Annotated in this window: 51 protein-coding genes and 1 pseudogene; 26 read left to right on the top strand and 26 right to left on the bottom strand. The window is 61.6% G+C overall.

Translation table 11 applies throughout. The features are described 5' to 3' along the window. Positions 1-98 precede the first annotated feature (98 nt). Positions 99-1,343 (bottom strand): saccharopine dehydrogenase family protein, encoded by a 1,245-nt coding sequence (locus HX805_RS16925; RefSeq protein ID WP_003211412.1) that lies wholly within the window; start codon positions 1,341-1,343, stop codon positions 99-101. A gap of 29 nt (positions 1,344-1,372) precedes the next feature. Further along, complete coding sequence (locus HX805_RS16920; protein WP_177117113.1) at positions 1,373-2,470, bottom strand: carboxynorspermidine decarboxylase; 1,098 nt, start codon at positions 2,468-2,470, stop codon at positions 1,373-1,375. A 184-nt stretch (positions 2,471-2,654) separates the two neighbouring features. Between HX805_RS16920 and HX805_RS16915 the strand changes: the two genes are divergently transcribed. Further along, the gene (locus HX805_RS16915) at positions 2,655-3,317 is read left to right on the top strand and encodes a DUF2268 domain-containing putative Zn-dependent protease (RefSeq protein WP_177117112.1); all 663 of its coding nucleotides are present in this window, start codon (positions 2,655-2,657) and stop codon (positions 3,315-3,317) included. Between the two features lie 218 nt (positions 3,318-3,535). Here the strand turns inward: HX805_RS16915 and HX805_RS16910 are convergent, their stop codons facing one another. From HX805_RS16910 to HX805_RS16895, 4 genes are all read right to left on the bottom strand, one after another. Next, positions 3,536-4,009 (bottom strand): GNAT family N-acetyltransferase, encoded by a 474-nt coding sequence (locus tag HX805_RS16910; RefSeq protein WP_177081440.1) that lies wholly within the window; start codon positions 4,007-4,009, stop codon positions 3,536-3,538. Beyond that, positions 4,002-4,394 carry a GFA family protein gene (locus tag HX805_RS16905; RefSeq protein WP_003210231.1) on the bottom strand — a complete coding sequence of 131 codons (393 nt, stop codon included), beginning with the start codon at positions 4,392-4,394 and terminating at the stop codon, positions 4,002-4,004. Before HX805_RS16905 ends, HX805_RS16910 begins: the two co-directional genes overlap by 8 nt. 75 nt (positions 4,395-4,469) lie before the next feature. Beyond that, positions 4,470-5,558: a polyamine ABC transporter substrate-binding protein gene (locus HX805_RS16900; RefSeq protein WP_003210229.1), complete on the bottom strand. Its 1,089-nt coding sequence runs from the start codon at positions 5,556-5,558 to the stop codon at positions 4,470-4,472. Between the two features lie 29 nt (positions 5,559-5,587). Then, positions 5,588-6,889 carry an FAD-binding oxidoreductase gene (locus tag HX805_RS16895; protein WP_003210227.1) on the bottom strand — a complete coding sequence of 434 codons (1,302 nt, stop codon included), beginning with the start codon at positions 6,887-6,889 and terminating at the stop codon, positions 5,588-5,590. 117 nt (positions 6,890-7,006) lie between these two features. Between HX805_RS16895 and HX805_RS16890 the strand changes: the two genes are divergently transcribed. The 6 genes from HX805_RS16890 (at position 7,007) to HX805_RS16865 (ending at position 15,661) form a co-directional block, all read left to right on the top strand. Next, positions 7,007-7,897 carry a LysR substrate-binding domain-containing protein gene (locus HX805_RS16890; protein WP_003210225.1) on the top strand — a complete coding sequence of 297 codons (891 nt, stop codon included), beginning with the start codon at positions 7,007-7,009 and terminating at the stop codon, positions 7,895-7,897. A 21-nt stretch (positions 7,898-7,918) separates the two neighbouring features. After that, complete coding sequence (locus HX805_RS16885) at positions 7,919-8,764, top strand: LysR family transcriptional regulator (protein ID WP_256344163.1); 846 nt, start codon at positions 7,919-7,921, stop codon at positions 8,762-8,764. Positions 8,765-9,152: 388 nt separating this feature from the next. Continuing rightward, positions 9,153-11,441, top strand: coding sequence for a 5-methyltetrahydropteroyltriglutamate--homocysteine S-methyltransferase (gene metE / locus HX805_RS16880; RefSeq protein WP_177081441.1), 2,289 nt, complete (start codon positions 9,153-9,155; stop codon positions 11,439-11,441). Positions 11,442-11,689: 248 nt separating this feature from the next. After that, entirely contained in the window at positions 11,690-12,187 is a 498-nt protein-coding gene (locus HX805_RS16875; protein WP_093210076.1) for a sigma-70 family RNA polymerase sigma factor, read from the top strand. Beyond that, positions 12,184-13,131, top strand: coding sequence for a FecR domain-containing protein (locus HX805_RS16870; protein WP_177081442.1), 948 nt, complete (start codon positions 12,184-12,186; stop codon positions 13,129-13,131). Before HX805_RS16875 ends, HX805_RS16870 begins: the two co-directional genes overlap by 4 nt. Before the next feature lie 88 nt (positions 13,132-13,219). Continuing rightward, complete coding sequence (locus HX805_RS16865; RefSeq protein ID WP_177022009.1) at positions 13,220-15,661, top strand: TonB-dependent receptor; 2,442 nt, start codon at positions 13,220-13,222, stop codon at positions 15,659-15,661. Positions 15,662-15,858: 197 nt separating this feature from the next. Here HX805_RS16865 and HX805_RS16860 read toward each other — a convergent pair whose 3' ends face one another. Beyond that, positions 15,859-16,917, bottom strand: a complete 1,059-nt coding sequence (locus HX805_RS16860; RefSeq protein ID WP_177081443.1) for a HoxN/HupN/NixA family nickel/cobalt transporter — start codon at positions 16,915-16,917, stop codon at positions 15,859-15,861. A 127-nt stretch (positions 16,918-17,044) separates the two neighbouring features. On the opposite strand from HX805_RS16860, the gene HX805_RS16855 reads away from it, so the two are divergent. Continuing rightward, complete coding sequence (locus HX805_RS16855) at positions 17,045-17,569, top strand: DUF924 family protein (RefSeq protein WP_008435398.1); 525 nt, start codon at positions 17,045-17,047, stop codon at positions 17,567-17,569. Here the strand turns inward: HX805_RS16855 and HX805_RS16850 are convergent. Further along, positions 17,566-18,997 (bottom strand): annotated as a pseudogene (locus tag HX805_RS16850) (hypothetical protein). The gene HX805_RS16855 and the pseudogene HX805_RS16850 overlap by 4 nt on opposite strands. Positions 18,998-19,168: 171 nt before the next feature. On the opposite strand from HX805_RS16850, the gene yfcF reads away from it, so the two are divergent. Together yfcF and HX805_RS16840 are read left to right on the top strand one after the other, a co-directional pair. Then, positions 19,169-19,801: a glutathione transferase gene (gene yfcF / locus HX805_RS16845; RefSeq protein WP_177081444.1), complete on the top strand. Its 633-nt coding sequence runs from the start codon at positions 19,169-19,171 to the stop codon at positions 19,799-19,801. A 33-nt stretch (positions 19,802-19,834) separates the two neighbouring features. Continuing rightward, positions 19,835-20,566 (top strand): GntR family transcriptional regulator, encoded by a 732-nt coding sequence (locus tag HX805_RS16840; protein WP_003210205.1) that lies wholly within the window; start codon positions 19,835-19,837, stop codon positions 20,564-20,566. Positions 20,567-20,581: 15 nt separating this feature from the next. Here HX805_RS16840 and HX805_RS16835 read toward each other — a convergent pair whose 3' ends face one another. Further along, positions 20,582-20,845 carry a hypothetical protein gene (locus HX805_RS16835; protein WP_177049703.1) on the bottom strand — a complete coding sequence of 88 codons (264 nt, stop codon included), beginning with the start codon at positions 20,843-20,845 and terminating at the stop codon, positions 20,582-20,584. 143 nt (positions 20,846-20,988) lie between these two features. Here HX805_RS16835 and HX805_RS16830 point away from each other — a divergent pair, with 143 nt between their 5' ends. Both HX805_RS16830 and HX805_RS16825 read left to right on the top strand, forming a co-directional pair. Continuing rightward, the gene (locus HX805_RS16830; RefSeq protein ID WP_177022007.1) at positions 20,989-21,627 is read left to right on the top strand and encodes an ATPase; all 639 of its coding nucleotides are present in this window, start codon (positions 20,989-20,991) and stop codon (positions 21,625-21,627) included. A gap of 29 nt (positions 21,628-21,656) precedes the next feature. Continuing rightward, entirely contained in the window at positions 21,657-21,998 is a 342-nt protein-coding gene (locus tag HX805_RS16825) for a hypothetical protein (RefSeq protein ID WP_003210199.1), read from the top strand. Between the two features lie 152 nt (positions 21,999-22,150). On the opposite strand, the gene HX805_RS16820 is transcribed toward HX805_RS16825, so the two are convergent. Together HX805_RS16820 and HX805_RS16815 are read right to left on the bottom strand one after the other, a co-directional pair. Continuing rightward, positions 22,151-22,900 (bottom strand): creatininase family protein, encoded by a 750-nt coding sequence (locus HX805_RS16820; RefSeq protein ID WP_008435386.1) that lies wholly within the window; start codon positions 22,898-22,900, stop codon positions 22,151-22,153. Between the two features lie 86 nt (positions 22,901-22,986). After that, a complete protein-coding gene (locus HX805_RS16815) occupies positions 22,987-23,700 on the bottom strand; it encodes a murein L,D-transpeptidase catalytic domain family protein (RefSeq protein WP_023658766.1) in 714 nt (237 codons plus the stop codon). A gap of 37 nt (positions 23,701-23,737) precedes the next feature. Here HX805_RS16815 and HX805_RS16810 point away from each other — a divergent pair, with 37 nt between their 5' ends. After that, positions 23,738-25,300 carry a murein L,D-transpeptidase gene (locus HX805_RS16810; RefSeq protein WP_177081445.1) on the top strand — a complete coding sequence of 521 codons (1,563 nt, stop codon included), beginning with the start codon at positions 23,738-23,740 and terminating at the stop codon, positions 25,298-25,300. Here HX805_RS16810 and HX805_RS16805 read toward each other — a convergent pair. Together HX805_RS16805 and HX805_RS16800 are read right to left on the bottom strand one after the other, a co-directional pair. Further along, the gene (locus HX805_RS16805) at positions 25,297-25,797 is read right to left on the bottom strand and encodes an AAA family ATPase (RefSeq protein ID WP_177081446.1); all 501 of its coding nucleotides are present in this window, start codon (positions 25,795-25,797) and stop codon (positions 25,297-25,299) included. The genes HX805_RS16810 and HX805_RS16805 overlap by 4 nt on opposite strands. 45 nt (positions 25,798-25,842) lie before the next feature. Further along, on the bottom strand, positions 25,843-26,901 hold the full coding sequence (locus tag HX805_RS16800; protein WP_177019944.1) for an alginate lyase family protein: 1,059 nt from the start codon (positions 26,899-26,901) through the stop codon (positions 25,843-25,845). Positions 26,902-27,031: 130 nt separating this feature from the next. On the opposite strand from HX805_RS16800, the gene dapF reads away from it, so the two are divergent. After that, the gene (dapF, locus tag HX805_RS16795) at positions 27,032-27,865 is read left to right on the top strand and encodes a diaminopimelate epimerase (RefSeq protein ID WP_177081447.1); all 834 of its coding nucleotides are present in this window, start codon (positions 27,032-27,034) and stop codon (positions 27,863-27,865) included. Here the strand turns inward: dapF and HX805_RS16790 are convergent. Both HX805_RS16790 and HX805_RS16785 read right to left on the bottom strand, forming a co-directional pair. Then, positions 27,834-29,009, bottom strand: a complete 1,176-nt coding sequence (locus HX805_RS16790; RefSeq protein WP_177081448.1) for a PAS domain-containing sensor histidine kinase — start codon at positions 29,007-29,009, stop codon at positions 27,834-27,836. The genes dapF and HX805_RS16790 overlap by 32 nt on opposite strands. Further along, a complete protein-coding gene (locus tag HX805_RS16785; RefSeq protein WP_134326375.1) occupies positions 28,996-29,814 on the bottom strand; it encodes an alpha/beta fold hydrolase in 819 nt (272 codons plus the stop codon). Before HX805_RS16785 ends, HX805_RS16790 begins: the two co-directional genes overlap by 14 nt. A gap of 127 nt (positions 29,815-29,941) precedes the next feature. On the opposite strand from HX805_RS16785, the gene HX805_RS16780 reads away from it, so the two are divergent. Then, positions 29,942-31,147, top strand: coding sequence for a YgcG family protein (locus HX805_RS16780; RefSeq protein WP_177081449.1), 1,206 nt, complete (start codon positions 29,942-29,944; stop codon positions 31,145-31,147). Positions 31,148-31,161: 14 nt separating this feature from the next. On the opposite strand, the gene HX805_RS16775 is transcribed toward HX805_RS16780, so the two are convergent. Then, a complete protein-coding gene (locus tag HX805_RS16775) occupies positions 31,162-31,842 on the bottom strand; it encodes a class I SAM-dependent methyltransferase (RefSeq protein WP_008435364.1) in 681 nt (226 codons plus the stop codon). Between the two features lie 132 nt (positions 31,843-31,974). Here HX805_RS16775 and HX805_RS16770 point away from each other — a divergent pair, with 132 nt between their 5' ends. Beyond that, positions 31,975-32,490 (top strand): GNAT family N-acetyltransferase, encoded by a 516-nt coding sequence (locus HX805_RS16770; protein WP_256344632.1) that lies wholly within the window; start codon positions 31,975-31,977, stop codon positions 32,488-32,490. Positions 32,491-32,493: 3 nt separating this feature from the next. On the opposite strand, the gene HX805_RS16765 is transcribed toward HX805_RS16770, so the two are convergent. Together HX805_RS16765 and HX805_RS16760 are read right to left on the bottom strand one after the other, a co-directional pair. Continuing rightward, positions 32,494-32,919: an N-acetyltransferase gene (locus tag HX805_RS16765; protein WP_008435362.1), complete on the bottom strand. Its 426-nt coding sequence runs from the start codon at positions 32,917-32,919 to the stop codon at positions 32,494-32,496. Positions 32,920-32,935: 16 nt separating this feature from the next. Beyond that, entirely contained in the window at positions 32,936-33,502 is a 567-nt protein-coding gene (locus HX805_RS16760) for a TetR/AcrR family transcriptional regulator (RefSeq protein WP_177008604.1), read from the bottom strand. A gap of 101 nt (positions 33,503-33,603) precedes the next feature. Here HX805_RS16760 and HX805_RS16755 point away from each other — a divergent pair, with 101 nt between their 5' ends. Then, complete coding sequence (locus tag HX805_RS16755) at positions 33,604-35,043, top strand: amidase (protein WP_177117111.1); 1,440 nt, start codon at positions 33,604-33,606, stop codon at positions 35,041-35,043. Positions 35,044-35,208: 165 nt separating this feature from the next. On the opposite strand, the gene HX805_RS16750 is transcribed toward HX805_RS16755, so the two are convergent. Then, on the bottom strand, positions 35,209-35,700 hold the full coding sequence (locus HX805_RS16750) for a GNAT family N-acetyltransferase (protein WP_177081452.1): 492 nt from the start codon (positions 35,698-35,700) through the stop codon (positions 35,209-35,211). Positions 35,701-35,921: 221 nt separating this feature from the next. After that, entirely contained in the window at positions 35,922-37,337 is a 1,416-nt protein-coding gene (locus HX805_RS16745) for a cytosine permease (RefSeq protein WP_008435358.1), read from the bottom strand. A 251-nt stretch (positions 37,338-37,588) separates the two neighbouring features. Between HX805_RS16745 and HX805_RS16740 the strand changes: the two genes are divergently transcribed. Next, positions 37,589-38,500 carry a LysR substrate-binding domain-containing protein gene (locus tag HX805_RS16740; RefSeq protein WP_003210159.1) on the top strand — a complete coding sequence of 304 codons (912 nt, stop codon included), beginning with the start codon at positions 37,589-37,591 and terminating at the stop codon, positions 38,498-38,500. A 118-nt stretch (positions 38,501-38,618) separates the two neighbouring features. Here HX805_RS16740 and argE read toward each other — a convergent pair whose 3' ends face one another. From argE to HX805_RS16720, 4 genes are read right to left on the bottom strand one after another with little or no spacing between them, the layout of a single operon-like run. Further along, a complete protein-coding gene (gene argE, locus HX805_RS16735; RefSeq protein WP_177117110.1) occupies positions 38,619-39,764 on the bottom strand; it encodes an acetylornithine deacetylase in 1,146 nt (381 codons plus the stop codon). Further along, positions 39,761-40,438 (bottom strand): DUF1028 domain-containing protein, encoded by a 678-nt coding sequence (locus tag HX805_RS16730; RefSeq protein WP_003207324.1) that lies wholly within the window; start codon positions 40,436-40,438, stop codon positions 39,761-39,763. The genes argE and HX805_RS16730 overlap by 4 nt, the downstream gene beginning before the upstream one ends. Positions 40,439-40,454: 16 nt before the next feature. After that, the gene (locus HX805_RS16725) at positions 40,455-40,865 is read right to left on the bottom strand and encodes a RidA family protein (protein ID WP_003207327.1); all 411 of its coding nucleotides are present in this window, start codon (positions 40,863-40,865) and stop codon (positions 40,455-40,457) included. Positions 40,866-40,889: 24 nt separating this feature from the next. Further along, entirely contained in the window at positions 40,890-42,221 is a 1,332-nt protein-coding gene (locus HX805_RS16720; RefSeq protein WP_371132991.1) for a flavin-containing monooxygenase, read from the bottom strand. Positions 42,222-42,374: 153 nt separating this feature from the next. On the opposite strand from HX805_RS16720, the gene HX805_RS16715 reads away from it, so the two are divergent. From HX805_RS16715 to HX805_RS16690, 6 genes are all read left to right on the top strand, one after another. Next, positions 42,375-43,214 carry a helix-turn-helix transcriptional regulator gene (locus HX805_RS16715; protein WP_177022031.1) on the top strand — a complete coding sequence of 280 codons (840 nt, stop codon included), beginning with the start codon at positions 42,375-42,377 and terminating at the stop codon, positions 43,212-43,214. Positions 43,215-43,260: 46 nt separating this feature from the next. Beyond that, entirely contained in the window at positions 43,261-44,643 is a 1,383-nt protein-coding gene (locus HX805_RS16710) for an aspartate aminotransferase family protein (RefSeq protein WP_134326381.1), read from the top strand. A gap of 119 nt (positions 44,644-44,762) precedes the next feature. Then, the gene (locus HX805_RS16705; RefSeq protein ID WP_023658770.1) at positions 44,763-46,142 is read left to right on the top strand and encodes an APC family permease; all 1,380 of its coding nucleotides are present in this window, start codon (positions 44,763-44,765) and stop codon (positions 46,140-46,142) included. Positions 46,143-46,181: 39 nt separating this feature from the next. Next, positions 46,182-47,672 carry an aldehyde dehydrogenase gene (locus tag HX805_RS16700; protein WP_177081456.1) on the top strand — a complete coding sequence of 497 codons (1,491 nt, stop codon included), beginning with the start codon at positions 46,182-46,184 and terminating at the stop codon, positions 47,670-47,672. A 27-nt stretch (positions 47,673-47,699) separates the two neighbouring features. Further along, complete coding sequence (locus HX805_RS16695) at positions 47,700-48,197, top strand: GNAT family N-acetyltransferase (RefSeq protein ID WP_256343956.1); 498 nt, start codon at positions 47,700-47,702, stop codon at positions 48,195-48,197. 17 nt (positions 48,198-48,214) lie between these two features. Next, the gene (locus HX805_RS16690; RefSeq protein WP_177081457.1) at positions 48,215-48,691 is read left to right on the top strand and encodes a GNAT family N-acetyltransferase; all 477 of its coding nucleotides are present in this window, start codon (positions 48,215-48,217) and stop codon (positions 48,689-48,691) included. Positions 48,692-48,755: 64 nt separating this feature from the next. Here the strand turns inward: HX805_RS16690 and HX805_RS16685 are convergent, their stop codons facing one another. Then, a complete protein-coding gene (locus HX805_RS16685; protein ID WP_102368849.1) occupies positions 48,756-49,244 on the bottom strand; it encodes an HIT family protein in 489 nt (162 codons plus the stop codon). A gap of 141 nt (positions 49,245-49,385) precedes the next feature. Here HX805_RS16685 and HX805_RS16680 point away from each other — a divergent pair, with 141 nt between their 5' ends. After that, entirely contained in the window at positions 49,386-49,715 is a 330-nt protein-coding gene (locus tag HX805_RS16680) for a DHCW motif cupin fold protein (protein WP_087692424.1), read from the top strand. Positions 49,716-49,729: 14 nt separating this feature from the next. Here HX805_RS16680 and HX805_RS16675 read toward each other — a convergent pair whose 3' ends face one another. After that, complete coding sequence (locus tag HX805_RS16675) at positions 49,730-50,644, bottom strand: LysR family transcriptional regulator (RefSeq protein WP_102368851.1); 915 nt, start codon at positions 50,642-50,644, stop codon at positions 49,730-49,732. Between the two features lie 118 nt (positions 50,645-50,762). On the opposite strand from HX805_RS16675, the gene HX805_RS16670 reads away from it, so the two are divergent. Beyond that, positions 50,763-51,995: a cation:dicarboxylate symporter family transporter gene (locus tag HX805_RS16670; RefSeq protein ID WP_177081458.1), complete on the top strand. Its 1,233-nt coding sequence runs from the start codon at positions 50,763-50,765 to the stop codon at positions 51,993-51,995. The last annotated feature ends 22 nt before the right edge of the window (positions 51,996-52,017 follow it).

Here is a 52,017-nt window from a genome sequence, read left to right as displayed (position 1 = left end):
CCACATTTTGATCTTCATTGTTCTTTGATATTTATGTGAGCCCCAACAAAAAATGCGCCCCTGAGGGCGCATTTTTTTGTTCGGTCAACTATCGCCTGTCAGGCAATCGCATCCCAGGCACGGTCACCGTTCTCGTCTTTGATCCGAGTCGGCAAGCCCATCACGTCCAGCGCCTTCAGGAACGGCTCAGCCGGCAGTTCCTCGACGTTGGCCATGTGCTTCACGTCCCACTCGCCACGGGCAACCAGCAGCGCTGCGGCTACCGGCGGTACGCCGGCGGTGTAGGAAATGCCCTGGCTGTCGGTCTCGGCGAAGGCTTCTTCGTGGCAGGCCACGTTGTAGATGAACAGCTCGCGTGGCTGGCCATCCTTGGTGCCCTTGACCAGGTCGCCGATGCAGGTCTTGCCGGTGTAGCCAGGCGCCAGCGACGACGGGTCGGGCAGCACGGCCTTGACCAGTTTCAGCGGCACGACTTCCAGGCCTTCGGCGGTGGTGACCGGTTTTTCGGAGAGCAGGCCGAGGTTTTTCAGCACGGTGAACACGTTGATGTAGTGTTCGCCGAAGCTCATCCAGAAACGCACATTGGGCACGTCGAGGTTTTTCGACAGCGAGTGCACTTCATCGTGGCCGGTCAGGTACAGGTTCTGCGAACCGACCACAGGCAGGTCGTCGGTGCGTTTGACTTCGAACATGGTGTTGCTGGTCCACTGGCTGTTCTGCCAGCTCCACACCTGTCCGGTGAATTCGCGGAAGTTGATTTCCGGGTCGAAATTGGTGGCGAAATATTTGCCATGGGAGCCGGCATTGACGTCGAGAATGTCGATCGAATCAATGCGGTCGAAATGCTTTTGTTGCGCCAGCGCTGCATAAGCGTTGACCACACCCGGGTCGAAGCCCACGCCAAGGATGGCCGTGATGTTCTTCTGTTTGCACTCTTCCAGGTGGTTCCATTCGTAGTTGCCGTACCACGGCGGGGTCTCGCAGACCTTGCCCGGCTCTTCGTGGATGGCGGTGTCGAGGTACGCCACGCCGGTGTCGATGCAGGCACGCAATACCGACATGTTGAGGAACGCGGAACCGACGTTGATGACGATCTGCGATTCAGTCTCGCGGATCAGTGCCTTGGTCGCTTCCACGTCCAAAGCGTTCAGCGCGAAGGCCTGGATGTCGGCGGGTACCTTGAGGCTACCCTTGGCCTTGACGCTGTCGATGATGGCCTGGCATTTGGAGATGTTGCGCGACGCGATAGCAATACGACCGAGTTCGTCGTTGTGCTGCGCGCACTTGTGGGCCACCACCTTGGCGACACCTCCTGCACCAATGATAAGAACGTTCTTTTTCAATTGCTTTATCTCTCCTTTATCTGTCCGCTTTACGAAAGGCTGGACAGGTAGTCGTCGTAACCAAATTCACGAACCACTTCGACTGTACCGTCGAGTTGTTTCACTACGATGGACGGCATTTTCAGGCCGTTGAACCAGTTTTTCTTGACCATGGTGTAGCCTGCCGTGTCGATGAACGACAGTCGATCGCCGATGGCCAGCGGCTGATCAAATTGGTACTCACCGAAGATGTCCCCGGCCAGGCACGACTTGCCGCACACCATGTAGGTGTGTTCGCCATTGCTTGGCGCCAGCTTGGCGTTCAGGCGATAGATCAGCAGGTCCAGCAGGTGGGCTTCGGTGGAGCTGTCTACCACGGCGAGGTTCTTGCCGTTGTAGAGGGTGTCGAGCACGGTCACTTCCAGGGAGGCGCTGTTGGTGATCGCCGCTTCGCCGGGTTCCAGGTACACCTGCACGTCGTACTTCTGCGAGAACGCCTTGAGGCGCTGGCAGAAGGCGTCGATGGCATAGCCTTCACCGGTGAAGTGGATGCCGCCGCCGAGGCTGACCCAGTTGACCTTGTGCAGCAGCGCGCCGAAGCGTTCTTCGATGGTGTTGAGCATCTGGTCGAACAGGTTGAAATCACCGTTCTCGCAGTTGTTGTGGAACATGAAGCCGGAGATTTGCTCGATCACACCTTCGATCTTCACCGGGTCCCACTCGCCCAGACGGCTGAACGGGCGCGCCGGGTCGGCCAGCAGGTAGTCGGAGCTGCTCACTTGCGGGTTGACGCGCAGGCCGCGGGTCTTGCCTTCGCTGCGCTCGGCAAAGCGCTGCAGCTGGCTGATGGAGTTGAAGATGATCTTGTCGCAGTTGTCGAGCATCTCCTCGATTTCATCGTCGGCCCAGGCCACGCTGTAGGCGTGGGCTTCACCTTCGAACTTCTGGCGACCCAGCTTGAGCTCGTACAGCGACGACGAGGTGGTGCCGTCCATGTATTCCTGCATCAGGTCGAACACCGACCAGGTGGCGAAGCATTTGAGGGCCAGAAGAGCCTTGGCGCCGGACTGTTCGCGCACGTAGGCGATCTTCTGCATGTTGACCAGAAGCTTCTGTTTGTCGATGAGGTAGTACGGCGTTTTGATCATTTTCAGAGCCTGCGGCGGTGCCTGCCAAAAAAGGACACGCATTGTGCCCGCACTTGGGACAGATCGAAAGGTTAGTCAGCGGAATTTGCTGGCCCGGTTATAAGCTGGCCTGTGAATATGACAGGCCGTAGGTATGATGAGCCGCTTTGATAACGGACCACGGCTTGGGCGACGAGAGGTGAGAATGGACGCATGGACGCAGCATTGGCTGGAAGCTTCGGGGAGCCTGGCGCAGTTTCGCCCGGAGTTGATCCGAGAGTTTGAGGTTGCCTACGAGGCAATCGCGCAACTGCTGCCGCCGCCGCGGCTGGACATTCTGATCCAGCGGTTGCCGGGGGAGACCCTTCCGGAACTCGGCCTGGTGGGCCGTGCTTATCGCAGCACGATGTTCAGCATGACCCTTGATCCCGATAACCCGAATTTCCTCACCAGCCTGCGAAGCGGTGCATTGCGTCGACACGTGGTGCATGAGGTGCACCATTGCCTTCGCATGGCGGGCCCCGGTTATGGCTGGACGCTGGGGGAGGCGATGGTCAGTGAGGGCCTGGCCGGGCAGTTTGTGCGGCAGGTGCTGGGCAGTGAGCCGGAGTTGTGGGAGCGGGCGCTTGCCCCCCAGGAACTGCTGAGTGCCCCGGTAGACCGCCAGCTTCTCGAGGCCACGTATTACGACCACAGTGAATGGTTCTTTGGTACCGGCGCGCGGCCAAGATGGCTGGGATACACGCTGGGCTACCAGATGGTGGAGGCCTGGCTGGCAAAACAGGGCGAGGTGGACGCCGCCACATGGGTCAATGTACCCGCCCAAGACATACTCGCCAACGCCGCCAAAGCGGGTTTGGTGGCCTGACTTTGAAATACAAGCCCACCAAACAACCCCTATCCCCTGTGGGAGCTGTCGAGCCTCAGCGAGGCTGCGAAGGCGGCGGCACAGCCGATAAATAAGCTGCCTGACACACCGCTATCGCAGCCTCGCTAAAGCTCGACAGCTCCCACATGACAAAAACGCACCCACACTGACATTAAACCGTCATCTCCCCCGAACGTATTCAGGCCGGTTGTCGTTGATCACCTGCATGAAGCCTCCTGATCAATTAATGATTTAGCGTGGGTTGCATGTTCGTCCTGTACCGGCACAAACCCGCAGCGCAGATAAAAGCTTGCGCCCTCGTGGGTGTCGGTAGACAGGCGCACGACATGGAAGGATTGCGCCGCGCGTGCCAAAAGCTGGCCCACCAACGCTTTGCCCACCTGGCGTCCCCTTGATGCCCGTGCGACGTATACCCGGCGCAGCCTGCCAACCTCCGGACCGGCGTAAGGGTCATGGGACAAACCGCCAACGGCGATCAACTGCCCGTTGCTGAATACACCCAAAAGACATTCGCCTGGCTGGTCGAATCGGTTGGCGCCGTTGTGCCACTCTGCAACGAGTCGCGTGAGAAACCTGAACCCTTCGGCGACGGCTTCTGCTTCCAATACCAGGATCTCTTCGGGCAACGCCGAGAGGGTGCGTATCGACAAACCGTCCTCTGATTCAGCCACTGCGATTCTCCAGATCCAGCCAAGCGGCCTTGGAGTCAACGCAGGAGTGCTCCTGCTTGCCAGGCAAGAGCGGCGTATCGAGTGTAGCGATTGCTATCGAGACCCAGTCTGGGTAAACACCATTGATATCGGACCAGAACATCGACGAGCCGCAGCGTGAGCAAAACTCACGAAACACACCCTCGGAAGATTCATAAGCCTTGAGCGTTTGCAGCGAAGACTCGATGTGCACCGACGATTTCGGAGCACTCGCGTATGTCGCGAAGGCGGAGCCATGACTCTTTTGGCATTTTTTGCAGTGGCAATGCGTCACAGCTTTCAGCGGTGTCGATACTCGGTAGCTGACCGCGCCGCACAGGCAGCTACCCTGGTGAAGTCCTTCCATGTTGATTCAATCCCAAGCTCAATGGAGTGACTATACCGCTCTCCCATGAGCCTTGAGCAAGTCCGGTTTTCGGTATCACGTATTGGTCTTCAACTTGGTCCACAACCGAGTGGCCAGCCGCGCAATCGCTGGCGGCAGGTCCTCCACGATAAACAGCTTGTCCATCACGCTTTTCGGCGGGTAGATCGCCAGGTCTTGCTTCACCTCAGGGGTCACCAGCTCATCCGCCGCGCTGTTGGGGTTGGCGTAGTGGATGCTGTTGCTAATGTTGGCAATCACCTTGGGCTCCAGCAGGTAATTCATATAGGCATAGCCGTTTTTCTCGTGCGGTGCACCCTTGGGCATCACCACCATGTCCAGCCACAATGTCGAGCCTTCGTCCGGGATCGAGTAGGCGATGCTGATACCGTTTTTCGCTTCCCTGGCGCTGGCGGCAGCCTGTACCACGTCGCCGTTAAAGCCGATCACTGCGCAGATATTGCCGTTCGCCAGGTCGCTGATGTACTTGGAGGCATGGAAGTACTGGATGTAGGGGCGGATTTTCAACAGCGCCTGCTCGGCCTTTTTGTAGTCGGCCGGTTCGTGGCTGTGGTGCGGCAGGCCCAGGTAGTTGAGGGTGATCGGCAGGATCTGCGTGGGGTTGTCGATAATCGCCACGCCGCAGGCGCTGAGTTTCTTGATGTTGTTTTCATCAAAGAACAGGCTCCAGGAATGGGTGACGTCGGTGGTGCCGAAGATCGCCTTGATCTTCTCGACGTTGTAGCCAATCCCCGCCGTGCCCCACATATACGGGAAGCCGTACTGGTTGCCCGGGTCGTTGGTCTCCAGCTTTTTCATCAGCAACGGGTCGAGGTTTTTCCAGTTGGGCAGTTGGCTTCGGTCGAGCTTCTGGATCGCCCCGGCCTTGATCAGCCGCGAGAGGAAGTGGTTGGACGGGCTCACCACGTCATAACCGGTATTGCCGGTCATCAGCTTGGATTCCAGCACTTCATTGCTGTCGTGAATGTCGTAGGTCGCCTTGATCCCGGTCGCTTTGGTAAAACTGGTCAAGGTGTCATCGGCGATGTAGCCGTTCCAGTTGGAAATGTTCACTTCTTCGGCGGCGTACACAGCCGCCGGGAGCGCGCTGAGGATGACCGCCAGGGACAGACTGTTGATGTGCATGTGAATCACCTTTATCGAGGTTTCTTGTTCTAGATTTCTGTCCGTGCTCGAACCGTTTCCACGCCCATACGCAGCATGGCACCGATGTCGAACAACGGCCGGGGTGGCAGCCAGCCGGGCTGTGCCCTGTGCATCACAGAGTGCAGGAGCGAGGAAGTCTGGCCCGACGCCCACTCGGCCAGCAGTCGACCCCACAGCGTGCCGCGGGCCACGCCTGAACCGTTGCAGCCCGCGACGGCATACAGGTTGCTTTCGACCCGCGCGAAATACGGTTGACCGCTGCGGGAGGCGCTCAAGTGGCCGGTCCAGGTGTAGTGGATGTCTTGTTCGGTCAGCCACGGGAAGCGTCGCTGCATGCCCTTTACATGGTGTTGGCGCCGGTGCAACAGGTCGCCGTTGGACAAGTCCCGGGTGCGGTACTCCGCTGTGTTGCGGATCATCACCCGATGGTCCGGTGTCAGGCGCACCGTGGCACCCAGTGGCCGCGTGGACAGCACGCCCCACGGTTCCACTGCGCCGATCCGGCGGTATTCCTCATCGCTGAGAGGGCGGGTGAGGCTGGCGCTGAGTTCCATCGGGAACGTCGCACTGGCCTCAAGGCCCACCCGTGGAATAAAGGCGTTGAGGCACACCAGCACCTGGCCGGCTTCAATGCAGGCGTCCAGGCCGTTGGCGCGAATGCCGCCATTGGCCATGCGCTCAAGGCCGGTGATGTCGGTGTTCTCATAAAGCGTCACGTTGTCCGGCAGCGCTTCGAGCAAACCCTTCACATACTTCGCCGGTTGCAGCAAGGCGTTGCCGTGGCCGCACCAGATGGCGGCCTGGTAATGCTCGGTGCCGAGTGTCTGCGCGAGTGCGGCACCTTGCAGGAACTGCGCTGAAGCACCCGCGGCACGCAAGGTCGCCAACTTGGCATCCACATGCGCAAGCTTGTCGCGATCGTGCACGGCGAAGTAGTAGCCGCTGTCCCGAAAGTCGCAGTCGATGGCATGGCGGGCGATGCGCTCGCGCACTTCATCGCTGGCTGCGCGGGAGATCGCGGTGTCCACCTCAAAGTCAGCGAAGCCTGCGTTGCCCATCAGTTCACTTGCAGCGGGATGCTCATGGGCCACCACAAAACCGGAATTACGCGCTGAGGCACCTTGGGCGGCGCGCTGGCGGTCGACGATCACGATGCGCGCCTCGGGGTGCATCTCGGCCAGGTTGTGCGCCGCACACAAACCGGTGATGCCGGCGCCGATCACCAGCCAGTCGGCTTTTTGTAGGCCGGTGAGTCGGTCCCGGGCGGGGAGGCTTTCAGTCTGGGCAATCCAGCCACATGTGTTTTCCATGAAGATCCTCGGCTGTATGCGTTGCTGGCATAAATAAGTTCGGGCTGCAGCTGGAATCTATAGGGCCTGCGGTGATACAACCAACGTTATAAAATCATCCAGCCATTCGGAAAACGCATGGATAACATCCGTCACGTGCCTTCGCTGCAGGGCCTTCAGGCGTTGGTTGAAGTCAGCGACTGCGCGAGCTTCACCGTGGCTGCGCAGAAGCTGTGCCTGACCCAAAGCGCGGTGAGCCGCAAAATCCAGCAACTGGAAAGCCATTTCGGCGTGCCGATGTTCACCCGGACCAGCCGCAGCCTGCGCCTGACCTCTGAAGGTGAGCAGGTGCTGGCCAGTGCCCGGAGCATCCTGGCGCAACTGAAGGGGCTGGAGGATCGGCTCTCGCCTCGTAAACGTCCGTTTCGCATCCGCCTGCATGTGTCGCTGGCGGTGCGCTGGCTGCTGCCCAAGCTCAGCGATTTCTATCGCAACCATCCCGATATTTCCCTGGCAATCGAGACCGTCGCCACCGAGGTGGTCGAGCCGGCGAGTGACAGCGATGCCTACATCCTTTACCTGCCCAAGCCCGACAACGATCCTGCGCGGCTGACCTTGTTCCACGAATCATTGGTGCCGGTCTGCGCGCCGGGTTTGGGGCCACTGGCTTCCGTGGAACAGCTCGAACACTTTGCGCTGCTGCATCGTTCAGCCGACAAGCAGGACTGGATGACCTGGCTGGCGGCCAATGGCGCGCGGTCGCTGGACGACTACCGGCATATCCCGTTCAACCTTGACGAATTGGCGCTGGATGCCGCCGCGCGCGGGCTTGGGGTGGCGATGACGGATCTGACGCTGGCGGCCGAGTCGATCGAACGGGGTGTGTTGGTGGTGCCGTTTGGTCAGCCGCTGGTGACCGGCGGGGTGTATGCATTGTGCTTGCAGTCATCGGCGGCGTCACACCCAGGCTGCGTGCTGATCATGCAGTGGTTTGGTCAGCAGGCGCGGCATGCTAACGTCACGTCTTGACTCTCTATCGCCAGCCCATCCATGAAAATGCCCGATATCGACGCCATCCAGGCGTTCGTCCTGGTCGCCGAACTCAAGAGCTTTACCCGCGCTGCCGATGCCATCGGCGGCACCCAGGCGGCTATCAGCCTGAAGATAAAACGCCTCGAAGAAAGCCTTGGCCGCAAGCTGCTGGAGCGCACGCCGCGACGGGTCACGCTGTCGGCCCATGGCCAGATGTTTTTGGCCAGCGCCCGCCGCTTGCTGGACAACTACCAGGATGCGATGAATTGTTTTGGCCCGCAGAAACGCACCTTGCGCGTGGGCGTCAGCCACCACATTGTCGGCGCCGATCTCAGCCTGTGGCTGCGACGTTTGGCGACCACCGACCCGGACGTGATCGTGGCGTTCAGCCTCGGCACCTCGCGGGATATGTTGATGAACTACGAGCAGGGCAAGCTGGATGTGGCGATGATCCTGCGGCACGACAACCGTCGCCAGGACGGCGAAGTGGTGGGCATCGAACGCTTTGGCTGGATGGCTTCCCACGACTTCGAATTGCGCCAGGGCGGGGCGTTGCCCCTGGCGATCCAGCCGGAACCCTGCGGCATGCGCAGCATGGTGATGGCGGCGCTGGCCGAGCAGAACCGTGCCTGGGAAGAGGCGTTTGTGGGCAGCGGGATCCTGGCGATCGGCGCTGCTGTGGTGGCGGGGATTGGCATCGGTGCGATGGTGGGGCGGATGGCGCCCGGTGGCTGCGTCGACGTGGAGCAGCGTTTCGACCTGCCGCCGCTGCCCAGTCGTGAAGTGGTGCTGTATACGGCGCAGCGGGACTCTCAGGCGCAAGCGTTGATCCGCACGTTGAGCGCCGATATTCCCGCCGATTGAACTAGAAAATCAGGCGCCCGGTCCAAGCCATCAGCAGCGCCAGGCTGCCGATGCCGAGGAGTGTGAGCCCAAGGGCTACGAAGTGAACGAGGAGGGTGGTCAGTGGCGGCTGCTGTTCCATGTGGGGGCTTCCTTGGGGCTTGGGAAGCAAAAGTATGCTGAGCGGCCGAGCACCGAAACAGACGCCGCCAGATATTTCAGTGATAAGCAAAACGAAGGCCCACCCACTCCCGCGCGCGTGGAGCATGAGCGCCGCGCGATCACTCAAGCCTGGGCGGTGCATTTCATCATGAGTGGAACTTGTGATCATCTCAAATAAAATGAGTTTGTCTCACTATCACTCGATCCCGACAATGGCTCCCATACAAACACATTGGAGCTTTACGTCATGGCTGTTGCCCATTCCCTTGGATTCCCGCGCATTGGTCGCGATCGTGAACTGAAAAAAGCGCAGGAAGCGTTTTGGAAGGGCGAGCTCGACGAAGCCGGCCTGCACGCCGTAGGTCGTGAACTGCGCAAGACGCACTGGGACCTGCAAAAGAAAGCCGGCATCGAACTGTTGCCCGCCGGTGACTTCGCCTGGTACGACCAGGTACTGACTCACTCGCTGATGTTCGGTGTGATCCCCGAGCGTTTCCGCCCGGCCGACGGCAAAGCCACCCTGCACACCCTGTTCGGCATGGCCCGTGGCGTCAGTGACAACTGCTGCGGCGGTGCCCACGCCCAGGAAATGACCAAGTGGTTCGACACCAACTATCACTACCTGGTCCCTGAATTCAGCGCCGACCAGCAATTCCAGCTGGGTTGGGAGCAACTGTTCGAAGAGGTCAAGGAAGCCCGCGACCTCGGCCACACCGTCAAGCCGGTGGTCATCGGCCCGCTGACCTACCTGTGGCTGGGCAAGGCCAAGGGTGGTGATTTCGACAAACTCGACCTGCTGGACCGCCTCCTGCCGCTGTACGGCCAGATCTTCCAGCGCCTGGCGGACCTGGGCGTGGAATGGGTGCAGATCGACGAGCCGATCCTGGTGCTGGACCTGCCGCAGGATTGGAAAAACGCCTTCGAGCGTGCCTACAACCTGATCCAGCGCGACCCGCTGAAGAAGCTGGTGGCCACCTATTTTGGCGGCCTGGAAGAGAACCTCGGGCTGGCCGCCAACCTGCCGGTGGACGGCCTGCACATCGACCTGGTGCGTGCACCGGATCAGTACCCGACCATCCTCGATCGCCTCCCGGCTTATAAGGTGCTGTCCCTGGGCGTGGTCAACGGCCGTAACGTATGGCGCTGCGACCTGGAAAAAGCCCTGGCCACCTTGCAGCATGCTCATGAGCGCCTGGGGGATCGCCTGTGGGTGGCGCCATCCTGCTCGTTGCTGCACAGCCCGGTAGACCTGTGCCGTGAAGACAAGCTGGATGCCGAGCTGAAAAGCTGGCTGGCGTTTGCCGTGCAGAAGTGCGAAGAGGTGGCGGTGCTGGCCCAGGCCGTGAACCAGCCTGAAGCGTCGAACGTGATCGCCGCCCTGGCCGAAAGCCGTGCCGTGCAGGCGGCCCGTGCCGCTTCGCCGCGTATCCACAAGCCGGCGGTGCAAGCCCGTGTGGCGGCGATCACCGCCAAGGACAGCCAGCGTGACTCGCTGTTTGCCCAACGTATCGAGAAACAGCGTGCCGGCCTTAATCTGCCGCTGTTCCCGACCACCACCATCGGTTCGTTCCCGCAAACCGCTTCGATCCGCCTGGCTCGCCAGTCCTACAAGGCCGGCAAGTTGAGCGAAGCCGAATACGTCGAAGCCATGCACAGCGAGATCCGCCACGCTGTCGAAGTGCAGGAAAACCTTGGCCTGGACGTATTGGTGCACGGTGAGGCCGAACGTAACGACATGGTCGAATACTTCGCCGAACAGTTGGACGGTTATGTATTTACCCGCTTCGGCTGGGTGCAGAGCTACGGTTCCCGTTGTGTGAAACCGGCGGTGATTTTCGGTGACCTGAGTCGTCCGAAAGCCATGACCGTGGAGTGGATCCGCTACGCCCAGGGCCTTACCAACAAGGTGATGAAGGGCATGCTGACCGGCCCGGTGACCATGCTGATGTGGTCGTTCCCCCGTGAAGACGTGAGCCGCGAAGAACAGGCGCGGCAACTCGCCCTGGCGATTCGTGACGAAGTGGTGGACCTGGAAGCCGCCGGGATCAAGATCGTGCAGATCGATGAAGCCGCGTTCCGCGAAGGCTTGCCGTTGCGCCAGGCGCAGTGGAAGGAATACCTGGATTGGGCCACTGAAGTGTTCCGCCTGTGCGCCTCCGGCGTGCGTGACGAAACCCAGATCCACACCCACATGTGCTACAGCGAATTCAACGATGTGATCGAGTCTATCGCGGCGATGGATGCCGACGTGATCACCATCGAAACCTCGCGCTCGGACATGGAACTGCTGGAGGCATTCGAAGCCTTCGCTTACCCGAACGACATTGGCCCAGGTGTGTATGACATCCACTCGCCACGGGTGCCGGATGCCTCGGAAATGGCCAACCTGCTGCGCAAGGCAGCCAAACGCATCCCGGCCGAACGCCTGTGGGTCAACCCGGATTGCGGCCTGAAAACCCGTGGCTGGCCGGAGACTGAAGCGGCGCTGATTCACATGGTGACTGCGGCGCGTCAACTGCGGGCCGAACTGGCCTGATCCAGACACCCGGAATCAAACGCCGGGTGAAGATCAAAAATGTGGGAGCGGGCTTGCTCGCGAATACGGAGTATCAGCCGCTGGAGATGTCGACTGACCCACCGCATTCGCGAGCAAGCCCGCTCCCACATTGGGTCACCGGCGTTATCAAAATCATGAAATTGCCAGCATTACCCCGCGCAGACTAGAATGCGATCAATTCTTAATTACGCTTGGGCCCCACCGCCCGGCGCGCCCCGGTGATCGGCATGTCGTCTCCCCTCAATCTGCATATCCAGGACCTGTACTGCGAACACCATGGATGGTTGCACCGTTGGCTGGACCGCAAGCTGGGCAACGCCAGCGATGCCGCCGACCTGGCCCATGACACGTTCATGCGCCTGCTCACCCGGCAAACCAGCACCCACCTGGGCGCCGAACCACGGGCGTTGCTGACCCATATCGCCAAGGGCCTGATGATCGACAGCTGGCGCCGCCAGGAAGTGGAACGCGCCTACCTGGAAACCATCGCCCACCTGCCCGAACAGCATGTACCTTCGCCGGAAACCCGCTGGCTGATCCTCGAAGCGCTGTACCGCATTGAGGCGATGCTGCGGGATCTGCCGGAAAAAACCCGCCAGGCCTTCCTGATGTCGCAGATCGACGGCCTGACCTATCAGCAGATCGCCGATGCCCTGGGTGTGTCGCTGATTTCGGTCAAACGCTACATGCGCGATGCCTTCCTGGCCTGCCTGAGCGTGGCATGAGCCAGTCGATTGATCCGCTGATCCTCGGTGAGGCCGCCGACTGGATGGTGCAGCTGCAATCCGGCAGCGCCACCGATGAGGACCGCCGCGCTATCGCCCAGTGGCAGGGCCGCAGCGCCCAGCATGCCCAGGCCTGGCAACGGGCGCAGGCGATTCTGGGGGACTTCAACAGCGTGCCGGCGGCGATTGCCGGCGATACCTTGAAGCGCATCGGGCGCAAAAAATCCCTCGGCCGACGCCAGGCGCTCGGGTTGTTGCTGGCGGCCGGCCCGGCGGCCTGGCTGGCGTATCGGCAGGTGCCGTGGCAGCAGTGGACCGCCGACCAGCACACGGCCATCGGCGAACAAAGGAACCTCACCTTGCCCGACGGCACACGCATGCTGATCAACACCGGCAGCTCGCTGAATATCGCGTTCTCCGAGCAGGTGCGGCGTATCGAGCTGCTCAAGGGCGAAGTGCTGATCACCACCGCCAAGGATTCGGCCCATCGCCCGTTCATCGTCCAGACCCGCCACGGTACCGCCAGGGCCTTGGGCACCCGATTCAGCGTGCGGGTGGGTGAGCAGGCAAGCCGAGTGGCCGTGACCGAAGGCGCGGTGGAGTTGCTGGCGGCGCATGCCGGCCAGGGGGTGATCGTCAAGGCGGGCGAGCAGGGCGCCTTCAGTGTTGACCGGGTAGCCGCCGTCGAGCCGCTGGACGTCAGCACCCTGACCTGGGAGAACGGCATGCTGCTGGCCCAGCATATGCGCCTGGCGGACCTGCTGGATGAGCTGGGGCGTTATCGCGCCGGCGTATTGCGCTGCCATGCCTCGGTTGCCGACCTCACGGTGTCGGGTGCGTTTCCCCTGCGCGACACCGATGCCAGCCTGCACCTGTTGCAGGAAACCTTGCCGGTCAAGGTCAGCAGCCTGACGGGGTATTGGGTGACGGTCGAGCCGCGCTGATCTTTTTCAACTTTCGCTGATACCTTTTTCGTTGTCGCCCGGTGTAGGGGAGAACCCTCAACATTGCTCCGCGCCGACAGGAATGCCCATGACCGCCAGACCGCTCCCGTACTGCCCCCGTCCGTTGAAGGCACTGAGCCTGGCGGTCGCCCTTGCCGCCGTCGCACCGCTGCAGAACGCCCAGGCAGAAGATGCTGCGCCAAGCAGTGCGGCGCGTAGCTATAACATCGCGGCGGGGCCGCTGGGGAATGTGCTGGCGCAGTTTGCGGCGTTGTCCGGGGTGCCGTTGTCGTTCGATTCCACGTTGCTCAACGATCAACAAAGCCCGGGGCTGCAAGGCAGCTACAGCGCACAATCGGGTTTTGCCCAGTTGCTGCAAGGCAGCGGCTACACCCTGCAAGGCACCGGCACCAACGGTTATACCGTGGTGCCCCAGGCCAGCGGCGGTGCGTTGGAGTTGGGCGCCACCACCATCAGCGGTGAAGCGAGCGGGGCGCAGGCAGACACGTATGCCGGTGGCCAGGTGGCACGTTCTGCACGCCTCGGCGTGTTGGGCAATCGGTCCATCAACGACGTGCCATTTAGCGTGGTCAGCTACACCTCGAAAACCATCGCCGACCAACAAGCGCGAACCGTCGGCGACGTTTTGCTCAACGACGCGTCGGTGCGCCAGTCGTCCGGGTTTGGCAACTTCTCCCAGGTGTTCACCATTCGTGGGCTGCCGCTGAGCACCGATGACATCGCATTCAACGGCCTGTACGGCGTGCTGCCCCGGCAGATCATCACTACCGAAGCCCTGGAACGGGTGGAGTTGTTCAAGGGCCCGAATGCCTTCGTCAACGGCGTGTCGCCCTCGGGCAGCGGGATCGGCGGCAGCGTCAACCTGGTGCCCAAGCGCGCTGAAGACACGCCCACCCGCAGCGTCACCCTCGATTACGCCAGCGACAGCCAGGCCGGCGGCCACATCGACCTCGGCCAACGCTTTGGCGAAGACAACCGCTTTGGCGCCCGGGTCAACCTGGCGCGGCACGGCGGCGAAACCGCTGTGGATGACGAAAACAAAAGCTCGCAGTTGATCGCCGTTGCCCTGGATTATCGCGGCGAGCGCTTGCGGGTCTCCACCGACTTTGGCTACCAGAAAGAACGCATCAATAACGGCCGCTCGGTGGTCTACCTGACCGGCACCAAAGTGCCCAGCCCGCCGTCGGCCAAGGACAACTACGCCCAGGACTGGAGCTGGTCGCAGCTGGAAGACACCTACGGCATGGTCAACGCCGAATATGACTTGAACGATAACTGGACGGCCTACGCGGCAGGTGGCGCCAAGCACACTCGGGAGAACGGCCAGTATTCGTCGCTGTATGTCGCCAACGATGGCAGCGCCAAGGTGGGCTTCCTCTATTCACCCCATGACGAAGACAACAAAAGCGCCATGGCCGGCTTGAACGGGCACTTTGCGACGGGGCCGGTGACCCATCAGATGAACTTCGGGCTGTCGGGGATCTGGGGCGAGCAGCGCTCGTCCTACGAGGCGATCCTGCAAGCCAACCGCCAGCCCGGCAACCTGTACGACCCGACGCAAACGCCGCGACCTACCAACACCTATTTCGGCAGTGATATTCACGACCCGCGGGTTGTCGGCAAGAACCGCATCAAGAGTGCGGCGGTGTCCGACACCCTGGGCTTTTTGGATGATCGGGTGCTGTTGACCCTGGGCGTGCGGCGCCAGACCATCGAGGTGGACAGTTGGAACACGGCCACGGGGGCACGGGGTACACCGTACTCCGAGTCCATCACCACACCGGTCTATGGCCTGGTGATCAAGCCATGGGAGCACGTATCGTTCTACGCCAACCGTATCGAAGGCCTGGCCCAGGGCCCGACGGCGCCACTCACGAACGTGACCAACCCCGGCGAAGTCTTCCCGCCCAAGCGCAGCAAGCAGACGGAAGCCGGGGTGAAGCTGGACTGGGAAAACTATGGCGCCACGCTGGGTGTGTACCGCATCGAACAGCCGAACAACGCGACCACCCGGTTCCCGGGCCAGAAGTTCGACACCTTCACTGTCGACGGTGAACAGATCAACAAAGGCGTGGAACTCAACGTGTTCGGCGAGCCCATCGACGGCCTGCGCCTGCTGGCCGGCGCCACCTGGATGGACACCGAACAGAAGAGCACTTCCAACGGTGCCACCGACGGCAACCGCGCCGCGGGTGTGCCGCGCTTCCAGTACAACATCGGTGCGGATTGGGATGTGCCGGGCATCCAGGGTGCGGCGGTCAGCGCACGGATGCTGCGCACCGGTGGCGAATACGTCAACGCCGCCAACAGCCTGAGCATCCCGGCCTGGACCCGCGTCGACCTGGGGGCGCGTTATGGCTTCAAGGCGGATGACAAATACATCACCCTGCGCGCCAACGTCGAAAACGTAGCGAACAAGGCGTACTGGTCGTCGGCGTCGACGGCCAATAACTACCTGACCCAGGGTGAGCCGCGGACAGTGAAATTGTCGGCGACGGTGGATTTCTGAGCCTGGAAAACCTATCAGGTGATGAACAACCCGTGGCGAGGGAGCCTTTGTGGCGAGGGGGCTTGTCCCCCGTTGGGCTGCGCAGCAGCCCCAAAAAAGCCGGGAGCGCTTCGCACTCCAACGGGGGACAAGCCCCCTCGCCACAAAAAAATCCCTTCACCACACCTCCAGCTACAACAGGCGGCACAGCCAAAAGGTCAACCCGCATTCACTTCAATCCGGTCAAAGCCCTTGAGGCGATACAGCATCACCGAGATCGCCCAACTGGCCACGAAGATCCCGATGATCATGTAGCCCAGCATCCCGAAACTGTCGTTCAGCGAGCCGATAAAACTCCAGAACGATCCCTTCAGGTCCAACTGGTCACCCATCAACCCCAACGCCTCGATACTGCCGATCACCACCGCAACCACCACCGATACCAGGGTGATGGTCATGTTGTAGTAGATCTTGCGGATCGGCTTCATGTACGCCCAGCCGTATGCCCCCAGCATCAGGTGGCCGTCCAGCGTGTCCACCAGGGACATGCCGGCGCTGAACAGCAGCGGGAACACCATGATCGCCCACGGCGACAGCCCTTGAGAGGCCTGGGTCGCAGAAATCCCCAACAGGCCGATCTCGGTGGCCGTATCAAAGCCCAGGCCGAACAGGAAACCCAACGGGTACATGTGCCAGCTGCGGCTGATCAGGCGAAACACCGGGCGGAAAATCCGCGCCATGAAACCCCGGTCCGCCAGCAGCAGGGCGAAGTCGTCCTCCACATACGCACCGCCCTGGCGCACATGGCGCCAGGCCTTGTAGATCGCGTGCAGGATCACCAGGTTCATCAAGGCGATGACCAACAGAAACGAGGCCGAGACCGACGTGCCGATCACCCCGCCGATTGCCTTGAACCCTTCAAACCGCGCCTGCATCACCGAGGCCGCAAACGCGACGCCAATGGATGCCAGGACCACCACCGAAGAATGTCCCAGGGAGAAAAAGAAGCCCACCGCCACCGGACGTTTCTTTTCCTGCATCAGCTTGCGGGTCACGTTGTCGATGGCGGCGATATGGTCGGCATCCACCGCATGCCGCAGCCCGAAACCGTAGGCCAGGAGCGCGGTGCCGAGCAACACCGGGTGCTCATGGAACGCCACCAGCGCCCAGATCCAGGCGACCACGTTAATGCCGATCAACAACCCGTAGATGCCAAACAGCTTGGCGCGAACCCGGGTGCTGGAGTCACTGAAAATCTGGGCAAGGCGTAGGATCATCAACACTACCTGTGTGCGGTGGAAACATTCAGACACGTTCCGAAACTTTATAGATTTTGTTTAGAGTGATGATGAAATTTGTGGAGTGAGTGAGGAGAGGATTGTGACGACGATCGAAAATGCAGCAATGGCGGTTATTGAGTTCTGGAAACAGGCGGGGCCCAAGCTCTGGTTTGCCAAGGATGAAGGGTTTGACCGGCGTTTTCGCGAGGCTTTCTACACCACGCATTTGCAGGCGGCCCGGCGCGAACTGGAGAGCTGGATGCAAACGCCGGAAGGCGCGCTGGCGTTGCTGTTACTGCTGGACCAGTTCCCGCGCAATACCTTCCGTGGCACGGCGCATATGTTCGCCACCGACCCGCTGGCGCGTTTGTACGCGCGGCAGATGGTCGAGGCGGGGATGGACAAGTCGATCGAAACCCCGTTGCGGGCGTTTTGTTATTTGCCCTTCGAGCATTCTGAAGATCCCGGGGATCAACAGCTGTCGGTGGCCCTGAACAAGGACCTTGATGCCAATACCTACCGCTGGGCCAAGGAGCACGCCCGCATCATCGAGCGGTTCGGACGCTTTCCTCATCGTAATGAGGTGTTGGCCAGGGTCACGACAGAGGAGGAGCGGGCGTTCCTGGAGGACGGTGGCTTTTCGGGCTAGGCCTCGGGTTCAGCCACTAAGTCTCTGACGCCCGCCTGGCGAAAACGCCGCACCCCCCTTGAGATCAATCGCCCAGCGCAACGCTTCAGTCGCCGACGGACGTTCGCCTTGGGTAATCGCCGCGTCATCGGTGGTCAGTTTATTCAGGTAGCCCTTGGCGCCGCCGCGTTCGCTCCAGTAATGGGTGTGGCTGAGCCAGGAGCTGGCGAGCCAGCCTTTCCATTTGCCCACGCTGACCGGCAGGTCCAGTACGCCGGGGCCCATCACCGGGCTGACCGGGCCGCCGACGATGTCGCCAAACAGGCCCAGGGGCGCGGGGAAGTAGAGGTTGGTCCAACGGGTCACGGCGAAGGCCGCGGCATGGTGCAAATACAGGGGTGAAAATGGGCGACCGCCCACGGTGACGGGCAGCCGGCCGCTGTAGCCGTAGCCCTTATCGTCGAGCGTCGGCGGGCAGGCGGGGGCTTCGCGGCGTTCGATGCGGCGCTGGAAGTCGCTCACGCTGCGGCCCAGCAACAGGCTGGCGTGGGCCATCGGGCTGCCGAGGGTGACGAGGTCGGTGATGCGCCACGGGTTGCCGAGGTTGCGTTGTTCGATAAAGGCTTCGGCTTGCTGTTCGCGGAACCTGAGGAGGCTTTGCAGGCGGCCGTCGAGGGCGTTTCCAGCCTTTGGCAGCGTGTCCTGGACCACCGGTTGCAGTCGCTCGTGGTTGGCGTAGCGGGCGGCGAGTTCCGGGCCGCCGGGGCGTAACTGATCGTGATGCTCGTGCCACAGGTAGCCGACGATGTCGTAGGCAATCACGCTGCCCAAACTGTGGCCGACGACGATGATGCGGTCGTAATCACCCTTGTCATGCAGGGCGCGCAGCAGGTCGACGCCATCGGCGCGGATCTGTTCGCGCACCACCACGTTCTGCGGGTTGGGGCTCAGGTAGCGGGCGGCATCGCCAAGGTATGACAGTGCCGAGTACTTCAGGGCCAGGCCGATCACCGCCAGCAGCACCGGGATCAGGGCGAAGGGGTTGTCGCTGTGGGGGAATCGGCCATACAGCGTCGCCAGGGTTCCGCTGACCAGCAGCACGAGCAGGGCCAGCAAGGCCCAGCGCGTGGCGCGCCAGATCGGCACGATGGCCGTCGGGATATCCCGGCGCGGACGCTTGAAAATGTCCCATAGCCAACTGAGCAGGTGCCCGACCTTGGTGCCCTGCATCTTGTGGGCCCAGTAGTACTCGTAGAAATCGGTGGTGTTGCGACCCGCCGACTTCAACACGCGCAAATCGAAGTTGCGCGAAAACCGGTCGGGTTTGCTCCAGTAGAAAGGCGTCGCCTCGGGGGTGTCCGCCGGGATCGCCGCTTCGACGAAGCCACGCAGGGTATCCATCGGGCGCTGCTCGCCGATTCCGTGGATGACGACAACCGCTTGTTTCATCTAGTGATCGTTCCTTGATCCGCTTTTCGGGGCGTTACGGGTGGGGTTCAAGGGGCCATAGTATTGCCATTATCGATGGTATTCCAGCCAGGAATGCCCCCATAAAAACCGCGCATTTCATTTGCGCGGCGCGATCTCGTAGTGTGGTGCTCCCACCAAGGAGATGTCGCCGTGAACCATCGCCCGCTGAGCCTGTACGTTGACGCCCATTTCACCAGTCCCTACGCGATGTCGGTGTTTGTGACCCTGCGGGAAAAGGGCCTTGAATTTGAACTGCTCACGTTGAACCTCGACACGGCCGAGAACCAGACTGATGCGTACACGCACTTGTCGCTGACCGGGCGCGTGCCGACCCTGGTGCAGGGTGAGTTTGCGCTGTCCGAGTCATCGGCGATTACCGAGTACCTGGAGGATGTGTTCCCGCAGGTGCCGGTGTACCCGGCCGAACCCCGCCAGCGGGCGAGGGCGCGGCAGGTGCAGGCGTGGTTGCGCAGTGACTTGATGCCGATTCGGCAGGAACGTTCGACCCTGGTGGTGTTTTACGGGCTCAAGGGCGACCCGCTGTCGCCGGTTGCTGAAGCAGCGGCCCACACGCTGATCAACGCGGCGCAGGCGCTGTTGGCCGACGGCCGCGACTACCTGTTCGGCGCGTGGTCGATTGCCGACGTGGACCTGGCCGTGATGCTCAATCGGCTGATCCTCAACGGTGACAGCGTGCCCGCCAACCTGGTGGCGTATGCCCAGCACCAATGGCAACGGCCTTCGGTCCAGGAATGGGTCAAGCAGGCACGACCGTCGCTGTAGTCACCTCCTTAATTACTAAGTGAATCCTGATCCATGAATATACTGTCGAGTGACTCCCGCCTGCCGCTGTACCAGCGTTTTCGGGATCATCTGATTGAGCAGATTGCCAATAATCACTGGCGTGCCGGTGCGGCTATTCCCCCTGAAGCGGTGTTGTCCACCCAGTACCAGCTGTCTACCGGCACCGTGCGTAAAGCGATCGAGGCGTTGGTGGGCGAGGGCATTCTGGAGCGCCAGCAGGGCCGTGGTACGTTTGTGCGCCGCCCGAAGTTTCAGTCGTCGTTGTTCCGGTGTTTCCGCTTCCAGGGCCCGGGCGGTGAATGCCAGCTGCCGCAGAGCCGGATCCTGTCGGTCAAGCCGGTGAAGGCGCCGTTGTCGGTGAGCGAGGTGCTGGGGCTGGCAGCGGATGCGCCGGTAATCTGCATCGTGCGGGTACACGTGCTGGACACCGGGCCAGTGCTGGCCGAGGAAATCTGGCTGCCGCGCGAGCGGTTCCAGGCGCTGCTGGACGTGGATCTGACCCGGCAGGGATTGCTGTTGTATCCCACCTACGAAGAAGTCTGCGGGCAAGTAGTCGCTTCTGCCGAGGAAGCCCTGACTGCCGAGTCCATCGATGACGTGTGGGCCCGCTGGTTGCAGGTGCCGGTGGGCAGCCCGGTGATGGTGATCGAGCGGCTGGCCCGGGATTACGCCGGCCAACCCCTGGAGTTGCGACGCGGCCGTGGCCACGCCGAACATTTCCGTTATCGCGTGGATATACGCTGAGCTTGAGGCGCGGTGCTATTCGGCTTTGAGCAGCACCAGCCAGGTTTGCACCACCCGGCGGTCAAGGTCTTCCCAGTCGGCCATGCCCAGTACCCGGGTGGTGTTCAAGCCGCGCAAGTAGCCACGCAGTTGCTGGGCAATCGCGTAGACCACTTCCGGTTCGGCGGCGTTGTCCAGCAGCACTTCCTCATAGTCGACCAGGTAATCGGCAACCCGCTCGCGAAACTCCGGAAGCACAGCTTCACGGATGCGATCGAAGGTTTTCTGGTGGGGCTTCATAGGCGTTCCTTATCATTTTGTGTGAGGCGGCCTGCACGACACTATTGCTCTAGATAATAGTCACCATCAAGTATTGCGAGTTCTGTTTTTCTGAAAAAGGAGGACAATTGCCACCATTGAACATGATGTGCAAGGACCCTGCGATGAGGACTTTTACCGGTTTGGCCCTGGTGGCGCTGCTGATGAGCACAATGGTCGGCTCTGCGTCGGCCGGGGGGCTTCAAGCCAGCCACCTGGCGCCAATCGTCGCCAGCCCGGTCGGGTTGCAGCATTCGCAATCGGTCGGCGTGCTCTACAGCGACAACACCCTCGACAACCTTGAGTACCTGGCGCGCTACCACGCCATGGCGGTCAATGGTGCCAAGGGCCAGCTGGACGAGCAGATTCGCCAGGCCTTCGTCGACAGTTCCGACCCGGACCTGGCGATTGACTGGCTGATGGCGTCGTTGCGGCACACCTTTGCCTCGGTCACCCGTTACGACAACCTTGATGCGCTGTTGCAGGCGCACCCGGATGTGGTGGTGATGCTCGATACCTACAACCAATTGCTGACCCAGCGTAATGATCGGGTGGAAGCGCGGTTTGTTGCCAAGTTCTATGACCTTGACCTGCAATACATCGCCAAAGCCGAGGGTTCGATGCAAATGCACTTGCCTAATGTGTGGGTACATGACAAAACGGCGCCCCAGATCGCTGCACAGATTGGGCAGCAGCGCGACGTTCAGTTGAACGCATTAAAGCAGTTCGATGCCTCGCTCAAGGCGTTGCTCGCTGCCGGTTAGCCCACTTCGTTTATTTTTCAGGAATTTTTATGCGCGTGTTGTTAGTGCCAGCGATGGCTTCTGCTTCTTTATTGATGACGGGCTGTGCATCCGCCCCCAATGCCCCAACCCTCACCCTGCAAACCGCCAAGGACCCTGAAGCCTACGTGCAGTGCGTGGTGCCCAAGTTCGAGAAAAACGGCATGACCTCCACGGTCACGCAGAATTCGCGGCATGCCCGGATCGTGGTGAGCAGCAAGATCGCCGCGGACAACATCCTCGAAGTCTACAAGTCCCAGGACGGCGGCAAGGTGTTCCTGTACGAGCGCAAGCCGTTGGCATCGACGTTCAAGCCGTCGCGGTTCGAGCATGCGGCGCAGGATTGCCTGTAATCGACTGGGGCCAGTCTGTGGGAGCTGTCGAGCCCCAGCGAGGCTGCGATAGCATCACTGCGGTCTGACAGTGACACCGAGGTGATCCCATCGCAGCCTCGCTAAAGCTCGACAGCTCCCACAGTTGATCTTCATTGTCTTGAGCGAATGATTCAGCTCGGCTTTGGCTCGCTGCTGAACGTCTCGACCGCTTTCACCAACCCCTTGGCCGCCAACGCCACCAACTCACCGCCTTTTTGCGGGGTGGCCAGCGCCGGGTCCGAACCCATGCGCCCATCCGGGAATCGCGCGCGGAAGTCGCGGGCTTCGCGGATCGGGCCGGTGTTGGCGATTTGCGGCGAGTAGTCTGCCGACTTGATCGCGTCCGGGTAGGCCCATTGGGTCACGGCGATCTCCGACGGCGTGGCATGGCTGCCGTGGCCTACCGGGAACTGCTGGTGCGCCAGTTCGTTCACGCCTTCCAGGTCCCACCAGTTGCACAGTTTCAGCGCATAACCCGACGGGCGCCCGCTGAAGCTGGCTTCGGCATACAGCTCGGAGAACGCCGCTTCGATCGAGGCGATATTGCCGCCGTGGCCATTGAGAAACAGGATCTTCTCGAAACCATGGCCTGCCAACGAGCGTACCCAATCACCAATCGCCGCGATAAAGGTCGAAGGGCGCAGGGAAATGGTGCCCGGGAAGCCCAGGTGATGCTGGGCCATGCCGATGTTGAAGGTCGGGCCGATCAGGATGTCGGCGTTCTTCTGCGCTTCATGGGCAATGATTTCCGGGCACATCCAGTCGGTGCCCAACAGGCCGGTGGGGCCGTGTTGTTCGTTGGAGCCGATGGGAATCACGATGCTGCGGCTGCGTTCCAGAAACTGGCCAATCTCGATCCAGGTGGATTGATGTAAAAGCATCTCAGGTTCTCTCTCTCATCAAGCCCAGGAACACGGTGGAGTTCCTGGTGGCGTGAGCCGCATGGTGCACGGCAACAGCGAGAGCATCAACCGCCTTTGACAGTACCGGCACTCGCCATCTGGCGCGGCTTGCAGTTGAGGTAAGCCGAGGACTTCAGCCAGCGCTGGTCGGGGTACCAGGAAAACATGAACTGGCCGTCCTTGAGTTTGTCCACCACCTGGCGCGCTACCTGCGGGCGTACGGCGGGGCAACCCTGGCTGCGGCCGATACGGCCTTCGCGCTTGCTCCACAACGGGCTTACATAGTCGGCGGCATGGATCACGATGGCGCGGTCCCGTGCACGGTCATTGAAACCCGGCTCCAGGCCGTCCATGCGCAGCGAGTAGCCGTGGGCGCCTTCGTAGCTCTCCTGGGTGCGGAACAAGCCAATGCTGGACTGGTAACTGCCTTCACGGTTGGAGAACTGGGTGGCGAAGTTTTCCCCGGATTTTTGTCCGTGGGCCACCAAATCCCGCAGCACTAATGTCTTCTTGCGCAGGTCGAAGATCCATAGGCGACGAGCGGTCGAAGGTTGGGAATAGTCGATCACCGCCAGCCGGTCGGACTGTTCGATGCCATTGCCCACCGCGCATTGCATGGCGCTCAAGGCTCTTTTCAGTACATCGGGGTTGAGTTCTGGAGCGGCGTGGGCGAGGCTGCTATACAGAGTAAGAGGTTTACCCGTGTCTGCGAGCGCAACGGTGCTCAGCGAGGCAAAGGTCGAGATGATCAGGCCGAGTCGGCAGCAAAAGGTCAGCATGTATAAAGCATCTCCGCCGTGGATGGGAGCTAAGCGATTGTTCAAAAAACACGCATGTTACTTGAGCATTTGCCTGCTCGTTGCACCGCTGGTCGCGACAGCCGAAGACCTGTTGGTGGTGTCGCCGGCCCCGGTGCAATTGGCGCTCTCGCAATTGTCGACCGTTTGCCCAGGCCCGGCCGGGCAGGTCGATGCGCCTTCCCTGGCGCGTTTGCAGGCGTTTTATCAGCAGCAGGGCGACGTGGTGCTGTGGTCCGAGGGGGATCGCCGCGCCGCATTGCTAGCCCAACTGCAGTTGCTGGCCGACGATGGCCTGGACCCGACTCACTATAGACTGCCCCCGGCGGATGCCACGGGGAACGTGCTGTGCATCGATATCGGTACCAGCCAGCAGTACCTGCAAGCCCTGCAGGACCTGCATTTCGGCCGCTTGCAGCAGTCGCGCTTCGAGCCCGTCTGGCATTCGCAATCGGCCCCGGACCCCGACACCCAATTGCTGGCCATGGCCGAGGCCGGCATGCAGAACGTCGCCCAAGCCTTCGACCAGGCCCGCCCGAGCGCGCCGCTATACCTTGGCCTGCGCAGTGCCTACGCCGCCTTGCGCCAGCAACCGTTGCAGCATTGGGAGGCCGTGGCCAGCGGCCCGTTGTTGCGCCCAGGCATGGACGATTCGCGGGTGCCGCAACTGGCGCGGCGAATGGTCAATGGCGGCTACCTGAGCGCCACCTCCGCGGGGACGCAATACCGTGGCGAGTTGGTCAACGCGGTCAAGACCTTCCAGCAAAGTCATTCCCTGCAAGCCGACGGCGTGATCGGCCCCGGCACGGTCACCGAGCTGAACATCAGCCCGGCGATTCGCCGCGAACAATTGCGCATCAACCTTGAACGGTTTCGCTGGCTGTCCCGGGACCTGGAACCCGAGGGCGTGCTGGTGAACGTGGCAGCGGCGCAACTGAGCTTCTACCAGGGTGGCGTGCCCGTGTGGCAAACCCGCCTGCAAGTCGGCCGCGCCGACCGCCAGACGCCGCTGCTGAAGTCGCGCATCACCCGGCTGACCCTGAACCCCACCTGGACCATCCCGCCCACCATCATGCGCGAGGACAAGCTGCCGGCGATCCGCCTGAACCCCGAATACCTGCGCCAGCAGAACCTGCAAGTGCTCGACAGCCAGGGCAACCCGCTGGCACCGGAACAGGTCGACTGGTCGCACCCCGGCAACATCCTGCTGCGCCAGGGCGCCGGCCCGCGCAACCCGCTGGGCCGGATCGTGTTGCGCTTTCCCAACCCGTATTCGGTGTACCTGCACGACACACCGAGCCAACCGCTGTTCTCCAAGGGCCCGCGGGCTTTCAGTTCGGGGTGTGTGAGGGTTGAGCAGCCACTGCTGCTGCGGGACTTGCTGGTGAGCCCGGCGGAGAAGATCCGCACCGAAGAACTGCTGGCGACGGAAACCACCCACGAGTTCCGGCTCGCGACGCCGGTACCCGTGTTGTTGGGGTACTGGACGGTGCAGGTCGATGGCAAGGGCGCGTTGCTCTACGCGCCGGACATTTACGGGCGGGACCCGGTGTTGATGAAAGCGATGGAGAGTGCGCTCTAGGCGCTTAGCTGAGCGTTGATCATCGTCAGCGCCTCATGGGGAGGCAAGCGCGCCGTATCGACGGTCAATGGCGACTCTGCCCATGGCTCATATTCATGGGCCAGGACGGACTGCCAGGTGGGCGGCGTGAGCCCCGGAATATCGCTGGTGCGTGATTCCACGCGACGTTGGTGTTCGTGTGGGTCGGAGCACACCACCTGGATATTCACCAGCGGCTTACCGGCGCTTAGCGCAGTGTCGCGCCACGCCTGACGACTTTCAGCCACCGGGTTAACGCAATCGACGACAACCGTGTGGCCCAGCAACAGGTTGCTCAACGCCAGCGCATTGGCCACCTGGTAACCGCTGCTGCCCACGCCTTGCTCCAGTACCCCTGCATCGCGGATGGCCTGCTCGATGGTGTCGATGCGCAGATACACGGCGCCGGATTGGCCGGCAAGGGCCTTGGCAATTGTGGTCTTCCCGGTGCCGGGCAGGCCGCTGAACACAATAAGCATGGTCGATCCTTCGAAGGGGTGAGTCGGCTCAGTCTACCGGGCGACTCACTTCAAATAACAGGCGCTGATCCAGTCCGAAGGCTTGGGCGCGAGTTGTTCGGCCACTGGCAGATACCGGGCGTCCAACTGCGCCGCCAGCCAGTACAGCGTATTGCTGCTTTTCGGGTTCCATTCGCCGCTGTAGCCAGGCTCACCTACGCGGGCCCGGTCCCGGTCGAACTGCACGTGGGTATGCACGAACTCTTCGTGGCTGCGCTGGCCTTTGGCATACGGCGCCAGCCAGTCCAGTGCTTCGCTCAGCGAGCCACCGTGGGGCGCGGTGACGTCCAGCCAGTTGCCGCCAATGCCGTAGGGCTTGGCCGCCAGCGCGGCCTGCACCAGCGGCTCCAGGTCGTAGACCACATAGTGCAGGGCGTCACGGTCCTGGAAGTCGCTCACCGAGCCGTCGGGCAGTACGTTGTCGTTGATCTGTTGCCGGAACAGCTGGAAGGCCTGTTCGAGCATCTCGCGGTCGCCCAGTGCGGCGGCGGCCACCGTGACCAGTTTTACGCGGTGGCTCTGCCAGTTATTGGTGTTGGTGGCTTTCTTTTCGCCGTGGAACTGCTTGATGCGCTCGATATAGCCATTGCCCAGGTGGGTCAGCAGCGCGCGGGTGGCGTCGCGGGTCTGGGGGCGAAGGTCGCTGGCGGTGAGGGCGTAGGCGCTGATCAGCATGTCGAGGTTGGTTTCGTCGATCGGGTTGAAGTCCGGCTGGTAGGTGCTGGCCCACGCGCTCAGGTAGTCATCCACTTGCTTGAGGTAGCGCGTGTCACGGCTCAGGCGCCAGGCCAGGGCCGCCTGGCGCATGACTGGCCAATCCTTCTCGGCGGCGATGCTTTGCTCGCGGATGCCGTGGTTCGGCAGGGTACCTTCGGTGTGCAGATGGGGCAGGGCGTCGGGCTGGTCGCCGAGGTGGCGCTGGGCGGCAGCCAGCAGTGATTTGGAGGTCGGATTCGAAGTGGCGGGCTGGCAGGCACTCAGGACCTGGGGCGCGGCAAAGGCGGCGTTGGCGAACGCGGCGAGCAGCGCGGCGAGGGCCACGGTGTGCAGAGGGCGTTGGAGCATGCTGTTCCTCAGGGATGGATTGACCCGATCGGGGCGCAGCCACGCTACCATGCCCGTGATGGGAATTTGATGAAATACCCGCCAGCCCTCTATCCTTGCAGGCCTTGCCCGGTCGAGAACAGGACGCCCCATGACTTTGCAGTTCGTGAAGATGCACGCCCACGGTGATGATTTCATCGTGATCGACCGGCGCGGCCAGGATGACCCGATCACCGCTGAAATCGCCCGCCGCCTGGGCGACCGTCATCGCGGCATCGGCTTCAATCAATTGGCCGTGGTGCTCGACTGCACTGACGCGGCCGCCCGTATCAAATTCTGGAACCCCAACGGCACCCCGCTCGACACCTGCGGCAGCGCCACCCGCGGGGTTGCAGACATGCTGATGCGCGAAGCCGGCACTGCCACCCTCGTGCTGCGAACCAACCGGGGGCTGCTGACCTGCGTGCGCGAATCGGCGCAGCGGGTGTCGGTGGACATGGGGCCGCCGTCATTGGGCTGGGAAGCTATTCCGCTGGCGCAAGCGATGGACACCGAACGCTTGCCGCTGGAGGGCAACCCGGCGGCGTGCAGCATGGGCAACCCGCATTGCACCTTCTTTGTCGATGACCTGGCGACGGTCGATATTGCGGCGGTTGGCCCGTCACTGGAAACCCACCCGTTGTTCCCCAACAAGACCAATGTGCATTTCGTGCAGGTACTCGACCGGGGTCATATCCGCCTGCGCATCTGGGAACGGGGCGGCGGTATCCCGCAAGGCTCGGGCTCGTGCTGTTGTGGCGCGGTGGTCAACGGGATTCGTCGTGGGCTGCTGGATGACACCGTTGACGTGCAATGCGATGGCGGTACCCTGACGGTGCAGTGGGATGGGCGCGGCGGCGTGGTGTTGACGGGGGCTGTCCAAACCGTTGTTCACGGCACTGTGGCTGCCGCGCTCATGGGTGGCGCAATGGAAAGTGCACACTGAAGGTAGTGCCCCGGTCCGGGTTTGAGCTCACCGAAACACCTCCATCATGGGCCTTGGCGATTTCCCGCACGATAAACAGCCCCAGGCCAACGCTACGCACCTCACTGTCCTGCTCCGTGCCTCGGGTCATGGGCTCAAACAAGCCGGCCATCAACGCTTCGGGAATCGCCGGCCCCTGGTTATGCACCGAGAGCCGGCTCTCTTGTGCGTCCTGGTGCGAGGTGACGGTAATCGGCTGTTGCAGGTCGCCGTACGCCACGCTGTTGGCCACCAGGTTGCCGATGATTTGTTGTATGCGGTCGGCATCCAGGAACGTGCGGGCGCTGCCCGTGGCGTGATGTTCGAGGGTCGCCGTGGGGAACGCCACTTGCAACTCGTCGAGACTGTCACGGGTGACGGCGTGCAGGTCGAGTGCTACGGGATTGATGCTGATGCCCTGGCCGACTCTGGCCTGGGTGAAGTCCAGCAAGTCGGCGATCATCCGCTGCGCCCGTTCGGTGGACAGGCCGATATGCCCCAGGAGTTGGCGCTCCTTGGGGCTGCGCTCGCCACGGGCGAGGAACTCCGAGGCCATCTTGATCGCGGTAAGCGGGTTCTTCAGGTCATGGCTGACAATCGCGACCATCTGCTCGGCAAACAGCGCCCGGCGCTGGGCGATTTCATAGGCGCTGCTCAGTTCGGCCTGGGCCTGATGCAGCGCGACTTCAGCGGCGGTCTTTTCCTGCAGCAAGGCTTCAGCCAGTTTGCGGGCGTTGAGCAGTTCGCGCTCGTACTTGTCGCGGTCGGTGGTGCCGAAAAGGGCCAGTTCGTTGTAGGCAATACCGGCATGTTCGTGCCTGACGCCGTTGAGCAATACCGTGACGGTGCGCCGGTCACGGTGCAGCAGGTCGAGTTTCACTTCGGCGATGGAGCCTTGCATTTTCATCAGCGGCGCCAGGTGCGTCTGATGGAAGATCCGCCCGCCCATCGTCAGCAGGTCCTGGAACCGTCGTTCCTTCAACTCCTCGACGCTGAAGCCGGTCCAGTCGCTGAAGCACTGGTTGGCCTCCACGATGGTGCCGTCTTCCCGGGTGACTACCAAGGCGCAGGGCGCGCCGTCGAACAAACGTTGAGAGTCCGGCAACGACAGGTTATCGGCTGGCATCGGCACCCACCCATGGCAACAGGAAACTGTCCATGGCCGCTGAACAGGCGCCGGGTGCGCTCATGTGCGGGCAATGCCCCACGTTATCGACCAGGCAGTACGTGCTGGCGGGCAACGCGGCATGCAGGTACTCACCGACGCACACCGGTGCGATCAAGTCGTCGGTGGATTGCAGAATCAGGGTGGGGGTCATCAGGCCGGCGATGTCCTGGCGGTTGTCCGACAGGAACGTCACCCGTGCGAAGCGCTTGGCGATGTCCGGCTCGGTGCGGCAGAAACTGTTGGTCAGTTCTTCGCCGAGGGCCGGTTGCCCAGGCGCGCCCATGATCACCGGGGCCATGGTGCTGGACCAGCCGAGGTAATTGCTGTCGAGGGTATCGAGCAACGAATGGATATCGTCGAGGGTGAACCCGCCCGTGTAGTCACCGGAATCGATATAGCACGGCGAAGGACCGATCATCACATGGGCGGCGATTGTTCCGGGCGCCTGGCGATCGGCCAGGGCGCCGATCATCGCGCTGACGGAGTGCCCCACCAGCACCACCGGGCCCACGGCGTATTCATCAACAATCTCGCCCAAGTCATGGGCGTAGCCGGCGAGTGAGCTGTATTTTTCGCTGTCGTACGCGCCTAGGTCGGACTGGCCAGCCCCCACCAGGTCATACAGCACCACACGGAAACGCCCGGTGAAGTGAGGAAACAGATAATTCCACATGGTCTGATCACACCCGAAGCCATGGGAGAAAACCAGGGTCGTGGGACCGCTGCCATACACCCTGACGTTGTTGCGCTGCTGAAGGTCCATGGCGTTCTCGTGTAGGGCGTGTGTGGGGGTGGCGTAAGTCTAGATAGTCGGTGGCGTCGGGTCACCTGTTTATAGCGTCGATAGGGTAAAGTCGGCCGATTCAGGATGAAACTTCAGGTAACAAAACATGATGGTGTTCCTACGGCAATGTGTCTTGGGCTTGCTACTGATCGTTTCCGGCTCGAAGGTGTGGGCCGATACCGTTCCCCCGGCGCCGGTCACGGTTGCGCTGGACCAGCGCGTGATCGACCTGACCCAAACCCTCGACGCTGCCACTCAATCGCGTATGACCACGCAACTCGCCGGTCTGGAACAACGCAAGGGCGCACAGGTGGCGGTGATGCTGCTGCCGAGCACCCAGGGCGTTGGCATCGAGGACTTCGCCAACCAACTGTTCCGTGCCTGGAAACTGGGGCGCAAGGACGTCAACGACGGCATCCTGCTGCTGGTGGCGAAGGACGATCGCAAGGTTAGGATCGAAGTCGGTTACGGCCTGGAGGGCGTGGTCACCGACCTGCTGGCCCACCGCATCATCGAAGAACACATCACCCCGGCCTTTCGCCAGGGCGATTACGCCGGCGGCGTGCAGCAGGCGGTGGACGACCTGACGCTATTGGTGGACGGCGGCAACTTGCCCGAGGTGGCCAAGGCCGGGGTTGCGCCTGAAGCGTATGCGGTACTCCTGGCGTTCATGTTTGGCGGGGTGGTCGGGGTATTGATGGGCGCCGAAAAACTCCCTTGGCGCCGGGCCCTGATGGCGGTGGTCGGTGTCACCGTGGTGCTGGTCGCGGTGGCGGGCGGCAAGGACTGGCCGGTCTATTTGCTGTTGCTGCCCCTGTGCATGCTGATCGGTGGCGCTACTTTCGGCGCGTTGTGGCAGGCGAGGGCGGCGTTTTACACCGTGCTGGTGCTGTTGGGCTACATCGCCGGCGTGCTGCTGACCGATAACTTCGTGCGCGAGATATCCCTTATTCACTGGCTGGCTTATCCATTCGCAGGGTTGCTGGTCCTGGGCCTGTATCTCGGCCTGTTCCTGGTGATGAAGAGCATGTGGCAAGAGAGCCAGGTGGGCTTTATCGTGCGGCTGGTGGTGGTGCTGGCGGTGTACGGGATCGTCGGGGCATTGATTGGCAAGGGCGCCACGGGATGGCTGCTGGCGTTTCCCTTCGCTTCGTTCGCGGCGCTGTTCATCTTTGCCCACGGTATCAGCGGCGGGTCGGGGTCGGGGTCGGGTGGGGGCTCCAGCTCCTCCGGTTCGAGTTCCAGTTCCAGCAGCAGCTCATCGGGTGGTGGTGGTTCCAGTGGTGGGGGTGGGGCGTCGGGGAGTTGGTAAGCCTCCCCCGGAAGCTAGGCGGGCTTGTAGGCAATCCAGCCCTTGAAGCTGAAGCCCGCGTAGAACAGTTCCACACCTTCGAAGCCTGCCTCCCGTAGCAGCGCTTCATCGTCGTTGGGTGACAACACCGGCAAGTGGCTGCTGATGGCGGCAATCGCCCGCTGGGCATCTTCAGCCGGTACGCCGGAATCCACGGCATAGGCTGCATAACGCTTCAGCCAGCGCGCTTTTTCCTCTGGCGAGGATTGGGGGAAGCTGTGATGCGCCGCAATCAAAGGCGCGCCCGGCGACAAGCGCCGCCATAGTTCTTTCAAGGTTTGCAGACGCTCTTCGGCCGGGATGAAGTGCAAGGTCAGCAAGGACGTGGCGGCATCGAACGGCCCCTCGGGCGCGGTATCGATATAGCCTTCATGTAACTGCACCCGGGCCATCAGCGGACCCAAGGTGGCCTCGGCCAGCTTCAGCATCTCGGCAGACGGGTCCACCCCCACAAACTGCCACTCGGGCTGGCTGTCGGCAAACTTCTTCAACTCCAGGCCGCCGCCTGCACCGAGTACCAATACCTTGCCGGTGGCTGGGACGCTTTCGCGCAGCAGCAGCGTGCTCATGCGCTGCAAGGACTCGAAACCCGGCACCAGCCTCACCGGGCCTTCGGCGTAGCGGGCGACAGCGTCGGGATCTGAAAACCAGGTCATTGCTGGCTCCTGTTGGCGGGGGAAGCGACAACCCTACTGGGGCAAATTCAGGCTGGCAATTGAAGAGATGTGCAGTTGTGTTAAAACGTTGCCTTTGCTGATTTTGAGAGTACCCCTCGAATGCTTCCCGACATGCTTATCCGCGATGCACGGCCTGAAGACGCGTTATGCGTTGGTGTGCTGGGCATGCAGGTTTTTCTCGATACTTACGCCACCGAAGGCATTCGCGACTCAATCGCCGCCGAGGCGCTGCAAGCGTTTTCGCCCCAGACGATTTCCGCGCTGATCGCCCAGCCGGCTACGGCCATCATCGTCGCTGAAGCCAACGGGCATCTGGTGGGGTTTGCCCAGGTGGCGATGGACACCGGCCATGCGCTGATCTCAACCCCGAAACCGGCGGAGTTGCAGCGGCTCTACATCCAGGAACGGTTTACCGGGCTCGGACTCGGCTACCGTTTGCTGCAAGCGGCTGAACAGCGCGCAGGGCAGGGTGGCGCTTCTTTGTTGTGGGCGACGGTGTGGGTCGGCAACGAGCGGGCGCTGGGTTTTTATCCGCGTCGTGGTTATGAGCTATTGGGGGCGCCTACGTATACGTTCCAGAATGAAACCCATGAAAATCGGTTGTTTGGCAAAAGGCTTGGCGTCTAGCCGTCAGAGCGTTTTGCTGAGGAAAACCCGGCTGCTGCCTTGCGGGTCGCATGGTATTTCACCAAAACGTACCCAGCCATTCTTCTCGTAAAATTCCGGGGCCTGGAAACTGATGGTGTACAGCACCGCCGAGCGGCACCCTCGGTGACGGGCTTCGTCTTCGAACGCCTTCAGCAGCGATGTACCCAGGCCTGAACCACGCAGCGCATCGGGCAAATGGAACAGGTCGAGGAACGCCATCCCGAGGCTGGTTTTGCCGGTGATGCCGCCGAGGGTTTCACCGGTGTCGGGATCCTTGATCAGCACCGTCAACGGACGTCGGTCATTGGAGCCGGTGATGTGTTCGTTGAAGGCGGCGAGTCCCTTGCCGAGAAGCTGCTCGGCTTCGGCGTCTGGTTGGTCACCGATCTCAATCAAATGCTGTTTCATCAGGTTCTGCTCCCTGTCAAAGCCGTTCCCGCACCATCCGCATCAGCCGTTCACCCACCTGATCCACGCCTTTGTTTTGCGCAACCACCTGGGCACCTTCCATCAACAACGTCAGCTCTTCAGCCAGCTCCCCGGGCTTGCTCGCCTTGAGCTGCGTGCACAGCAGCTTCACCCGCTCAAACTGGCGTTTTTTATGCGCCTGGATCAGCGCTCGCGCAGGGTGATCGGCCTCCGGAATTTCCGCGAGGGTGTTGGTAAACGGGCAACCGCGATAGCCCGCCCGTTCCAGGTCGTCGACGATAAAACCCGCCAAGCCCAGCAGCTGTTCCCTGGGGGAGTCGGGGTGTTGCTGCGCCAGGCCATCCAGCACATCGCTGTAGCTTTCCGTCAGGCGCTCCAGCCACTCCAGCACCAGCGCATCCTTATTCTCGAAATGCCGGTACACGGTCATCTTGGTCGAGGCGGCCAGTGCCGCAATGGCATCCACGCTGACACGGGTGATGCCCTGTTCGACAAACAGCGTTTGCGCCGCATCGACGATCCGCTCGCGGGGCGGCAGTTGAGGTGTCCGTTGCGCACGCATGCACATTCTCCACTTGACAGCGATACCATTGAGTATCGCATGATACTTATTGGTATCGTCCGATACCGAAGAGTATTCATCATACCCGTTTGGAGGGTTTCATGTACCTGTCTGAATATGCCGATCAGGATGCTACCGGCCTGGCACGCCTGATCCACACCCACGCTGTCAGTGTCGACGAGGTGCGCGCGGTGGCCCTGCAAGCCATCTTAGCCGTCAACCCGCAGATCAACGCCCTGGTGGAAGCCTGGGACGATGAACCGGTTGCGGCCCAAGGCCCGTTCCATGGCGTGCCGCTGCTGCTCAAAGACCTGGGCGTCAGCGCCGCAGGCCGCCGCAATGAACTCGGCAGCGCGCTCGCGCAGGGCTGCACCGCCGATGCCGACTCGGAACTGATGACCCGCCTGCGCCGCGCCGGCCTCATGCCGTTGGGCCGCACCACCACCCCCGAATTCGCCGCCAGCACCACCACCGAAAGCCGCTTTTCAGGCCCCACCCGCAACCCGTGGGACGTGCAGCGCAGCGCCGGTGGTTCCAGCGGCGGCTCGGCAGCGGCGGTGGCGGCGGGGTTGGTACCGGTGGCGCATGCGACCGATGGCGGCGGCTCAATCCGCGTACCCGCGTCCATGTGCGGCCTGTTCGGGCTCAAGCCGAGCCGTGGTCGCGTGCCCATGGGGCCGGACGTCGACGAAGTCTGGAGTGGTTTGGCAGTGCACGGGGTATTGACCCGTTCGGTACGCGACAGCGCTGGCATGCTCGACGCGATCCATGGCGGCGCGCCTGGAGATCCGTTTCACATAGCACCGCCAGAAAACAGCTTTTCGGCGCTTGCCCAACGGGCGCCCGGTTCGTTGCGCATTGCCCTCCAGAGCCTGCCTTTAAACGGGCAGAAGCTGCATCCGGCGGTGGAACAGGCGCTGTTCAATACCGCCAAACAAGTGGAAGCACTGGGTCATCAGGTTGAAGAAATCCAGCCGGACATTGGCGTGAGTTGGGAAGCGTTTGTCGAACTCAATGCGCGTTTCTGGTCGTCGAACACGGCAGCCTGGATAGATGCAGTTGCCGGCGCGACGGGTCGTTCGATCAGCGCTGAATACCTGGAACCGGCGACTCTGGCGTTGTATCGCCTGGGCAAGTCACTGCAAGCGACAGACCTGTTGGGGGCCCTGTGGGAACGCAACATCGTCGCGCGCCACATGGGTGGCCTGTTCCAGCGATATGACGTGCTGCTGTCGCCCACACTGCCCGGGCTGGCGCCGATGATCGGCGACTACAACCAGGGCCAGGCGCAACTGGACGGGCGAGGGTGGATGAATCGAGTGTTTGCGCATTCGCCGTTTACCGCGCTGGCCAACGTCATTGGCGCGCCGGCGATGTCGGTGCCGCTGGGTCATGATTCCCGGAGCGGGCTGCCGATCGGCATGCAGTTCATGGGCGCGTTTGGTCAGGAGGGCATGTTGCTTGGCCTGGCGACGCAACTGGAACGGGCAACGCCTTGGGCTGCACGTCGCCCGCACGTGTGGGCCGGGGGAAACCCGTAACCCAAGGCAAATGCTTTCCCTGTGGCGAGGGAGCTTGCTCCCGTTGGGCTGTGCAGCAGCCCCAAAACCAGTCACCAGGTCTCTGAAAAACCGCGTCCACTGAATCAGGGGCGCTTCGCACCCCAACGGGAGCAAGCTCCCTCGCCACAGGGGGAAGTGTGATGGCTAGATATCCATCACCATCTCATGCCACGCCATCCCGCCATGGTCCGACGCCGACGGCTGCACATAGCGATAGCCCATGCGCTTATACAGGTCAACATGCTGGTCCTTGCACATCAGGTGAATGGTCTTCTTGCCCATCGCCTGCATGCGCTGCACGAACTCCGTCATCAAGCGCGTGGAGTAGCCCTTGCCTTGCTGGGCGGGATCCACCACCACCGACATGATCACCACATTCGGCGCATCGGCTGAATGCCCGACCAACTCCTTGAAGGCTTCATCCGACATCACCACTTCATCGGCGCAACCGCAGTTGATGAAACCGACCACAACACCATCCGCCTCCAGGATCAGAAAGCCTTGCGGGTACAGCGCAATGCGCGTGGCGATCTTTTCCAGGGTCGCGGCTTCATCGCCTTCGTAGGCCGAGATTTCGATCTCGTAGCAACGGTTGGCGTCTGCGGGGTTGGCGTTACGGAAGGTGAGGGCGTGCATTGGGTTACCAGAGAAATTGAACGACAGCCCCCATGATAAAGAAAGAACACCCCGACAGCACCGCCGAACACAAAACCCACTCACACCACCGACCCCCTATGGGAGCCGTCGAGCTTTAGCGAGGCCGCGATGGCGGCCTTCCTGGCACCATCAATATTCGCCAAGCCGGATAACTGGAAAACCCGCAAATGCGGGTTTTCTGGTAACTGAGCCAGGCTCTATTAAACCCCACCCACCAACTTCCCCCCCTCCAACCGCCGCTTATACGCACTGTCCCGACTCGCCAACCAGAAATACAACGGCGACGTCACCACCAACCCCACCAACCAGGACAAATCCGCCCCGTTGATATGCGCCGAAATCGGCCCGACATACAGCGGCGTATTCATAAACGGAATCTGCACCACAATCCCCACCGCATAGGCCACCAGCGCCTGGGGGTTGTACCGGCCATAAATCCCGCCATCCACGCGAAAGATCGAACCGATGTCGTACTTGCCCTTATGGATCGCATAGAAGTCGATCAGGTTGATCGCCGTCCACGGCACCAGCACCACCAGCAGCACCAGCACCATGTCCACGAAGTGCCCGATAAAATCCTTCGACGCAAACACCGCCGCAATCGAGCACGCCGCCAGCACCAGCACCGAGATCACGGCACGCGCCTTGGCGGTCGGGATCCAGCGGTAGGCAAAGGTCTGTACCAGGGTGATCAATGACAGCACGGCGCCGTACAGGTTAAGTGCGTTGTGGCTGATCACGCTGAGCAGGAACAGCAACAGCATCAGCGGGCCAATGGAGCCGGTCGCCAGTTTGACTGCGTCCATGGTGTCCATGCCCACCGGCGTAGCCAGTACCGCAACCGCACCAAAGATGAACGACAGGCTGGAACCGAGCACGGTGCCCAGATAGGTGGTCCAGAAGGTCGACGCCACCGGCACATCCGCCGGCAGGTAGCGCGAATAGTCCGAAACGTACGGCGCAAACGCGATTTGCCACAGCGCGGCCAGCGACACGGTGGCCAGCCAGCCGGAGATGTTGAAGTTACCGCGTGTCAGGAAGTCGGCCGTCTGCACATGGGTGAAGATGTAGCCGAACCCCAGCACGATGCCCGCGCCCAGCACCCAGGTGCCGATGCGGTTGAGGACGTGGATAAAGCGGTAGCCGATGATGCCGATGATCCCCGAGCCGATGGCGCCGATGACGATGCCGACCGGTACCGGGATCACGTCGACGACGCCGTGCAGGGATTTGCCCGCCAATACGATGTTGGAGGCGAAGAAGCCGATGTACATCACGCCGGCGATCACCACCACCAGCAGTGCGCCAAGGGAGCCGAACTGGGCGCGGCTCTGGATCATTTGCGGGATGCCCATCTGCGGGCCCTGGGCCGAGTGCAGCGCCATCAGCACGCCGCCGACGAGGTGGCCGACGAGGATGGCGATGATGCCCCACACCAGGTTCAGGCCGAACAGTTGCACGGCCAGCGCGCCGGTGACGATGGGCAACGGCGCGATGTTGCCGCCGAACCACAGGGTGAACAGGTCTCTTACCTTTCCGTGGCGATCTTCCGGGGGCACGTATCCAATCGTGTGTTTTTCGATAAGCGGGGCGGAGGATGTTGCAGTGGTAACCATGACGAGCTCCAAGGCAAGGTGAGTACGTTGACGTACTTCGCTGGGCGGCGCGTGTGCGTCGCTTTTGTTGTTGGAGTGATCATGTGCAATGGTCACAGGGAGGTAAATTAGTAAGTTTGTTGCTATAGACCTTAAAAATAATATCTCGCGGGGTTTTTTGCTCCGGTATGTTGCATGCACTTGAATCAGTGTGAAAAAGCCGATTTTCACGCACTTGTTTGGGGCGAAATCCCACGTTTATGGAGGTCCCGATGGCTGCCTATAACCTGCGCCAGCTCAGATATTTTGTAACCACGGCCGAGTGCGGCAGCGTGGCAGAGGCCTCGCGCAAGCTCTATATCGCGCAACCGTCGGTGTCGACGGCCATCAAGCAACTGGAAGACAGCTTCGGCGTGCAGCTGTTTATCCGCCATCACGCTCAAGGGGTGTCGCTGACGCCGAGCGGTGCGCGGTTCTATCGCAAGGCCCTGGAGCTGCTGCGGGTGGCCCATGAGTTTGAGCAGAACGCCCTGGCAGACAATGACGTGGTGGCGGGGCAGATCGATATCGGTTGCTTCGAAACCGTGGCACCGCTGTATTTGCCGCGCTTGATTGCCGGTTTCCGGGAGCGTTGGCCGGGGGTGGAAATCCGTCTGCGCGATGGCGAACAACAGGAACTGGTGCAGGCGCTGACGGCCGGCAGTATCGATGTGGCGATGCTGTTTGAGCATGACCTGGGCAGCGCCATCGAGACCACGCCGCTGATGCCGCCGCAGCAACCCTATGCGTTGCTGCCGGCGGATCACCGGTTTGCGCAGCAGGCCAAGGTGTCGTTGGCGGACTTGGTGCTGGAACCGATGATTTTGCTGGATGTGCTGCCGAGCCGGACGTACTTCGTGAGCATCTTTGAAGAGCGTGGGCTGACGCCGAATATTGTCTTCAGTTCGCCGTCGATCGAGATGGTGCGGGGGATGGTGGGGCGCGGGTTCGGGTTTTCGATCCTGGTGACCAAGCCGTTTTCGCCGTATTCCTATGACGGGCAGAAGCTGGTGTGCGTGCCGTTGGCGGAGACGGTGACGGGGTCGGGGTTGTCGGCGGTGTGGTTGCGGCGGGCGCCGTTGACCAAGCCGGTGCAGTTGTTTGTGGAGTATTGCCGGGAAGAGCTGGCGCGGTTGTTAGGTTAGACACAGAACTAAAAATGTGGGAGCGGGCTTGCTCGCGAAAGCGGTGGATCAGTCAATACATCGGGTGACTGTCACACCGCATTCGCGAGCAAGCCCGCTCCCACATTTGGCCCGCGTTTCAGGCGCGAATCGAGTCGAGCATGCGCAACAACATGGCATCGCAAGCCTTCAGTTGCGCAACACTCACAAACTCATCCGGCTTATGCCCCTGGTCCATGCTCCCAGGCCCGCACACCACCGTCGGAATGCCCGCCGCATCAAACAACCCACCCTCGGTCCCGAACGCCACGGTGCCAAATTCCCGCGAGCCGCAAAACGCCGCAATCAGCTCCGCCGCCTGGCTGCGCTGGTCGGTGGCCAGCCCCGGGTACGCCGACAACTCACTGAAGCGAATCGCACTCTGCCGGCTCACCGCCTGCATCCGCGGCAACACCTGCTGCATCGCATAGGCTTGCAGCTCCTCGGCCACTTCACCCGGGTCCATCGAGGGCAGGGCGCGCACTTCAAAGTCAAAACGGCAATCGGCAGGCACGATATTCAATGCCTTGCCCCCGGAGATCACCCCGGTTTGCACGGTGCTGAACGGCGGGTCAAAGCGCTCGTCCTGATGCACCTTGAGCCGCTGGCCGATTCGCCCCAGCTCACCAATCAACTCGGCCGCATACTCGATCGCATTCACGCCCTGGGGCGCATACGCCGAATGGCAGGCCTCACCATGCACTTCACAGCGCATGGCGAGCTTGCTTTTATGGCCCAGCACCGGCTTCAACTCGGTGGGCTCGCCGATAATGCACAGCAGCGGTTTCACCGGCCATTGTTCCAGCACCTTGAGCAGCGAACGCACCCCAAGGCAGCCGACTTCCTCGTCGTAGGACAGGGCGATGTGCACCGGCATGCGCAAGTCTGCGCTTGCCAAGGCCGGCACCAGCGCCAGTACACAGGCGATGTAGCCCTTCATGTCCGCCGTGCCCCGGCCAAACAGCTTGTCGTCGCGCTCGGTCAACTCAAACGGCGGCAACGTCCACGGCTGGCCATCTACCGGCACCACATCGGTGTGCCCCGACAGCACAATCCCGGGCACATTCGCCGGGCCGAGGGTGGCGAACAGATTGGCCTTGCTGCGCTCATCGTTGTAGATCAACTCGCAAGGCACGCCGAACCCTGCCAGGTAATCGCGCACGAACTCGATCAGCTTCAGGTTGGATTCGCGGCTGGTGGTATCAAACCCCACCAGCGCCTGCAGCAGTTCCCGGCTGGTGCTCATCGGTCGTCTCCGGCCACGCCGTAGCCAGGGGAGCGGTCCGGGGCGAGGGCGCGGTCGATGTAGTCCTGCACCTGTGGACGGTAGGCGTCCCAGAGCTTTTGCAGCTCGGCGATCGGCTGCTCGTCGGCCCAATCCACCCGCAGGTTGATGATCGGCCAGGTCAGCTCGCCCACCACCACCAGCGCGGCGGAATGCACCGGCCCGGCTTCGCCCCCGGCGGCAATGGCTGCATGCATCGCGGCCAGCAGGCGGTCTGCCAGTTGGCCTTCGCCTTGCTCGAAGGCCTTGACCATCGCCTCGATCACCGCGCGGTCGGCGAGCATATTGCCGGCGGCCACGCACTGTTCGCCCGACACCGCATTGTGGGTGCCAAGGGTTTCGTTGCCGCTGAAATGCACCGTGCGCCCGAGGTGATCAATCGCCGTCAGTTGCCGGTATTGGCTGTAGCCGTTGCGGGTCAGGGCCTTGTCTACGGCATCGGCAGGGGCAAGGCCTTGCTCCAATAGATCGAGTACGTCCGGGCCGAGGGCGGGCAGGGTGATGTTCTGGGTCGAGACCGCACCCACGCCGGGCCGCAGCCATGGGCAGCGGGCGCCTACGGCGATGCTCGATGAGCTGATGGCAATGCCCATCTGGCCGGTTTCCGCGCAGCGGGCGACGATTGAAAAGGTCATGTCGTGCCTCCTTGGATTACTCGGGGATGACTGCAATCACGTCGATTTCCATCAGCCACTGTGGCTGGCCCAGGGCCGAAACCACCAACCCGGTGGAGATCGGGAACACGCCCTTGAGCCACTTGCCGACTTCCTGGTACACCGGCTCGCGGTAGCGCGGGTCGATCAGGTAGGTGGTGGTCTTGACGATGTGGCTCAGGTCGCTGCCGGCCTCTTCCAGCAGTTGCTTGACGTTTTTCATTGCCTGTTCGGCTTGCGCGCGCGGGTCGCCAAGGCCGATCAGGTTGCCGTCGAAATCGGTGCCCACCTGGCCCCGTACATACACCGTGTTGCCGGCGCGTACGGCCTGGCACAGGTCATTGTCCAGGCTCTGGTTAGGGTAGGTTTCCTTGGTGTTGAACATGCGGATGCGAGTGTGAGTAGGCATCAAAAAAACTCCAGAAAAAAGTGATCAGGCGCTGACAGGTGAGGTGTGAACAACCGGTGCCGGTTCGCGGTACTCAAGGTATTGGCGCTGGATGGCGATATGGTCGGCCACGTACTTGGCGTCATGCCACACACCCCAGATAAACGACGAACCCCGGCGCGACTGCCATGGCAAACCGAGGAAGTAGATGCCCGACTCGCTGGCCACGCCGCGCTGGTGCTGCGGCTTGCCGGCGGCGTCAAATGCATCGACCTTCAGCCAGCTGTAATCCACGGCAAACCCGGTGGCCCAGATGATCGAAGTGATACCGGCCTTGGCCAGGTCCAGTTCCAGGATCGGGTGCTTGATGCACTCGGCATCGGGAAACACACGACGCGCTTCGGGCTCTGGCGGCAGGTCGAGGCCGTTGCGCTCGATATAGGCATCCGCCGCATCCAGCAGGGCCAGGTAGTTCTCATCGCCGCGGGCCAGGTTTTCCACCAGGTTGGGCTGGAAGCTCGCAACGCTGCCGTTGAAGGATTGGGTCAGGCCGACCAGGGTCATGCCTTGCTGGGCCAGCTCGCGGAAGTCAATGGTCTTGCCGCCGTGGGCGCCGCTCACCGCAATGGTCACGTGCTCGCGGCCGGGTTTCATCGCGGCCTGGTCCCACTCACCCAACACGCCCAGCCACCAGCAGAAATCGCGGTTGCGATAGGCACGCGGTGGGCGGTCGTGAGCACCCACCGACAGGTACACCTGGCGCCCGGAGCGTTGCAGTTCGTCGGCGATCTGCACCCCGGAGGAACCCGCCCCCACCACCAGCACCGCGCCGGCCGGCAGTTGCGCGGGGTTGCGGTAGTCGGCGGAGTGGATCTGGTGCAGCGCGCTGTCTTGAGGGGCAATCGCCGGAATCACCGGCTTCTGGAACGGCCCGGTGGCCGCCACCACGCGGTTGGCTTCGATCACTCCTTCGCTGGTGTGGATGGTGAAGCCTGGGCGACCGACATTGCGCACCACCGAGGTCACGTCGACGCCGGTGCGAATCGGTGCATTGAACTTGCGTGCATAGGCTTCGAAGTAGTCCGCCACACGCTCTTTCGGCGCAAAGCCATCGGGGGCGACGTTATCGAAAGCCAGGCCCGGAAAACGGTCATGCCAGGCCGGGCCGTTGGCGACCAGCGAATCCCAGCGGCCGGTGCGCCAGCGCTCGGCGATACGGCTGCGCTCCAGCACCAGGTGCGGCACGCCTTGCTTGCTCAGGTGCTCGCTCATGGCGACGCCAGCCTGACCGGCTCCCACTACCAGCGTGTCTATTTTTGTTATTGCTTGAGTCATGTGTCTGTCCTTGCGTAATGCAGTTGGATTCAGCTTGGGCATGGCTTCAAGGCTAGGGGGAGGGCGGTTTTTAATAAAATATTATTAAGCTGGGAAGTGAGCATAAATATCGGATGCAGGCTCACCCTATCGGGTGATTTCGAGGATGGAGCGGGTGTGCAACCATCCTTGCAGTTCTTTCAGCGAGTGTTTGAAGTGGAAAACGACCGGCTTTCTTCTGCGCAATGGTTCGAACAGATGGCCCGGGTGACCGATAGCATCGGGCAATCGGGGTTCGCCGCGACCTTGTTCGAGGCTCTCGGTTATCTCCAGCCGATCCAGGCCACCACGCTGTATTTCTACCCGCGCGGCGGCATGCCCAGTGCGCTGTTCGAGCTGGACGGGCCATGGTTGCCACAAGGCAATGTGCGCCAGTACCTGTCGGGGTTTTATCTGCTCGACCCGTTTTACGGGGCCTGTGTGGAGGGCGTCAGCTCCGGGTGTTACGAGCTGGCCGAGGTCGCCCCCGATCACTTCGAGCTCAGCGAATACTTCCAGTCGTTTTACCGCCACTCGCATCTGGAGGATGAGCTGAACTACATCCTGCAGTCGAGCAACGGCTCGAGCCTGGCGGTGTCGCTGGCCTTTACGCAAAAGCTCGACGCCACCATCACCGGCCAATTCAAACGCATCGCGCCGTGGGTGCTGGCGGTGCTGGGCAAGCATTTCGTTGGCCTGGATGCCCAGGGGGCGCGATTCGAAAACCTGCTGGAGCAGCGCATTCACTCGGCGCTGAACAACTTCGGCTCGTCGATATTGACCGAGCGGGAATGCCGGATCGCCCAACTGATCCTGCGCGGGCATTCCACCCGTTCGCTGGCCGAACGCCTCGACGTCTCGGAAGACACCATCAAGTCCCACCGCAAACACATCTACACCAAGCTCGATATCGGCGCGCAATCGGAATTGTTTGCCCTGTTTATCGATTCGCTGGCCGAAGCCCAGGGAGTGCTGAGCAAAGACCCCCTTGAAAGCTACATGAGCAAGCACCGCTGAGCGGCGTTGCTCGCCCTTGCGTCACTACTAATAAGAGAGAAATACCATGAACGTACCCGCCCAACTGAACCGCCTGACCGAGGACTACCAGAAGTCGGATGCGGCCCACCACATCCATGCCTTTGTCGATCAAAAAGCGCTGAATGCCGAAGGCCCGCGGGTGATGGTGCGCGGTGAGGGCCTTTACCTGTGGGACAGCGAAGGCAAGCGTTACCTGGACGGCATGTCGGGCCTGTGGTGCACCCAGTTGGGTTACGGTCGCAGGGACTTGACCGCTGCCGCTGCCGCCCAGATGGACCAGTTGGCGTACTACAACATGTTCTTTCACACCACCCACCCGGCGGTGATCGAGCTGTCGGAGTTGCTCTTCAGCCTGTTGCCGGGCCACTACAGCCACGTGATTTACACCAACTCCGGCTCCGAGGCCAACGAAGTACTGATCCGTACCGTGCGCCGTTACTGGCAAGTGGTCGGCCAACCGCAGAAAAAAATCATGATCGGGCGCTGGAATGGTTATCACGGCTCCACGCTGGCGGCGTCTGCCCTGGGCGGCATGAAGTTCATGCACGAGATGGGCGGCCTGATTCCCGACGTGGCACACATTGACGAACCCTACTGGTACGCCCATGGCGGCGAGCTGACGCCTGCCGAGTTCGGCCGCCGCTGCGCCTTGCAGCTGGAAGAGAAAATCCTCGAGCTGGGCGCTGAAAACGTCGCCGGGTTTATCGCCGAGCCGTTCCAGGGCGCGGGCGGCATGATCTTCCCGCCGGAAAGCTACTGGCCCGAGATCCAGCGCATTTGCCGGCAATACGATGTGCTGCTGTGTGCCGATGAGGTGATTGGTGGCTTTGGCCGTACCGGCGAATGGTTCGCCCATCAACACTTCGGTTTCGAGCCCGACACCCTGTCCATCGCCAAGGGCCTGACCTCCGGTTACCTGCCGATGGGTGGCCTGGTGCTGAGCAAGCGCGTGGCCGATGCGCTGGTGGAGCGCGGCGGCGTGTTTGCCCACGGGCTGACCTATTCCGGGCACCCGGTGGCGGCGGCGGTGGCGCTGGCCAACCTCAAGGCGCTGCGGGACGAAGGCATCGTGCGCCAGGTGAAGAACGACACCGGACCGTACCTGCAAAAAATCCTCCATGAAGTGTTCGGCAATCACCCGATGATCGGCGAGATCCAGGGCACGGGCCTGCTCGCGGCCTTGCAGTTCGCTGAAGACAAGAGCACCCGCAAGCGCTTCGAGAACGAAAACGACTTGGCCTGGCAGTGCCGCACGTTTGGTTTCGAAGAGGGCGTAATCATTCGCTCGACGCTGGGCCGCATGATCATGGCGCCGGCACTGGTGGCCACGCGCACTGAGCTGGACGAGCTGGTTGAAAAGACCCGCATCGCCGTGGATCGCACCGCACGGATCGCGGGAAAACGCTGAAGTGACCAGCGCGCCACCCCAGGCGAGGGGTGGTGCGCAACCTCCATCAGGCAACGCTGAACGGCATCGATGCCATCGAATGCCGCGACGCCCTGCATTCCCATTTCCAGGAGTCACCCATGAATACAATAACAAACGTGACCGATACACCCGCTCATCAATCCTCACCCAAAGCCGCCTCGTCCCGCCGCTTCCGTCAGCCGCTGGGTCTTATCGGGTTGGTGCTGTTCGGCCTGGCGTACATGGTGCCGCTGGCAGTGTTTACCACCTACGGCCTGGTAACCCAAATGACCAAGGGCCACTTGCCGACCGCCTACATGCTGACCCTCGCCGCCATGCTGCTGACGGCCTACAGCTATGGGCGCATGGTCCAGGCGCATCCCTATTCGGGCTCGGTCTACTCCTACACCCGCAAGGCGTTTGGCGCCTACTTCGGCTTCATCGCCGGGTGGACCCTGTTGCTGGACTACATCTTCCTGCCGTTGCTCAGCTATTTGCTGATCGGCATCTACATGTCCGAGTATTTTCCCGGGGTGCCGACCGCCGTGTGGGTGCTCGGCTCGATTGCCCTGGTGACCACACTGAACCTGGTGGGCATCGAGTCCATCACCCGGGTCAACTGGATACTCATCGTCGCCCAGTTGGTGTTCATCGTGGTGTTCGTGGCGTTGTCGGTGCACACCCTGAGCGAGCAGTCCGCACCCGTGTCGCTGCTGGCGCCATTCCACCATGAAGGCTTCAGCGCGCCGCTGATCATGGCGGGCGCCGCGGTGCTGTGCCTGTCGTTTCTTGGCTTCGATGCGGTGTCGACCATGGCCGAGGAAACCCCCAACCCACGCCGCACCATCCCGTTGGCGATCATGGTGGTGTCGCTGTTCGGCGGCCTGCTGTTCCTGCTGGTTTCGTATTTCGCGCAAATGGTGTTCCCGCAATGGAACAGCTTCGTCGACCCGGATGCCGCCTCGGTGGATGTGATGCGCCGGGTGGGCGGCGAACTGCTGGTGACCGCCTTTACCGCAACCTATGTCGCCGGTTGCTTCGCCTCGGCGATGGTCTCCCAGGCCAGTGTGTCGCGGGTGCTGTTCGCCATGGGGCGTGACGGCGCGCTGCCCCGTGTGCTCGGCAAGCTGGTGACGAAAAAGCGCGTGCCCGCCACGGCCATCGTGCTGGTCAGCCTGTTCTCGCTGATTGCCTTGTTCATCACGCTGGATACCGTCGCCAACATGATCAGCTTCGGTGCGCTGTTTGCGTTCTCGGCGGTGAACCTGGCGGTGATCAAGCACTACCTGGTCGACCAGAAGTTGCGCGGTACCAGGAACTACTTGCTGTACGCGGTTGTGCCGGCGCTGGGGTTCCTCAGCACGATCTGGCTATGGAGCAGCCTTTCCAGCCTGTCGTTCACCATCGGCCTGTGCTGGATGGGGCTTGGGCTCCTGTGCCTGCTGGGCATCACGCGGGGGCTGCGCGTGAAGATGCCGGAACTGCAGATCGCCGAGTGAACCCCTCGTCTATCCATCGCCATTCATTGGGAGTACAACGTGTTCGACCTTAACTACTGGCAACAGCGTGTTGCCCGCCAGACGTTCATCAACACCGCCCTGATCGGTGGCCGCTCAGTGAATGCGGCATCCGGGGCGACCTTCGATGCCATTAACCCTGCGACCCAGCAGTTGCTGTCGCGGGTTGCAGCCTGCGGTGACGCAGAAGTCGACCTGGCCGTGCGCAGCGCACGCCAGGCCTTCGAGACCGGCCCCTGGCGACGGATGCCGCCGGTGGAGCGCAAGAAAATTTTGATCAGGCTCTCCGAATTACTGATGACCCACCGCGAGGAACTGGCGCTGCTCGATTCGCTGAACATGGGCAAGCCGGTGATGGACGCCTACAACGTTGACGTGCCCGGCGCCGCCAATGTGTTTGCCTGGTACGGCGAAGCCCTCGACAAGCTCTACGATCAAGTCGCGCCCACCGCTCACAACGCGTTGGCAACCATCACGCGTGAAGCACTGGGGGTGATCGCGGCGGTGGTGCCGTGGAACTTCCCGCTCGACATGGCCGCCTGGAAACTCGCGCCGGCGTTGGCGGCCGGTAACAGCGTGGTCTTGAAACCTGCCGAGCAGTCGCCGTTTTCTGCCCTGCGCCTGGCCCAGCTTGCCCTGGAAGCCGGTGTCCCGGAAGGTGTGTTGAATGTGGTGCCCGGCCTCGGCGAAAGTGCCGGCAAGGCCCTGGGGCTGCACCCCGACGTGGATTGCCTGGTGTTCACCGGCTCCACTCAGGTGGGCAAATACTTCATGCAGTATTCCGCCCAGTCCAACCTGAAACAGGTGTGGCTGGAGTGTGGCGGCAAGAGCCCGAACCTGGTGTTTGAGGACTGCCAGGACCTTGACCTTGCGGCGGAGAAGGCCGCCTTCGGCATCTTTTTCAACCAGGGCGAAGTGTGTTCGGCCAACTCCCGTCTCTACGTGCAACGCTCCATCCATGACGAATTCGTCGAGCGCCTGATCGCCAAGTCGCGCGCCTGGATGCCGGGTGATCCGCTGGACCCCGGCAGTGCGGCCGGTGCCATCGTCGACAGTCAGCAAACCGCACGCATCATGCACGCCATCAGCCAGGCCCAGGGGGAGGGCGCCAGGCTGTTGTGCGGTGGCGAACAGGTGATCATCAATGGTTCAGCAAACTTCATCCAGCCAACCATTTTTGCCGGTGTGACCCACGACATGGCCCTGTCCCGCGATGAAGTGTTCGGCCCAGTGCTTGCCGTCAGCGCTTTCGACACGGAAGAGCAGGCGATACAGCAGGCCAACGACAGCCTCTACGGCCTGGCGGCCTCGGTCTGGAGTGATGACCTCAACCGTGCGCACCGCGTGGCCCGTGCCCTGAATGCCGGGACGGTGTCGGTCAACACCATCGACGCCCTGGATGTGGCGGTGCCGTTCGGTGGTGGCAAGCAATCCGGGTTCGGGCGTGATTTGTCGCTGCACGCTTTTGACAAGTACACGCAGCTGAAAACCACCTGGTTTCAGCTGCGTTGACTCAAGCGGTTATCCGGTCGTGTATTTATGCGTGCGCGACCGGCACAACTACAGGCAAAATCAGTGCGAACCCAGAGGGCTTTGAACACCATGGTCACTATTCGCGTAATGAGCACTGCCGACTACGACGCCGTGCTCGAACTGATGCAGAAAACGCCTGGCATCTCCCTGCGCGATGCCGACTCCCGCGAGGCCACTGAGCGTTACCTGGAGCGCAATCCAGGCATGAGTTTCGTCGCCGAGGTCGATGGGGGGCTGGTTGGGTGCGTGATGTGCGGGCACGATGGCCGGCGCGGGTATTTGCAGCACTTGCTGGTGCTGCCCGCGTATCGGCGCCAGGGTATTGCGAACGCGTTGGTTGAGCGCTGCCTCACCCGCCTGGCGCAATTGGGCATCCGCAAATGCCACCTGGATGTGTTCAAGACCAACGACAGCGCTGCCCGTTATTGGCAGGGCCAGGGCTGGCAGTTGAGGACCGATATTGATCGCTATTCGTTTACCCGGCCGGGTGACGAGAACGCCTGACGTCCATGGAGGGACAGATGCTCGAGATACGACGCGCCACGCTGGAAGATGCACAGGCAGCCTTCGACATTCGCCTGTTGGCCATACGCAGCCAATGCATCGGCGCCTATACGTCCGAGCAGATGATGTTGTGGACGCGAGGCGCAGCCAAGGACGGTTACGACACGCTGATGGACAAGCATTTTTACCTGGGCTGCGTGAACGCTGAACCTGTGGTCACCGGCATGCTGGATCTGGCGAACAACGAAATCGGTGCGCTGTTTGTGCTGCCCGGGTTTACCGGACGCGGGATTGGCAAGCAGATATTGGTGTATCTGGAGGCGTTGGCGCGGGAGTTGGGGATTGAGGAAGTGATCCTGGACGCGACGTTGAATGCGGCGGATTTTTATCGACGGTGTGGGTATGTGGGGACCGAGCAGGCCATCTATCATTCGCCGTCGGGGTTGCAGCTGGCCTGTATTCCTATGCGCAAACACCTCCACAATGTTCGCTGACCCACCCAAAACCTTGTGGCGAGGGGGCTTGCTGTGGCGAGGGAGCAAGCTCCCTCGCCACAGGTCATGTGTCGTCCTGGGTATTGAACTCCGTACGCAAACACCTGATCACCTCGCTCACCGAAGCTCCTTGAACCACCGGCGGCGTAGGGCTCTCACCAAACTCCCGCCAGATAAAAAGCGTCAGCTCCGCACCGTCGGTAGCCTTCTGCTGCGTCCCGAAATCCTGCAGCACCCGATAGCGCTCATCCTGCCAGAACAGCGCTTCAACCCATCCATACACCGGTATGAAATGAAAGTGCAGCGGGAAGCCCGGCATATGCCCGAACCGGCTGATGTAAAGCCACTTGGGCTTCAACTGAGCCTCCATGACCCGCTGGGTTTTGGCCAGCAACCCACCCAGCTCCGCGAGCGCCGCATCGGGCATCTCGGCCAGTGAGTCAACCGGCGCCTTGGCACCCAGCATCAGGTAGCCCGGCAGTGCGGATGACAGGTGATGATTGAGCAGCCAGTGCTCGGTCTCATGCACAACAAAGGATGGATCGATCTTCATCGACGGGCTTCCATGCGAAGAGGCTTGGCAGGATACCAAGAGTCATCGCCCTGTATCCCGCAAATGCAGCGGATCTGTCTCTATCGCGGCATTCACCTTATAGATACGGTTCATCCATACCTATTCAATGCCGAGAAAACCATGGACCTGACCGCAATCCCCTTTGGCACCACCGACTGGTCGACCCTCGAGCCGGTGATGCATCCCGGCGAAACCGGCAGTGCGTATTGGCGCACTTGCCAGTTCGGTTCAACCCGTGTGCGCATGGTCGAATACAGCGCCGGTTACCTGGCGGATCACTGGTGTTGGCGCGGGCATATCCTGCTGTGCCTGGAAGGTGAGCTGCACACCGAGCTGGAGGATGGCCGGCAGTTCACGCTGACTGCCGGGATGAGTTATCAGGTGGGCAATGACATGGAGGGGCATCGTTCCTCCACTGCCATTGGCGCAAAGTTATTTGTGGTCGATTGACGTTCCATCGCCCTTCAACCCTTGCGATAAACCCCCGCCAACTCCCGCGCCAGCCCAATGAAATTCTGCAACGGCGCCGACGGATTGAACGCGCGCCGCACCAGGGTGATCGGTGCCAGCAACCTTGGCCGTGCATCGCTGATCCGGCAGTACACCACGCTTTCGCGATGCACGTCGCGCATCGACGCCGGCACCACCGAGATGCCTTCGCCGGCGGCCACCAGGCTGACGTTGGTCAGCATGCGCTCCACTTCAAAGGCAATCTTCGGCTCGAAGCCGGCGTTCTGGCAGGCCTTGATCAGGTTGGCGTACATCCCCGGCGCGCCGGGGCGGCGGACCAGGATGAAGCGTTCGTCCTTGAGGTCGGCCATGGTGATTTTTGGCTCGGCGCCCTTGAGCAGCGCATGCCCGACGGGCAGGGTCAGCAGCATTTCTTCGTTGAGCAATCGGTGGAACGTGAGGCTCTGGTGGTCGCCCACCGGTGCGCGGAGGATGCCGATGTCGATGCGTTTTTCGATGGTGTCTTCGGTGACTTCCCGGGCGCTGCCTTCGTTGATCGAGAGCTCCACGCCCGGGTATTGCTCGCGGTAGGCGCGGATGATTCGCGGGATCAGCGGGTGGGCGGCGGCGGAACTGGTGAAGGCAATGACCAACGTGCCTTCGATACCCTGGGCAGCGCGAGCCGCCTTGAGGGAACCTTGCTCGACGCGGGCGAGGATCACTCGCGCTTCATCGAGAAACACCAGCCCGCCGGCAGTCAGGTCGACGCCCTTGGGGTGGCGCTTGAACAGGTCGAATCCCAGCTCTTGTTCGAGGGCACGTATCTGTTGGCTGAGGGGCGGCTGCTGCATGTTCAGGCGAGCGGCGGCGCGGGTGAAATGTCGCTCTTCGGCCACCATGATGAAATAACGTAAATGGCGAAGTTCCATGGTGGTATATCCCGTGACAAGACTTTATTATTTGTGGCCTGAATGCGCCTTGGCGACCAATATGCCGAAAGTGGCCTGATCCGACAATAACAATAAATAAAAAGACCATGGAGCATTGATGTCGACCCGATTTTCGAATAACGCCACCTTGCCTATTTTGATTGCCATTGCTCTTGGCATGGTGTTGGGGCTTTTTTATCCGGGCGTGGCAGTCGAGATGAAGCTGCTCAGTGACGCCTTTATAAAAGTGGTCGGGTTACTGATGCCATTTCTGTTGTTTGTGCTGGTGTCGACCGGTGTCGCAGGTATCAAGCGCGAGCCCCACCATCGGCATGTAGTGGGGCGGATCGTGGTGTATTTCCAGCTGATGTCCCTTGCTGCATTGGTGTTGGGAATGTCGACGGGGTGGTTGTTCAGCCTGGATCATACGGCAGTGGCCAACCTGGATTTTGATCATCTGACACCGCCTGCCGCGGCCGAAAGGCTGCTGCACGAGCTGTCGATGACCTCGATTTCGTCCAGTCTTTACAAGGTTTTCACCCAAAGCCTGGTGCTCCAGGTGATGCTGGTGGCGGTGCTGTGCGGCCTGCTGCTGGGGCGTGGCGGCCAGGTCGCAAACCGCTGCCTCGGTTGGCTGGAAGCGGCGGTCGCCGGGTTGTTCTGGTTGCTGCGGTTTATCCTGAAGTTCGCACCGCTGGCGGCGTTTGGGGCGATGGCATTTGTGGTGGGAAAGTACGGTTTAAGTTCGGTGCTGCCGCTCTTGAAGTTCATTGTTGTTATTTACCTGGTTTGCGCGGTGTTCGTCATTCTAGTGTTCGCCACGATTACCCGCCTGCTCGGCGTTAAATTGAGCCGGCTAATTGCTTACTTGAAAGAAGAGTTGTTGTTGGTGACGTTCACCGGCTCTTCAGTGGCCGCACTTCCAGGTTGCGTCAGCAAACTTGAGGCGCTGGGCTGTGATCGCCAATTAGTGCGCCTGGTGTTGACCACCGGGTATACGTTCAACTTGGCCGGTACCAATCTTTACCTGACCACTGCCATCATGTTTCTGGCGCATCTGGCCGGGGTGGAGATTGCCGTGCCCGAGTTGCTGGCGGTGCTGGTGATCTGCCTGTTTACCTCGCTGGGGTCTACCAGTGTGGCGGGCTCGGCGCTGTTTACCCTGATTGCTACCTTGAACATCCTGCAACTGGTGCCACTGGAAGGGGTGGGTTTGTTGTTGGGAGTGGAGCGGCTGATGAAGTGTCGGTCGTTGACCAATGTGCTGGGCAATTGCGTGGCGTGCCTGGCGATATGCGGGTGGCAGAAGTCGATTGACCATGAGGTGTTGAAGCGGGAATTGAGTCACTGAGCCGAGCACACTTTCCAAGCCC

This window comes from Pseudomonas sp. G5001, from assembly GCF_013385475.1.
Lineage (GTDB): Bacteria > Pseudomonadota > Gammaproteobacteria > Pseudomonadales > Pseudomonadaceae > Aquipseudomonas.
The sequence above is the reverse complement of the archived record's forward strand: the minus strand, read 5'-3'. Positions and strand labels throughout refer to the sequence as shown.

What these genes read in the sequence shown, in the direction of transcription:
- HX805_RS16920 (WP_177117113.1), bottom strand. Translation starts at nt 2,470, where the DNA reads ATGATCAAAACGCCGTACTACCTCATCGACAAACAGAAGCTTCTGGTC.
- HX805_RS16915 (WP_177117112.1), top strand. Translation starts at nt 2,655, where the DNA reads ATGGACGCATGGACGCAGCATTGGCTGGAAGCTTCGGGGAGCCTGGCG.
- HX805_RS16905 (WP_003210231.1), bottom strand. Translation starts at nt 4,394, where the DNA reads ATGGAAGGACTTCACCAGGGTAGCTGCCTGTGCGGCGCGGTCAGCTAC.
- HX805_RS16900 (WP_003210229.1), bottom strand. Translation starts at nt 5,558, where the DNA reads ATGCACATCAACAGTCTGTCCCTGGCGGTCATCCTCAGCGCGCTCCCG.
- HX805_RS16895 (WP_003210227.1), bottom strand. Translation starts at nt 6,889, where the DNA reads ATGGAAAACACATGTGGCTGGATTGCCCAGACTGAAAGCCTCCCCGCC.
- HX805_RS16890 (WP_003210225.1), top strand. Translation starts at nt 7,007, where the DNA reads ATGGATAACATCCGTCACGTGCCTTCGCTGCAGGGCCTTCAGGCGTTG.
- HX805_RS16885 (WP_256344163.1), top strand. Translation starts at nt 7,919, where the DNA reads ATGAAAATGCCCGATATCGACGCCATCCAGGCGTTCGTCCTGGTCGCC.
- metE (WP_177081441.1), top strand. Translation starts at nt 9,153, where the DNA reads ATGGCTGTTGCCCATTCCCTTGGATTCCCGCGCATTGGTCGCGATCGT.
- HX805_RS16875 (WP_093210076.1), top strand. Translation starts at nt 11,690, where the DNA reads ATGTCGTCTCCCCTCAATCTGCATATCCAGGACCTGTACTGCGAACAC.
- HX805_RS16870 (WP_177081442.1), top strand. Translation starts at nt 12,184, where the DNA reads ATGAGCCAGTCGATTGATCCGCTGATCCTCGGTGAGGCCGCCGACTGG.
- HX805_RS16865 (WP_177022009.1), top strand. Translation starts at nt 13,220, where the DNA reads ATGACCGCCAGACCGCTCCCGTACTGCCCCCGTCCGTTGAAGGCACTG.
- HX805_RS16860 (WP_177081443.1), bottom strand. Translation starts at nt 16,917, where the DNA reads ATGATCCTACGCCTTGCCCAGATTTTCAGTGACTCCAGCACCCGGGTT.
- HX805_RS16855 (WP_008435398.1), top strand. Translation starts at nt 17,045, where the DNA reads ATGGCGGTTATTGAGTTCTGGAAACAGGCGGGGCCCAAGCTCTGGTTT.
- HX805_RS16840 (WP_003210205.1), top strand. Translation starts at nt 19,835, where the DNA reads ATGAATATACTGTCGAGTGACTCCCGCCTGCCGCTGTACCAGCGTTTT.
- HX805_RS16835 (WP_177049703.1), bottom strand. Translation starts at nt 20,845, where the DNA reads ATGAAGCCCCACCAGAAAACCTTCGATCGCATCCGTGAAGCTGTGCTT.
- HX805_RS16830 (WP_177022007.1), top strand. Translation starts at nt 20,989, where the DNA reads ATGAGGACTTTTACCGGTTTGGCCCTGGTGGCGCTGCTGATGAGCACA.
- HX805_RS16825 (WP_003210199.1), top strand. Translation starts at nt 21,657, where the DNA reads ATGCGCGTGTTGTTAGTGCCAGCGATGGCTTCTGCTTCTTTATTGATG.
- HX805_RS16820 (WP_008435386.1), bottom strand. Translation starts at nt 22,900, where the DNA reads ATGCTTTTACATCAATCCACCTGGATCGAGATTGGCCAGTTTCTGGAA.
- HX805_RS16815 (WP_023658766.1), bottom strand. Translation starts at nt 23,700, where the DNA reads ATGCTGACCTTTTGCTGCCGACTCGGCCTGATCATCTCGACCTTTGCC.
- HX805_RS16805 (WP_177081446.1), bottom strand. Translation starts at nt 25,797, where the DNA reads ATGCTTATTGTGTTCAGCGGCCTGCCCGGCACCGGGAAGACCACAATT.
- HX805_RS16800 (WP_177019944.1), bottom strand. Translation starts at nt 26,901, where the DNA reads ATGCTCCAACGCCCTCTGCACACCGTGGCCCTCGCCGCGCTGCTCGCC.
- dapF (WP_177081447.1), top strand. Translation starts at nt 27,032, where the DNA reads ATGACTTTGCAGTTCGTGAAGATGCACGCCCACGGTGATGATTTCATC.
- HX805_RS16790 (WP_177081448.1), bottom strand. Translation starts at nt 29,009, where the DNA reads ATGCCAGCCGATAACCTGTCGTTGCCGGACTCTCAACGTTTGTTCGAC.
- HX805_RS16785 (WP_134326375.1), bottom strand. Translation starts at nt 29,814, where the DNA reads ATGGACCTTCAGCAGCGCAACAACGTCAGGGTGTATGGCAGCGGTCCC.
- HX805_RS16780 (WP_177081449.1), top strand. Translation starts at nt 29,942, where the DNA reads ATGATGGTGTTCCTACGGCAATGTGTCTTGGGCTTGCTACTGATCGTT.
- HX805_RS16775 (WP_008435364.1), bottom strand. Translation starts at nt 31,842, where the DNA reads ATGACCTGGTTTTCAGATCCCGACGCTGTCGCCCGCTACGCCGAAGGC.
- HX805_RS16770 (WP_256344632.1), top strand. Translation starts at nt 31,975, where the DNA reads ATGCTTATCCGCGATGCACGGCCTGAAGACGCGTTATGCGTTGGTGTG.
- HX805_RS16765 (WP_008435362.1), bottom strand. Translation starts at nt 32,919, where the DNA reads ATGAAACAGCATTTGATTGAGATCGGTGACCAACCAGACGCCGAAGCC.
- HX805_RS16760 (WP_177008604.1), bottom strand. Translation starts at nt 33,502, where the DNA reads ATGCGTGCGCAACGGACACCTCAACTGCCGCCCCGCGAGCGGATCGTC.
- HX805_RS16755 (WP_177117111.1), top strand. Translation starts at nt 33,604, where the DNA reads ATGTACCTGTCTGAATATGCCGATCAGGATGCTACCGGCCTGGCACGC.
- HX805_RS16750 (WP_177081452.1), bottom strand. Translation starts at nt 35,700, where the DNA reads ATGCACGCCCTCACCTTCCGTAACGCCAACCCCGCAGACGCCAACCGT.
- HX805_RS16745 (WP_008435358.1), bottom strand. Translation starts at nt 37,337, where the DNA reads ATGGTTACCACTGCAACATCCTCCGCCCCGCTTATCGAAAAACACACG.
- HX805_RS16740 (WP_003210159.1), top strand. Translation starts at nt 37,589, where the DNA reads ATGGCTGCCTATAACCTGCGCCAGCTCAGATATTTTGTAACCACGGCC.
- argE (WP_177117110.1), bottom strand. Translation starts at nt 39,764, where the DNA reads ATGAGCACCAGCCGGGAACTGCTGCAGGCGCTGGTGGGGTTTGATACC.
- HX805_RS16730 (WP_003207324.1), bottom strand. Translation starts at nt 40,438, where the DNA reads ATGACCTTTTCAATCGTCGCCCGCTGCGCGGAAACCGGCCAGATGGGC.
- HX805_RS16725 (WP_003207327.1), bottom strand. Translation starts at nt 40,865, where the DNA reads ATGCCTACTCACACTCGCATCCGCATGTTCAACACCAAGGAAACCTAC.
- HX805_RS16720 (WP_371132991.1), bottom strand. Translation starts at nt 42,221, where the DNA reads ATGCCCAAGCTGAATCCAACTGCATTACGCAAGGACAGACACATGACT.
- HX805_RS16710 (WP_134326381.1), top strand. Translation starts at nt 43,261, where the DNA reads ATGAACGTACCCGCCCAACTGAACCGCCTGACCGAGGACTACCAGAAG.
- HX805_RS16705 (WP_023658770.1), top strand. Translation starts at nt 44,763, where the DNA reads ATGAATACAATAACAAACGTGACCGATACACCCGCTCATCAATCCTCA.
- HX805_RS16695 (WP_256343956.1), top strand. Translation starts at nt 47,700, where the DNA reads ATGCGTGCGCGACCGGCACAACTACAGGCAAAATCAGTGCGAACCCAG.
- HX805_RS16690 (WP_177081457.1), top strand. Translation starts at nt 48,215, where the DNA reads ATGCTCGAGATACGACGCGCCACGCTGGAAGATGCACAGGCAGCCTTC.
- HX805_RS16685 (WP_102368849.1), bottom strand. Translation starts at nt 49,244, where the DNA reads ATGAAGATCGATCCATCCTTTGTTGTGCATGAGACCGAGCACTGGCTG.
- HX805_RS16680 (WP_087692424.1), top strand. Translation starts at nt 49,386, where the DNA reads ATGGACCTGACCGCAATCCCCTTTGGCACCACCGACTGGTCGACCCTC.
- HX805_RS16675 (WP_102368851.1), bottom strand. Translation starts at nt 50,644, where the DNA reads ATGGAACTTCGCCATTTACGTTATTTCATCATGGTGGCCGAAGAGCGA.
- HX805_RS16670 (WP_177081458.1), top strand. Translation starts at nt 50,763, where the DNA reads ATGTCGACCCGATTTTCGAATAACGCCACCTTGCCTATTTTGATTGCC.